Source organism: Butyrivibrio sp. AE3006 (assembly GCF_000424165.1).
Classification (GTDB): Bacteria; Bacillota; Clostridia; order Lachnospirales; family Lachnospiraceae; genus Butyrivibrio.
This window is the reverse complement of sequence record NZ_AUJJ01000011.1, coordinates 115,344-173,014: the sequence shown is the minus strand read 5'-3', so window position 1 is coordinate 173,014 and position 57,671 is coordinate 115,344. Positions and strand designations below refer to the sequence as shown.

Annotated in this window: 47 protein-coding genes and 1 tRNA gene (2 of these 48 cut by a window edge); 47 read left to right on the top strand and 1 reads right to left on the bottom strand. The window is 40.3% G+C overall.

What is annotated here, in order from left to right; all coding sequences use genetic code 11:
- The 16 genes from G603_RS0108020 to G603_RS21445 form a co-directional block, all read left to right on the top strand.
- A protein-coding gene (locus tag G603_RS0108020; RefSeq protein WP_026669891.1) for a membrane protein crosses the window boundary here: on the top strand, positions 1-306 show its 3' end. Its footprint begins 564 nt before the window's first position; only the last 306 of its 870 coding nucleotides appear in the window; its start codon lies off the left edge, out of view; it ends in the stop codon at positions 304-306.
- A gap of 77 nt (positions 307-383) precedes the next feature.
- Positions 384-1,148 (top strand): sigma-70 domain-containing protein, encoded by a 765-nt coding sequence (locus tag G603_RS0108015; protein WP_026669890.1) that lies wholly within the window; start codon positions 384-386, stop codon positions 1,146-1,148.
- Between the two features lie 13 nt (positions 1,149-1,161).
- A complete protein-coding gene (locus G603_RS0108010; RefSeq protein WP_026669889.1) occupies positions 1,162-1,572 on the top strand; it encodes a hypothetical protein in 411 nt (136 codons plus the stop codon).
- Positions 1,573-1,736: 164 nt separating this feature from the next.
- Positions 1,737-2,801, top strand: a complete 1,065-nt coding sequence (gene recA / locus G603_RS0108005) for a recombinase RecA (RefSeq protein WP_026669888.1) — start codon at positions 1,737-1,739, stop codon at positions 2,799-2,801.
- Positions 2,802-2,814: 13 nt separating this feature from the next.
- The gene (locus tag G603_RS0108000) at positions 2,815-3,435 is read left to right on the top strand and encodes a regulatory protein RecX (RefSeq protein ID WP_026669887.1); all 621 of its coding nucleotides are present in this window, start codon (positions 2,815-2,817) and stop codon (positions 3,433-3,435) included.
- A gap of 64 nt (positions 3,436-3,499) precedes the next feature.
- On the top strand, positions 3,500-5,059 hold the full coding sequence (locus tag G603_RS0107995; protein ID WP_026669886.1) for a glucosyltransferase domain-containing protein: 1,560 nt from the start codon (positions 3,500-3,502) through the stop codon (positions 5,057-5,059).
- 147 nt (positions 5,060-5,206) lie between these two features.
- On the top strand, positions 5,207-6,760 hold the full coding sequence (rny, locus tag G603_RS0107990; protein WP_026523681.1) for a ribonuclease Y: 1,554 nt from the start codon (positions 5,207-5,209) through the stop codon (positions 6,758-6,760).
- Between the two features lie 226 nt (positions 6,761-6,986).
- On the top strand, positions 6,987-9,017 hold the full coding sequence (locus tag G603_RS0107985; RefSeq protein WP_026669885.1) for a hypothetical protein: 2,031 nt from the start codon (positions 6,987-6,989) through the stop codon (positions 9,015-9,017).
- A gap of 86 nt (positions 9,018-9,103) precedes the next feature.
- Entirely contained in the window at positions 9,104-9,481 is a 378-nt protein-coding gene (locus G603_RS0107980) for a metal-dependent transcriptional regulator (protein WP_026523679.1), read from the top strand.
- A 235-nt stretch (positions 9,482-9,716) separates the two neighbouring features.
- Entirely contained in the window at positions 9,717-11,219 is a 1,503-nt protein-coding gene (locus G603_RS0107975) for a prolyl oligopeptidase family serine peptidase (protein WP_051207627.1), read from the top strand.
- A gap of 75 nt (positions 11,220-11,294) precedes the next feature.
- The gene (locus tag G603_RS22790) at positions 11,295-13,022 is read left to right on the top strand and encodes an RsmF rRNA methyltransferase first C-terminal domain-containing protein (RefSeq protein WP_026669883.1); all 1,728 of its coding nucleotides are present in this window, start codon (positions 11,295-11,297) and stop codon (positions 13,020-13,022) included.
- Entirely contained in the window at positions 13,019-14,743 is a 1,725-nt protein-coding gene (locus G603_RS0107965) for an ABC transporter ATP-binding protein (protein WP_026669882.1), read from the top strand. The genes G603_RS22790 and G603_RS0107965 overlap by 4 nt, the downstream gene beginning before the upstream one ends.
- 60 nt (positions 14,744-14,803) lie before the next feature.
- On the top strand, positions 14,804-16,531 hold the full coding sequence (locus G603_RS0107960) for an ABC transporter ATP-binding protein (protein ID WP_035792467.1): 1,728 nt from the start codon (positions 14,804-14,806) through the stop codon (positions 16,529-16,531).
- A gap of 112 nt (positions 16,532-16,643) precedes the next feature.
- Positions 16,644-17,453 carry a hypothetical protein gene (locus G603_RS0107955; protein ID WP_026669880.1) on the top strand — a complete coding sequence of 270 codons (810 nt, stop codon included), beginning with the start codon at positions 16,644-16,646 and terminating at the stop codon, positions 17,451-17,453.
- Positions 17,454-17,591: 138 nt separating this feature from the next.
- Positions 17,592-19,238 carry a putative manganese-dependent inorganic diphosphatase gene (locus G603_RS0107950; RefSeq protein ID WP_026669879.1) on the top strand — a complete coding sequence of 549 codons (1,647 nt, stop codon included), beginning with the start codon at positions 17,592-17,594 and terminating at the stop codon, positions 19,236-19,238.
- A 54-nt stretch (positions 19,239-19,292) separates the two neighbouring features.
- A complete protein-coding gene (locus G603_RS21445; RefSeq protein WP_026669878.1) occupies positions 19,293-20,846 on the top strand; it encodes an Ig-like domain-containing protein in 1,554 nt (517 codons plus the stop codon).
- 93 nt (positions 20,847-20,939) lie between these two features.
- On the opposite strand, the gene G603_RS0107940 is transcribed toward G603_RS21445, so the two are convergent.
- Positions 20,940-21,122 carry a hypothetical protein gene (locus G603_RS0107940; protein WP_026669877.1) on the bottom strand — a complete coding sequence of 61 codons (183 nt, stop codon included), beginning with the start codon at positions 21,120-21,122 and terminating at the stop codon, positions 20,940-20,942.
- 260 nt (positions 21,123-21,382) lie between these two features.
- Here G603_RS0107940 and G603_RS0107935 point away from each other — a divergent pair, with 260 nt between their 5' ends.
- From G603_RS0107935 to rimO, 31 genes are all read left to right on the top strand, one after another.
- Positions 21,383-22,129 carry an alpha/beta hydrolase family protein gene (locus G603_RS0107935; RefSeq protein WP_051207623.1) on the top strand — a complete coding sequence of 249 codons (747 nt, stop codon included), beginning with the start codon at positions 21,383-21,385 and terminating at the stop codon, positions 22,127-22,129.
- A gap of 37 nt (positions 22,130-22,166) precedes the next feature.
- Positions 22,167-22,436, top strand: a complete 270-nt coding sequence (locus G603_RS0107930; protein WP_026669875.1) for a hypothetical protein — start codon at positions 22,167-22,169, stop codon at positions 22,434-22,436.
- Between the two features lie 82 nt (positions 22,437-22,518).
- Positions 22,519-22,601, top strand: a tRNA-Leu gene (locus G603_RS0107925).
- A 220-nt stretch (positions 22,602-22,821) separates the two neighbouring features.
- Positions 22,822-25,305 carry a glycoside hydrolase family 2 protein gene (locus G603_RS0107920; protein ID WP_026669874.1) on the top strand — a complete coding sequence of 828 codons (2,484 nt, stop codon included), beginning with the start codon at positions 22,822-22,824 and terminating at the stop codon, positions 25,303-25,305.
- Positions 25,298-26,797 (top strand): DUF6937 domain-containing protein, encoded by a 1,500-nt coding sequence (locus tag G603_RS0107915; protein ID WP_026669873.1) that lies wholly within the window; start codon positions 25,298-25,300, stop codon positions 26,795-26,797. The genes G603_RS0107920 and G603_RS0107915 overlap by 8 nt, the downstream gene beginning before the upstream one ends.
- Complete coding sequence (locus G603_RS0107910) at positions 26,794-28,221, top strand: glycoside-pentoside-hexuronide (GPH):cation symporter (RefSeq protein ID WP_026523668.1); 1,428 nt, start codon at positions 26,794-26,796, stop codon at positions 28,219-28,221. Before G603_RS0107915 ends, G603_RS0107910 begins: the two co-directional genes overlap by 4 nt.
- 180 nt (positions 28,222-28,401) lie before the next feature.
- Positions 28,402-28,725 (top strand): zf-HC2 domain-containing protein, encoded by a 324-nt coding sequence (locus tag G603_RS0107905; RefSeq protein ID WP_026523667.1) that lies wholly within the window; start codon positions 28,402-28,404, stop codon positions 28,723-28,725.
- 23 nt (positions 28,726-28,748) lie between these two features.
- Positions 28,749-31,406: a DNA polymerase I gene (polA, locus tag G603_RS0107900; RefSeq protein ID WP_026669872.1), complete on the top strand. Its 2,658-nt coding sequence runs from the start codon at positions 28,749-28,751 to the stop codon at positions 31,404-31,406.
- A 2-nt stretch (positions 31,407-31,408) separates the two neighbouring features.
- Positions 31,409-32,002 carry a dephospho-CoA kinase gene (gene coaE, locus G603_RS0107895; RefSeq protein WP_026523665.1) on the top strand — a complete coding sequence of 198 codons (594 nt, stop codon included), beginning with the start codon at positions 31,409-31,411 and terminating at the stop codon, positions 32,000-32,002.
- Positions 32,002-34,170, top strand: a complete 2,169-nt coding sequence (locus G603_RS0107890; protein ID WP_051207621.1) for a cell division protein FtsA — start codon at positions 32,002-32,004, stop codon at positions 34,168-34,170. The genes coaE and G603_RS0107890 overlap by 1 nt, the downstream gene beginning before the upstream one ends.
- A 70-nt stretch (positions 34,171-34,240) precedes the next feature.
- The gene (locus tag G603_RS0107885; protein WP_026669870.1) at positions 34,241-35,038 is read left to right on the top strand and encodes an MBL fold metallo-hydrolase; all 798 of its coding nucleotides are present in this window, start codon (positions 34,241-34,243) and stop codon (positions 35,036-35,038) included.
- A 16-nt stretch (positions 35,039-35,054) separates the two neighbouring features.
- Complete coding sequence (locus G603_RS0107880) at positions 35,055-35,327, top strand: ACT domain-containing protein (RefSeq protein WP_026523662.1); 273 nt, start codon at positions 35,055-35,057, stop codon at positions 35,325-35,327.
- Between the two features lie 10 nt (positions 35,328-35,337).
- Positions 35,338-36,702 carry a PFL family protein gene (locus G603_RS0107875; protein ID WP_026523661.1) on the top strand — a complete coding sequence of 455 codons (1,365 nt, stop codon included), beginning with the start codon at positions 35,338-35,340 and terminating at the stop codon, positions 36,700-36,702.
- A 16-nt stretch (positions 36,703-36,718) separates the two neighbouring features.
- Entirely contained in the window at positions 36,719-37,729 is a 1,011-nt protein-coding gene (locus G603_RS0107870) for a carbohydrate ABC transporter permease (RefSeq protein WP_242829604.1), read from the top strand.
- Between the two features lie 3 nt (positions 37,730-37,732).
- A complete protein-coding gene (locus G603_RS0107865; protein ID WP_081667178.1) occupies positions 37,733-38,686 on the top strand; it encodes a carbohydrate ABC transporter permease in 954 nt (317 codons plus the stop codon).
- Positions 38,687-38,727: 41 nt separating this feature from the next.
- A complete protein-coding gene (locus G603_RS0107860; protein WP_026669869.1) occupies positions 38,728-40,383 on the top strand; it encodes a biotin/lipoyl-binding protein in 1,656 nt (551 codons plus the stop codon).
- Positions 40,376-41,593 (top strand): ABC transporter permease, encoded by a 1,218-nt coding sequence (locus tag G603_RS0107855; protein WP_026669868.1) that lies wholly within the window; start codon positions 40,376-40,378, stop codon positions 41,591-41,593. Before G603_RS0107860 ends, G603_RS0107855 begins: the two co-directional genes overlap by 8 nt.
- Positions 41,594-41,625: 32 nt before the next feature.
- A complete protein-coding gene (locus G603_RS0107850; RefSeq protein ID WP_026669867.1) occupies positions 41,626-44,187 on the top strand; it encodes an ABC transporter substrate-binding protein in 2,562 nt (853 codons plus the stop codon).
- 30 nt (positions 44,188-44,217) lie between these two features.
- The gene (locus G603_RS0107845) at positions 44,218-44,670 is read left to right on the top strand and encodes an NfeD family protein (RefSeq protein ID WP_051197558.1); all 453 of its coding nucleotides are present in this window, start codon (positions 44,218-44,220) and stop codon (positions 44,668-44,670) included.
- Between the two features lie 17 nt (positions 44,671-44,687).
- The gene (locus G603_RS0107840) at positions 44,688-45,599 is read left to right on the top strand and encodes an SPFH domain-containing protein (RefSeq protein WP_026523654.1); all 912 of its coding nucleotides are present in this window, start codon (positions 44,688-44,690) and stop codon (positions 45,597-45,599) included.
- 83 nt (positions 45,600-45,682) lie between these two features.
- Positions 45,683-45,982 carry a hypothetical protein gene (locus G603_RS0107835; protein WP_026494560.1) on the top strand — a complete coding sequence of 100 codons (300 nt, stop codon included), beginning with the start codon at positions 45,683-45,685 and terminating at the stop codon, positions 45,980-45,982.
- A gap of 165 nt (positions 45,983-46,147) precedes the next feature.
- Complete coding sequence (gene rho / locus G603_RS0107830) at positions 46,148-47,623, top strand: transcription termination factor Rho (RefSeq protein ID WP_026523653.1); 1,476 nt, start codon at positions 46,148-46,150, stop codon at positions 47,621-47,623.
- Between the two features lie 498 nt (positions 47,624-48,121).
- Positions 48,122-49,309 carry a cobalt-precorrin-5B (C(1))-methyltransferase gene (locus G603_RS0107815; protein ID WP_026669866.1) on the top strand — a complete coding sequence of 396 codons (1,188 nt, stop codon included), beginning with the start codon at positions 48,122-48,124 and terminating at the stop codon, positions 49,307-49,309.
- 50 nt (positions 49,310-49,359) lie between these two features.
- On the top strand, positions 49,360-50,454 hold the full coding sequence (gene trpS / locus G603_RS0107810) for a tryptophan--tRNA ligase (protein ID WP_026669865.1): 1,095 nt from the start codon (positions 49,360-49,362) through the stop codon (positions 50,452-50,454).
- A 15-nt stretch (positions 50,455-50,469) separates the two neighbouring features.
- Positions 50,470-51,915: a glycogen synthase GlgA gene (glgA, locus tag G603_RS0107805; protein WP_026523650.1), complete on the top strand. Its 1,446-nt coding sequence runs from the start codon at positions 50,470-50,472 to the stop codon at positions 51,913-51,915.
- A 5-nt stretch (positions 51,916-51,920) separates the two neighbouring features.
- Positions 51,921-53,567, top strand: coding sequence for a putative polysaccharide biosynthesis protein (locus tag G603_RS0107800; protein WP_026669864.1), 1,647 nt, complete (start codon positions 51,921-51,923; stop codon positions 53,565-53,567).
- Between the two features lie 61 nt (positions 53,568-53,628).
- Complete coding sequence (locus tag G603_RS0107795) at positions 53,629-55,422, top strand: Rqc2 family fibronectin-binding protein (RefSeq protein ID WP_026669863.1); 1,794 nt, start codon at positions 53,629-53,631, stop codon at positions 55,420-55,422.
- 179 nt (positions 55,423-55,601) lie between these two features.
- Positions 55,602-56,489, top strand: coding sequence for a YicC/YloC family endoribonuclease (locus G603_RS0107790; protein ID WP_026669862.1), 888 nt, complete (start codon positions 55,602-55,604; stop codon positions 56,487-56,489).
- Between the two features lie 84 nt (positions 56,490-56,573).
- Positions 56,574-57,197, top strand: coding sequence for a guanylate kinase (gene gmk / locus G603_RS0107785; protein ID WP_026669861.1), 624 nt, complete (start codon positions 56,574-56,576; stop codon positions 57,195-57,197).
- Between the two features lie 36 nt (positions 57,198-57,233).
- On the top strand, positions 57,234-57,515 hold the full coding sequence (gene rpoZ / locus G603_RS0107780; RefSeq protein ID WP_026523645.1) for a DNA-directed RNA polymerase subunit omega: 282 nt from the start codon (positions 57,234-57,236) through the stop codon (positions 57,513-57,515).
- Positions 57,516-57,528: 13 nt separating this feature from the next.
- On the top strand, positions 57,529-57,671 hold the beginning of the coding sequence (gene rimO / locus G603_RS0107775; protein WP_026669860.1) for a 30S ribosomal protein S12 methylthiotransferase RimO. It continues 1,255 nt past the right edge of the window; 143 of the gene's 1,398 nt are visible here — the first part of the coding sequence; its start codon is at positions 57,529-57,531; its stop codon lies beyond the right edge, outside the window.

Genomic DNA, 57,671 nt, shown 5'->3' with positions numbered 1-57,671 from the left:
GGTTCTTATATCTATCACGGTGTAGCTTTTGCCTGCTTCCCGATACTGGCTTCACTTTGCACCTTTGGAATATTCTGGCTTACATCCGGAAGATTTATGCATTTAAGGCCCAGAGAAGTTAAGAGACGCAATGAATTCAAGCGCTCCGTAAAAATGACACCTCCCGGAGTTACCAAGCATAAGTGTGCATTTTGCGGCAGAACAGAAGAGGATGATCCTAATCTTGAGTTCAGATTCTGCTCAAAATGTAACGGTAATTATGAGTATTGCCAGGATCATCTTTTTACCCATACCCATGTAAAATAAGGTGTACGAATTATTGTACACATTGTGAGTATAATAAAAATTAATCGAATTCGAATAAATGTCAGAAAGTAGGAAATATGAGTAATCTTGAGAACAAAGAACAGCTTTTTGCACAGCTTTTATCAGACATCACCAAAAGTGCAAGAAAAAATGGCGGTGTGACCACTGAGGAAGAGATCAGGGATGCATTTTCTGAGCTTGAACTCACTGATGAACAGTACGACCTTATTAAGGATTATCTGAAAAAACACAATATCGGAATTGATGAGGCTATCGACGCTTCTGAATATCTGACAGCAGAGGAGTCAGGCTATCTTGAGAATTATCTCGAAGAGCTTTCCTTTATTGAAATGGTCACTGATGGTGAGAAGGAAGCTCTTATTATATCAGCTATGGCTGGAGATGTTTCTTCACAGAAGAAGCTTATTGAGGTAAGTCTTCCCATGGTGGTTGATATTGCAAAGCTTTATGCAGAGCAGGGCGTTTTGTTAGAGGACCTTATTGGTGAAGGTAATATAGCGCTTACCAAGGCTGTAGGTGAATTATCCGGTATTGAAGACCATAAGGAATGTGACGGATTTCTTGCTCAGATGGTAATGGATGCCATGGAGAATGCCATTGAGGATGATGCTGCCGAAGCATCAAGAGGCATGAAAGCAGTTAAGCTTGTGGAAGAAGTAGCAGAGAAAGCAAAAGAGCTGGCTGAAGAACTCAGGAGAAGCTGTACTGTAGAGGAGCTTGCTGAGGAAACAGGCATGGAGATATCTAAGATCCTCGAAGCGATCAAGGCTTGTGGCAATCAGATAGAGGATATCGATTATAAGCCTGAGAAATCTGAATGAGAGGCTCTGAGACATGTACAACATTTCCAACGAAGATGACTTCAAATATGTAATGCAGGATGTTTCAAGATATTATTTCGGTGCCAGAATGAATTATGCAGAGATAATCGATAATGATATGGCACCCTTTAAACTCAAGACAATTCTTGAGAGATATATTTTGAGGGATATTGAGCGGGATACAACTCTTGAGAGCGGACTGTATTATATGAACGAGGAGAGCCCTGAATACAAGGTTTTTAAGCAGCTTAAGGCCAGAATCAGAGTATCTCAGCTAAAAAACGGCAAAAGCGACAGGTATCAGGAAAAATTATATTCTGTAAATGAACTTGTTGATATCGCACCTGAGGAGAAGGAAAAGAAGGGGATGATTATCAGAGAGCTGGTAATTTCTAAGCTTGCGCTGTTTGCATTCACGGTATAAGAAAAAGCTTTAAATTTGGGGATTGACACTTTATATATGATTGTGTAATATTCATAAGTCTTTATTTTTGGCGAATCGCTATTTTAATCCCTTTTTGTGTTGACAAAAACGAACACTTGTTTTATTATGATTGCAGAACGTTTGTTCTGAGAAGGAGAAATGGTATGGAAAGAGAAGATAAACAGAAAGCATTAGAAGCAGCACTTGGTCAGATTGAGAAGCAGTTCGGTAAGGGAGCAGTCATGAAGCTGGGCGATTCATCAGCTCAGATGAATGTTGAAACTACACCTACAGGCTCACTTAGTCTTGATATTGCACTTGGACTTGGTGGTATTCCCAAGGGACGTATTGTTGAGATTTATGGTCCTGAGTCCAGTGGTAAGACCACAGTTACTCTTCATATGATTGCAGAGGTTCAGAAGCGCGGTGGTATCGCCGGTTTCATCGATGCAGAGCACGCTCTTGATCCTGTATATGCCAAGAACATTGGCGTAGATATAGATAACTTATATATTTCACAGCCCGATTCCGGTGAGCAGGCCCTTGAGATCTGTGAGACCATGGTTAGATCAGGAGCTGTTGATATCGTTGTTGTTGACTCAGTAGCAGCACTTGTTCCCAAGGCTGAGATTGACGGTGACATGGGCGATTCTCATGTAGGTCTTCAGGCAAGACTTATGTCACAGGCTCTTCGTAAGCTTACTGCTGTGATCAGCAAGTCCAATTGTACGGTTATTTTCATCAACCAGCTTCGTGAGAAGGTTGGCGTTATGTTTGGTAATCCTGAGACTACAACCGGTGGCCGTGCACTTAAGTTCTATTCATCAGTTCGTATGGATGTAAGACGTATTGAGACACTTAAGCAGGGCGGAGAACCCATTGGTAACAGAACAAGAGTCAAGATCGTTAAGAATAAGATTGCGCCTCCTTTCAAGGAAGCTGAATTTGATATTATGTATGGTAAGGGAATTTCTTACACAGGTGATGTTCTTGACCTTGCTGCAAGCACAGATATCGTAAATAAGAGTGGTGCTTGGTATCAGTACAATACTGACAAGATCGGACAGGGACGTGAGAATGCTAAGCTTTACCTCGAAGAGCATCCCGATGTACTTGCTGAGATTTCCGCTCAGGTTAGAGAGAAGTTTGGACTCCAGGGTGATCCTGCTACAGCAGAAGAGCCTAAGGAAGCACCTGCTAAGAAATCATCCAAGGCATCTAAGGAATAATGAGGAATAATTCATGATCGTTTCCGGAATAGAACCTTTTGATAATAAGCGTTCGAAGATTTTTATCGATGGAGAATTTGCATTTGTTCTCTATAAGGGTGAAATAAGGGACTATCATATTAAGACAGGCGAAGAGATTTCTTCGCCTGTTTTAAATGAGATAACCGGTGAAGTTATACCCAAAAGAGCCAAAAAGAGAGCCATGAATCTTCTTCAAAAAAGAGACTACACAGAATATAAGCTCACAGAGAAATTAAGAGAAGGCTTATACAGTGACGAGATAATTGCAGATACCATAGAGTTCCTTAAATCTTATCATTATCTTGATGATGAGAGATATGCTGATGATTACATCAGATATCATCTTAATGATAAGAGTAGGAGCAGGATCAGACAGGATCTTATGCAGAAGGGCATTAGATCTGAGATTGTTGACAGAGTCTTAGATGAGGCGCTTTGTGATGAGCAGGAAGATCCCGAGATTAAGCTTGTTACCAATTTTTTGATCAAAAAGCATTTTACTTCAGATATGCCTTATGAGGAGAAGCAGAAAATAATGGCTTTTCTATATAGGAAAGGTTTTTCTTCCGATGCTATCCATCGGGCTATGTCCTCTGACAGATTTGAGGAATAAACATATTTTGGTATTATCTGCTATAATGATTTAGCAGATTTACAAAATGGAGGATTGTTATTAGATGGACGATAGCAGAGTAATCCCTGACTATTTTAAGAATATATTAGGTAAGCTTGAGCTTAAGTATAAGTACACATTTTTCACAGGGCTGGTTGTTGGAATTCTTGTTCATTTTCTTATGATATCCAATAAGATTACCAACCTTGACGATATCGTATGTGTGCCCGGCGTAGGCGGTGGTAAGGTTCTTGGCAGATGGTTCCAGGAGCCTGTTCATGACCTTTTTTCGCCCTGGTCTTCACCTGCTCTTAACGGAATAATGTCAATTATTATTCTGTCTATTGCTGCATGTGTTATAGTATCGGTTCTTGATATTAAGAGCATTACCGGAGCAGTTCTTGTACCTGTGATTATGATGACTCTTCCGAGTACTGCCAGTAATATGTATTATATGTACCTTGCGCCTACCTTTGCGCTTGCTATTCTTGCCAGTACTCTGAATGTGTATCTGATAATAAAGTATAAGTTTGGATGGATTTTGGGAGCTGTTTTACAGTTCTTTAGTATGGCTTGCTATCAGGCGTATTTTGGTCTTGCAACATCCCTTCTTGTTCTTGCATTTATTATCAAACTTATTGATGGAAATAAAGTGGACTCAGTAGTACGTTGTGGTATCAGAAGTCTGGTGGGACTTATCATTGCCATGGGCGGATATATTATCAGCCTTAAGTTTATTGATTTGAGCGATTATAAGGGACTTGATAATATCGGAGGATCCTCCATAACGGATATTATATATGCGGTTTTAAGGGCATATCACAGAGTTATTCAGTATTTTGTTACATCGCCTGAAAGCTTTATGGCCTATGCTCCCACATATATAAATATTATTCTTGTGGGTCTTTGCCTTATTGCACTGGTTATTTTGATGATTAAAAAGAAGGTGTTTACAGAGATTTCAAGAGGAATCATTTTAATTATCCTACTTGGAATTTTCCCTCTTGCTCTTGGACTTGTTTATGTAATGGCGCCTGAGCTTTCACATGCATCTACAGTAATGATCTATTCTTACTCTGCATTTTACTTTATGCTGATAGCTTTTGCAGAGAGACTTATGCAGATGCCTGACAGAAATAAGCTTTGCGGCATTATTTCTGCACTTATAGTTATTGCTCTTATTTCGGAATCCTATGCCTGCGGCAGAGTAGTGAACAACGCATATTACAGAAGCTATATTGCACAGAGAAGAACAGAGCAGTATTACAACAGAATTATTGTAAAGCTTGAGGAAACAGAAGGCTATCAATACGGTGATCCTTTCGTTATTTTAGGAGGTTTTTATCCTAATCCTGTTCCGATTGCAAGTCATAACATGAATGGTAAACAGCTGGCAGATTTTGAAGGTGCCACCTACGAAGATTTATTGTTCCTGCCAAACGAGAGAGAGCGTTTTATTCAGATCTACCTCGGCGTTGAGACAGGAGATATCATGTCTGTGGAAGATAAGGGTAAGCTGATGGAGACGGAAGAATTCAAAAATATGCCCAGTTTCCCTGCCGATGGATGCGTTCAAAAAATAGATGGAATCTGGGTTCTAAAGATCGCAGAAAATGATGGCTAAGCAGCATTAGATACCTTACATTCTCTTGACACAGAGCGCTTTCAAGCGTAAACTTAATTTGTTGTTATATTGTATGAACTACGGACTTTTTTAGTTGTTTTATACAAAATATCGTACAATGAAAATTGAATAAGGAGGTGCTCCTGTATGCCTACAGTTATATTTGTAGCATTAGCAGCTCTTGCCGGAGTACTTGTTACTTTTGTTTTCATGACGGTGCGTCAGAAGAACATCGATGCGCAGAATGAGAGCAAGATTGGCAGTGCGGAAGAACGGGCAAGAAAAATCATCGACGATGCTGTTCGAGCAGCTGATGAATCAAAGCGCGAAAAACTCCTGGAAGTAAAAGAAGAATCACTTAAGACAAGAAATGAACTTGAAAAAGAAGTGAGGGATAGGAGAGCAGAGGTTCAGCGTTCAGAACGCAGAGTTCAGCAGAAGGAAGAGAACGTCGAGAAGAGATCGGAAGCAATTGAGAAGAAAGAGGCCAGTTTAAATGCCAGAGAAGAGGCATTGAACAAGAAAACGCAAGAGGTTGCGAAGCTTGATGAACAGAGACGACAGGAACTTGAGAAAATCTCAGGCTTAACCTCCGAGCAGGCAAAAGAGTATCTTTTAAAGATTGTTGAAGATGACGTAAAGCATGAATCCGCTGTAATGATCAAGAACATGGAAGCGGAAGCAAAGGAAGAAGCTGATAAGCGCGCTAAGGAGATCGTGGTAAATGCGATCCAGAGATGCGCAGCTGATCATGTTTCAGAGACAACTATTTCAGTTGTACAGTTACCTAACGATGAAATGAAGGGCCGCATCATTGGTAGAGAGGGAAGAAATATCAGAACTCTTGAGACAATGACAGGTGTTGATCTTATAATAGATGATACACCGGAAGCAGTAGTTATTTCTGGATTTGATCCCATCAGAAGAGAGGTCGCTCGAATCGCTCTTGAGAAGCTGATTGTGGATGGACGTATCCATCCTGCCAGAATCGAAGAGATGGTTGAGAAGGCTCAGAAGGAAGTGGCTAACAAGATTAAGGAAGAGGGTGAGAATGCTGCACTTGAGGCAGGCGTTCATGGTCTTCATCCTGAAATCATTAAATTGCTTGGCCGTATGCGTTTCCGTACCAGTTATGGACAGAACGCCCTTAAGCATTCTGTTGAAGTATCACAGCTTTGTGGTCTTATGGCATCAGAGCTTGGACTCGATGTTCGTATCGCAAAGAGAGCAGGTCTTTTACATGACATAGGTAAATCTGTGGACCATGATATGGAAGGCTCACATATCTCACTTGGTGTAGATATCTGTAAGAAGTATAAAGAAACAGCAATCGTCATTAACGCAGTCGAGGCTCATCACGGAGATGTTGAACCTCAGTCTCTAATAGCTGTTATAGTACAGGCAGCTGATACAATTTCAGCAGCAAGACCTGGTGCAAGAAGAGAAACTCTTGAGACCTATACCAGCAGACTTAAAGAGCTTGAAGAGATCACTAACAGCTTTAAGGGAGTTGATCACTCATTTGCTATTCAGGCCGGAAGAGAAGTCAGAGTAATGGTAGTTCCTGAACAGGTAAGCGATTCCGATATGGTATTGATGGCAAGAGATATTGCCAAGAAGATCGAGAACGAGATGGAATATCCCGGACAGATCAAGGTTAATATCATCAGGGAGAGCAGAGCAACTGATTACGCAAAGTAATTTGATTCAGAACAAAAATGGAACCGATGTGTTAGAAATAGCACATCGGTTTTTTTATCTTATAAGTATTATTGGTCTCTTATTTTGAATAGACATTATTCAAGTCCTAATTAAATATAGTATGTCTGTATTCTTGTGCATGGAATTTTTAATTCTGATGCATATATTAATATGATTGAGCGATAAAACTCGTTATAATACATATTTTTTATATGGAGGTTATATCATGCCAAGAAAAGTGATGAATGACAAACAGCGCGCAGCAATTACAAATTTGAAAAGTACAGCTAAGGCCCAGAGCTCAGATGTATGGAGAGAAGAACTTTACACCTTAAATAACTATATTCAGGATGCACCTGAAAATGATGAAATTGCTGATGTAATGACTGAGTGCATCAAGGAAGAGATTTTTCCTACAGATAAGGATGGTAACCTCGATTACGATGGCATCGAGAATTTTTTCACTAACCTTGGTAGACATTCTGTAAAGCTTGAAAGTGAATATCTTAAAGGTCTTGCAGAGGATCCTCAGAGTTTAAAAGGCCCCGAACATGGAAAGTCACAGCGTCCCAAGGAGTTTATGGCAACTGCCAAGTCATTTCTTGAAGGCGATGAAGTCATTAGCAAATTCAATGAGGGTGTCGACGATTTTAATAGTAAATTAAAGCGCAATGAGAAATATAAGAGCAGAGTTAAGATTACGCCCAAGCAACTCCAGACGTGGTTTGATTCCGGAAGAAAGTATGCTTTGGACAGAAGCAGAACAACTAAAGAAATTATCGATAATTCTGAGAAAATCCAGAAAGTATGCCAGGATAAAATAGGCATCAGTACAGAAGATCTCGCCAATGAGCAGAAGTCTGCCTATGGCAAGTTTGTTCAGGATGAGAAAAAACTTGAAGCTGAAAAACTTGATGGGCTTCTTAAAGCTGATTTGAAGGTAGAAGCCGAGCCTGAAGATATAAAAGTTGAGAACAAGCCCGAACAGATAAAGGTTGAGAATGATCAGAATGAGATAAAGGTTGAGAATAATCAGAATGAAATAAACGTTGAGAATAAGCCTGAGGAAATAAAAATTGAAGCCGGGCCTGAAATAAAGAATGAAGAAATAATCGACGTAAACAAGGCCAATAACATCAATTTAATCAATGAAGATGATGAAGATAAAAAAGAAGATGAAAAGGAAGATGAAAAGGAAGATGTAAAAGAAGAAGTTTATGTTAATGCCGGTGAAGATGATCTGATATTTGACTTTAACGGCAATCAGATGAATTTAAATAGTGTTCTCAATAAAGGAAAGATTATTAAGGAGAGAACTAAGACTGAGTCTGCTCTAAAGAATATCACTGATCTTCAGGATGATTTTAATCAGAATAAGCTTCCTGAAGATATACATATCGAATTTGCAAAGGATTGTAATACCCGAATACAGGAACTTGAGCATGATCTTCGAATGTCAAAGAAGTTTGCCGGTATTAACAACCCTAAAACCCATGTGGATTCAACGGATTTCTTTGAGCCTATGATGTCAGCATCTGCAGACTTAAGAGGAGCCATTGTAAATAAAAAAATGACTGTTGAAGAGAAGGAACAATGTTTTGATAACCTTATCAATAAGTGCGACAGATATATAAATAAGCGCTCATGGGGAATTTTTAACATCTTTAAGTCTACTGAAGGGAACCAAAGAATTGCTTATGCCCGCGATCTTAAGGCATATGCAAAACAATTGAAAAAACAGTATTTTAATAAGATGAAAATATCCGAACTTAATCATGAACTCAATGAATTTGGCAAAAAAGACTTTAGTAAAATGACTCACAATGAAGTAAGTGATACCTTCAGAGAGTTTAATGCTCTGGAAGCAAGAGCGTTAAATGCTAACGGTGGTGTAATACCAAAAGAAACTTCTCAAAGAATGATTGATCTTAGAGGTGCGGAAGAAGAATTTGATGCTTATAAAGTAGACTATATGTTAAAAAGCAACAAAAATCTTACTGGCATTTACAAAGATGATGTTGCAAACAGGGCGCATGATTTGCATGCTGAACATAAAACTCTCGGGGAAATTATTAAGGAAGAGAAAGGCGTCAAAAAGACTGATGCTATGCATGTTCTTGATAATATCAATAAAAAGAACGGGGCTCACAAAAAGCATGAAAAGAAAAAGCATTCCGATGTTGTTAAAAATATGAATGGAAATCAGATTCAGCAGGAACCGCTTAAGAATAATAATCTGATAAATAATAATCATTAATCTTAAACAATATTGTGGAATTCGCCTGATGAATGAAGTACAATTTAATTTATGGATAGTAAAAGCAAATATCATTGGAGGGTATCATGCACGAATCAGGTGAAGACTATATCGAAACAATATATTTACTTAAAAAGAAGAATGGTTATGTAAGATCTATAGATGTAGCAAATGAGCTTAATTTTTCAAGGCCCAGTGTATCAAGGGCTGTTGGTATTCTTAAAGAGAACGGCTTCATAACAGTTAAGGAGGGCGGAGAGCTTGAACTCACTGATATTGGTCTTAAGAAGGCAAAGAGTGTATATGAAAGGCATACGAACCTCACCAAATTCCTTATGCTGACAGCGGGGGTTAATGAGGAAGTTGCTGAAAATGATGCCTGCAGAATTGAGCATATCATTAGTCCGGAGACCTTTAAGGGAATTAAGAAATACGTAAAAGAACATAAAGAGGAATTAGCTTAATTATGATGCGTGTTTTAGGAAACGCATTTGCAAGGTAAAAAATCAGATATTTTGCATGTCAAAAATCCTTCACGGAAAAGTCGAAAATTGACTATTGATTGTCAGAAATCGACTCTTTTTAGAAGGATTTTTTTACGTTAAGGTATATTCGTTCGAAAAAAGCAAGGGACTTTTTGCGAACTGAAGGTTTTGAAAATGAGGGGAATGAAGTATTGGGAGGTATTTTTAGGGAATTATGAAAAGAAGGGTACTTGCATCATCCCTGATTCTTATGGTGACGTTTGGAACTATTGGATGTGGGACGACAACGCAGAATGCTGAGTCTACAGAAGTAGCGTCAGAAGCTGTCAGTGAAGCTTTGGCAGAAGCTGAAGAAACAGTAGAAGAAACAGTAGAAAGCACAGAAACAGAAGCTGAAGAAACGGTAGAAAGTACTAAAAAGGAAGAGGAGAACGAAAACATGGGTAATGCATTAAAGGGAACACAGAAGGTAGTAGTTATTGGACAGGATTATGGCCCTGCTGTATCTAAGACAATAGTAAAGCTTGATGAGAAGATAAGCAGCGATTCAGTAAGTGCTGACAGCTTCAAGGTTGTGGAGACAAAGGAGAGCTTCAACTGGGCTGCGCTTACTCCCGGATCAAAAGAGGATTCTTCAAAGCATATAGAACTGGAAACAGAAAGAGTTGTAACTGATGCTTACACAAGTGATGAGAATGGTGAGAAAGCTGATTCTTCAGAGTATGTAACACTTGAACTTATGTATAATCCTGAGGTTGGATCACCTTTTTGCTATGATCTTTTCAAAGGTAATAACACAATCTGTAATCCCTATGACCTTGAAGTATCACTTAAAGATGGTCAGACCATAAAGACAGATGCAGGTGAAGCTGTAAGTGCAATCGATGTTGATAAGAAGGTTGATTTCGACAACGCAATTTACCCTGACCTTGCAAACACTGATATTACAGGTAAATTCACAGGTACAGATGGAAAGACTCTTTGCTATGCTTCTTATGAGCCTGAGGACGACGGAGTAAAGCATGCTCTTGTTATCTGGCTTCACGGCGCAGGAGAAGGCGGAGCAGATCCTAGACTTAATACTCTTGGTAATAAAGTAACGCCTCTTTTTGGAGAAGAATTCCAGAAGGTAATGGGCGGAGCTTATGTTCTTGCACCTCAGTGTCCTACATTCTGGATGCAGTATAAGGAAGAGGGCGATTGGATGGATAACCCGGGTACAGACTCAATTTTCCTTCCTACACTTAAAGAGCTTATAGATGATTATGTAGCAGCTCACGAGAACATTGATGCAGACAGAATCATCATCGGCGGATGCTCAAACGGCGGATACATGACCATGGATATGATTCTTAACTATCCTGACTTCTTCGCAGCTGCTTATCCTGTATGTGAAGCTTATAACGACAAGGGAATAACTGATGAGCAGCTTGCAGCTATTAAGGATCTTCCTGTTTGGTTCATTTATGCAGAGAATGACACAACAGTTAATCCTAAGCAGTTCGAGGAACCTACAATCAAGAGGCTTTCAGAGATAAGTGAGAATGTTCACACCAGCGTATTTAAGGATGTACACGACACATCTGATACCTTCAAGGGCCAGGATGGACAGCCTTATCAGTACATGGGGCACTGGTCATGGATATACTTCTTCAACAATGAGTGCGAAGAAAATGGTGTAAACATGTGGCAGTGGATGTCAGAGCAGCATAGATAATGAAAAGTTTGAGTGGCAGTCAATATCAATAGTTGGCTGCCGCTTTTTATTATGGTTTATGCTATAATAATCGCTATGAGTTTAGATAAATTATTTGAAAAAAGAATAAAGTCCATGCTCAGTAATGAGTATGAGGCGTTTGAGAAAGCCTTGGAAAAAGAGCCCGTTAAGGCAATCAGGATAAATGCGCTTAAGTGCACAAAATCCGAAAGTAAGGCCAGTGTTTATGCAGCAGAATCTTATAATGTGAGCTCAGCTAACGATTTGAAAAACTATGCGTCAGATATCCTTACTAAAAGCGGTGCAAAACTATCCGAAAATATAGCCTGGGAGCCAAATGGTTTTTCCTACGAAGGTGGGACGCCCGGAAAACATCCATATCATGAAGCAGGCGTCTACTATATTCAGGAGCCAAGCGCCATGTCTCCTGTAGCATATCTTGATCCTAAGCCCGGAGAAAAGATTCTGGATCTATGCGCAGCTCCCGGTGGTAAAAGCACCCAGATTGCATCAAGGATGATGGGTGAGGGAATACTTGTTACAAATGAGATAGATAAAAAGAGGGCTCAGATTCTGTCTCTTAATGTTGAGAGGTGCGGAATCAGAAATGCTCTTGTAACCAATATGAGACCTGAGCAGTTATCGGAAGTTTTTGAGGGATATTTTGATAAGATCCTTGTAGATGCGCCGTGTTCCGGTGAAGGGATGTTTCGTAAAAACGATGAAGCTGTTTCTAACTGGAGTGCCGAGAATGTTGAACTTTGCGCAAACAGACAGACGGATATCCTAAGGGAAGCTGTGAAGATGCTTGCTCCCGGTGGAAGGCTTGTGTACTCAACCTGTACATTTGCTCCGGAAGAGGATGAACTACAGACGGCAAGACTTCTAAAGATGGGTATGAAGCCTGTAAAAATCGACCTTTTCGAAGGTATGATTCCCGGAGATATTGAGAATATACATAAGGCATTTAATGCCACTACGGCTAGCTCGGATCATTCAAATGCAGAATCAAACGATAATGATTTATACGACCTTATAAATGAACCATTATCAGATGCAGATGAGAAGATATCATTAGAAGAAATCACCGAAAACATCAGTATCTGTACGTCTAGGCTCTGGCCCCATAAGATTAAGGGCGAGGGACATTTTCTTGCGGTATTTACAAAGGATGGCGATATTTCACTTAACGCAGGACTTTACGGAGTAAATGGTAAAGTTAAAGCTGTGAAGCAGGGTGATGTAGACCCGTTTGCTGATTTTGTAGAAGGCTTCCTTAAAAATGTTCAGATAGTAGATGAGTCAGAAATAGCCGCTGAAGCTTCTGGCACGTCTGAAACAGATGAAACTTCTGCCAAAAAACAAAAAGGCAAGGATAAGAATAAAGCAAACAAAAAGAATAAAAAGGGTTCAAAAGGAGCACTAAAGCTTACAGGTGCTTTAAAAGGCACGCTCTTTATGTTTGGCGAACAGCTTTATCTTGCACCTGATGGAATGCCCGGAATAAACGGACTTACGGTTATGAGACCCGGACTTCATCTTGGAACCATGAAAAAGGACAGATTTGAGCCATCACATTCACTAGGCCTTGCATTGTCTGCAGAAGATGTGACGTATAGCTATAATCTCGATTCGGATTCTCCAGAAGTGATGAAATTCATCGGCGGTGAATCCCTTAGAGTGCCTGGACTTGAAAATGGATGGTACCTCATTACCACAGATGGCTACAGCCTTGGATGGGCAAAATACGCCGGAGGAACCCTTAAGAATCATTATCCGAAAGGACTTAGGATTTATACATGAATAAATTACTTAAATACTTAAAAGACTACAAATTAGAAGCTATATTGGGACCGCTTTTTAAGCTCCTTGAAGCCACATTCGAACTCATTGTTCCGCTTGTTGTTGCTAAAATCATCGACGTTGGAATTGGTACAGGAAACAAGATTTATTCCCTTAGAATGTCCCTGGTTCTTATTCTTTTAGGAGCTGTAGGCTATATTTGTTCAGTGACTGCCCAGTATTTTGCCGCAAAAGCATCGGCTCTTTTTGCTGCAAAAGTTAAGAGCGACTTATTCAAAAATATTCAGAGTCTTTCCTACGACCAGATTGACAGACTTGGAACCACATCACTTATAACCAGAATGACCAGTGATATGAACCAGGTTCAGTCTGTTGTTAATCTGTCTCTTAGACTGCTTCTGAGATCACCCTTTGTAGTATTTGGTGCCATGGTAATGGCATTTACGATTGATTTTCATCAGGCACTTATTTTCCTTGTGACTATCGCAATTTTATCCGTGGTAGTCTTTGGAATCATGCTTTGGGGGATCCCCAGATATAAGATGGTGCAGGCTCGTCTTGATAAGGTTCTTGGTCTTACAAGAGAAAACTTATCCGGTGTGAGAGTGATAAGGGCATTTTCCAGAGAAAACGAGGAAGTGCAGAATTTTAAAGAAAAAAATGACGCTCTCACAAAGCTTCAGGAGCACGTTGGCAGAGTATCAGCTCTCATGAATCCTGCAACCTATGCAATCCTCAATTTCGCTATAATCATTTTGCTAAAATCAGGAGCTGATAAGGTTTATACAGGAGTTCTTACAACTGGTGCCGTAGTTGCTCTTTACAACTATATGTCACAGATACTTGTTGAGCTTATTAAAATGGCCAATCTGATAATTAACATAACAAGAGCCATAGCCTGCGGAAACAGAATTCAGGCAATGCTGGATGAAAAGAATTCCATGGCTGAGGGAACAGAAGATGCCCTTACTCAGGGAGAGGCAGATACCGTGATTTCCTTTGAGGATGTATCTCTAAGATATAACGGAGGTAAAGAGGATTCTCTAGAGCACGTAAGTTTTTCAGCAAAACAGGGTGAATCAATCGGCATTATCGGCGGAACCGGATCCGGAAAAACTACGCTCATTAACCTGATTCCCAGGTTTTATGATGCGACAGGCGGCGTAGTTAAATTCAAAGGAAAAGATGTACGTGAGTATACAACGTCTTCACTTCGAAATGTGGTAGGAATTGTTCCTCAGAAGGCCGTTCTTTTCAAAGGAACTGTCAGAGACAATCTTAAATGGGGAAATGAAAATGCCACAGACGAAGAGATGTGGGAGGCTATCAAAGCTGCACAGGCTGTAGACGTAGTAAAAGGCAAAAAGGGAGAGCTGGATGCGGAAATAACTCAGGGCGGAAAAAATCTCTCCGGAGGTCAGAAACAGAGACTTACCATAGCAAGAGCCCTTGTTAAAAAGCCTCAGATAATAATTCTTGATGACAGTTCATCGGCGCTGGATAACATGACTGACAAGAATTTGAGAAAAGCCATTAGCGAGCTTTCCTATAATCCTGTGACTTTCATAGTTTCCCAGAGGGCTTCATCAATTAGGTTCTGTGACAAGATCATCGTTCTTGATGATGGCCAGGTTTGCGGTATCGGAACACACGAAGAGCTTATTGAAAACTGCGAAGCTTACAGAGAGATTTATGAATCTCAGTATGGAAAGATAAGTTGATACAGGCAGAATCTTAAGAAGATTTTAAAAAATGATTAATTAGATTTACCGGAGATAATTATGCGTGAACTTAAAAGAGTTTTGCACTATGCTAGTGCATACAGAATTCTTATATTTGCTTCAATAGGACTTGCTGTTGTATCGGCACTTCTTACTTTATATGCACCGATTCTGGCAGGTAATATTGTTGATTGCATTGTTTCAAAAGGAAACGTTGATTTTGAGAGGATTAAGCTGCTCCTTATAAGGCTTGCTGTTGTAATTGTGATAACTGCTGCATGCCAGTGGTTTATGTATGGAGTAAATAACAGGATAACCTTCAGAGTAGTAAGAGATGTCAGAAATGACGCCTTTGAAAAGCTCCACGTTTTACCTTTTGAATATCTTGATTCACATCCTCAGGGCGAAATTGTAAGTAAGGTTATTGCTGATGTCGATCAGTTTGCCGATGGCCTTCTTATGGGATTTACACAGCTGTTTACAGGAATTGTAACCATACTTGGAACGCTGATATTCATGTTTTATTTAAGTGTCCCCATAGCTGCTGTTGTATTTTTGCTTACACCCTTATCGCTTTTGGTTGCAAGATTTATCGCAAGCAGATCCTATTCGCTTTTCAGAGAGCAGTCCATATCAAGAGCAGATCAGACTGCGCTTATCGATGAGATGATTGGGAATCTCAAGGTTGTTAAGGCCTTTGGACATGAGGATGAAAACCAGGAAAAATTCGATGAGATAAACGACAGACTTGCAAATACAAGCCTTCGTGCCACATTTTTCTCATCCCTCACAAATCCCAGCACCAGATTTATAAATAACATCGTATATGCCTGCGTTGCTCTTTCAGGTGCTTTTGCCTGTCTTTCAGGGATAATGAGCGTGGGACAGCTTACTATTTTCCTAAGCTATGCCACACAGTATACAAAGCCTTTTAATGAGATATCAGGTGTTGTAACTGAACTTCAGAACGCCCTTGCCTGCGCAAAGAGAGTGTTTGATCTTATAGACGAAGGGGCTCAGATTCCTGATGCAGACCCTTGTAAAGAACTTGGAAATGTCAAAGGAAATGTAGAACTTAAGGATGTGGCTTTCTCATACGATAAGGACAGAGAGCTTATTCAGGATCTTAATCTGTCAGTAACAGATGGCCAGAGAGTAGCTATTGTGGGTCCTACCGGAAGCGGTAAAACCACAATAATCAATCTTCTTATGAGATTCTATGATGTTGATAAGGGCTCGATCAGTGTTGATGGCAAAGATATCAGAGAGTTAAAGAGGCATGATCTTAGGTCGAACTACGGAATGGTGCTTCAGGAGACATGGTTACGAAGCGGTACTATAAAAGAAAACATCACAATGGGCAGAGAAGGCTTTACTGATGAGATGGTCATTGAAGCAGCTAAAAAGAGTCATGCCCACAGCTTTATAAAACGACTTCCCGATGGCTATGATACAGTGATTGGCGAAGATGGCGGAAGTCTTTCACAGGGACAAAAGCAGCTCCTTTGCATTACAAGAACCATGCTTGATGTTCCTCCGATGCTTATCCTTGATGAGGCTACAAGTTCTATCGATACTAGAACCGAGATGAGAATTCAGAGAGCATTCCAGAAGATGATGGCAGGAAGAACCAGCTTTATCGTAGCTCACAGACTGTCTACCATAAAAGAAGCAGACAGAATTCTTGTTATGAATGAAGGCAAAATTATCGAACAGGGTAATCATGAATCACTGCTTAATGCCGACGGCTTTTATGCGAAACTATATAAAAGTCAGTTCGAAATGTGATTTTGGGGATGATTATCGCAGGAAACTATGATATACTATTAAACGTTGTTTTGATTTTTTTAGAGGGGAAAATAAAAGACACTTTATATAGTCAGAAAAGGAGAGAGTTTTGATGAAGAAAAGTTTTTTAACAGGGGTTAAGGCTGCATTACTCAGCTGTGCTTTTGCTGCAGCAATTTTTGCAGGCGCTAAGACTGAGGCTAAGGCTGCTACACAGCTTAATGTCAACCAGGAGTACTTTTTAGATTTTGAGGGAAGAAATGAGAGCTATGATTATCAGTTCACTTCTCCTGCCAAGGGAACAACTCATATAGAGGTTACACTTACCAGTCTTACAAACAAGTCCGGAGAAGAGTGCTGGGGCGACATTTACACAAAAATGATCTATGACTATAGGACTATGTGGGATGAGTACACATATACCGAGAGAGGGATGGATTGTTCTGAAAAGTTTTCATTAAATCCCGGCAAGACTGTTCAGCTTTCAATTAAGTGTGGTTCTAAGGAGCATCATTACAAGGTAAGACTCAAAATCGTCAATGAGGTTCCTACAAGATTTGAGACAGAATACAACGGTTCCGCATCAAAGGCAGACAGCCTTAAAGTTAAAAAGGATGCCAGCGGAGTAGTTACCAGCGTTGATAAGGATGTAGACTGGTATGTATTCAAAGCACCCAAGACCGGTTATTACAAGTTCAGCGTTGTAAACACTGAGCCTGAAGGCTGGTGTGGTGTTCATGTAGAAGGATATAAGTCAAAGAATAAGGTTGATTCAAACAATTGCTGGTATTCTTATCAGGGCAAAGGCTGGGAGTCTTCCAAGAAGATAAAGCTCAAGAAGGGTAAGAAGTACTACATTAAGATCAGTGATTTCGGTTACAAATCAGTATCTTACAAAGTAAGAGTTAAGAAGTGTAAATAATAATTGAACCATGATAGGAACGGGGAATTTCGATATTCGAAATCCTCGTTTTTTTTTTATGAAATTTAGTCTTATATATATTAAAATTTTATTGTACAATGTATAAACACTATAGATTGTTTTTGGAGAATATAATAGATGAAAAACAGACCTGTATATGTTATAGGACACAAGAATCCCGATACTGATTCTATTTGCGCAGCTATTTGCTATGCAAATCTAAAAAGTAAAATAACCGGAGAAGAATACGAAGCAAGACGCTGCGGTCATCTTAATGAAGAGACACAGTTTGTGCTTAACAGATTCGGCGTTCAGTCACCTGTTTATACCAAGGATGTACGCACTCAGGTCTGCGATATGGAGATAAGAGATCTTCACGCGGAAAACGATGAGATTTCACTTAAGCGCGCATGGGAGAGAATGAAGCAGGAAAACGTAGTAACTCTCTGCATTACTAAAGATGGTCATTTAGAAGGTCTTGTAACCACCAATGACATCATGGAGACCTGTATGGATGTTCATGATGCAAGCCTTTTGTCCGAGGCAAATACCAGCTATGGCAATATCGTAGATACTCTCGATGGTGAAATGCTTGTAGGTGATAAGTCTGAAAAGTTTACCCAGGGAAAGGTTCTTATCGCCAATGCATCACCTGAGATCATGGAAGAAGTTATTGATTCCGGAGATATCGTTATTTGCGGTAACAGATACGAGACTCAGCTTGTTGCCATAGAGAATGAAGCTGCATGTATTGTTGTCTGCATAGAGAGCAAGGTTACAAATACCATTCAGAAGCTGGCGGAGGAGAGGAATTGCAGAATTATCACGACTCCTTATGATACCTTCACTGTTGCAAGGCTTATCAATGAAAGTGCACCTGTTGGCTCAGTTATGAAAAGAGATCAGCTTGTTACTTTCCACATGAATGACTTCATTGAGGACATTCAGCAAACCATGGCTCAGGTAAGGCACAGATATTTCCCTGTTCTCGATGAAAAAGAGAATTTTGTGGGAATGATCTCACGTCGTAACTTACTTGGTGCAAAGAAGAAGCAGATCATTCTTGTTGACCACAACGAGAGAAGCCAGACCGTAGATGGAATTGATAATGCTGAGATTCTTGAGATTATTGATCATCACAGACTTGGTTCATCAATAGAGACTGCAAATCCTGTATTTTTCAGAAATCAGCCTCTTGGTTCTTCATGCACAATTATTTATTCCATGTATAAAGAAGCAGGAGTTCCGGTAGATAAGATCACTGCTTCACTTATGCTGTCTGCTATTATTTCGGATACACTTATGTACAGATCACCTACCTGCACAGAGATTGACAAGCAGGCAGGCGAAGAACTTGCTAAAATCGCTGAGATCAATGTGGAAGAGTTTGCAAGAGAGATGTTCAGAGCGGGATCCAATCTTGGAAGCAAGACTCCCAAGCAGATCGTACATCAGGATTTCAAGAAATTTACTGTTGAAGATAAGAATATCGGTATAGGTCAGATCAATTCCATGAGCGCAGAAGAACTTGCTGAGATTAAGGAGAGAGTTCTTCCTGAACTTGAGGATATTATGAAGAGCGATGGCCTTGATATGATTTTCTTCATGATGACCAATATCATTGCTGAGTCTTCTATTATTGCTTTCGCCGGAAATAAGGCTGAAAATATTATAGATACCGGATTCCATGTAGAAGCCGGAAGCGAGCATACAGCGCTGTTAAAGGGCGTTGTTTCGAGAAAAAAACAATTATTGCCAACAATTGTAGAAGCACTGCAGCAATGATGCAATATGTGGTATAATATACATGTACTACATTTTTGTTTGAGGCAGTTTTATATGAGATATTTCTTTAAAAATAAGTTCCATCATAGCGGCAAACAGGCCATAGTGCCTGCTATTTTTGCTGCAATGATGGTTGTTTTTTCCTTTAGCTTTAATGTTAAAGCATCTTCAGGTAACGATGATCCCGTTAGTTTAAATATCGAGAATTCAAATGCTTATTATATGGTTAACCCTGTTTATGCTGGGCTTGTTAATGAAAGTGACCTGAAAAGACTGCCTTCTGAGACAGTTACTCCTCAGAACCTTCTTGCTGCTGAAAAGTGCAAGACTGCTGATGAGATGGCAGAGGCTCTTCGTGCTGATATGGCCACCAGAAAAGAGACCATTTATGTATATTTTGAGCTTTCCGGTACCGGATATACAGCCACACAGCTTGTAAATATGGAATCCGATGTCCTTAAGCAAGCTGTTAAGCATATAGGTAGCGGCGCCGGAAACATGGGTGATTACCTTAAGTGGGGCTACAGCGGTGTAGGTATGCAGGTTTCTTATGGTAAATCTTCTGGTAATACCATTGGAACCCTTACTTATAAATTCACTTACTATACCACAACTTCACAGGAAGCTCAGGTTACAAGTAAGGTTAATTCAATAGCAAGTAGTCTTAATCTGGCTTCAAAAGGTGAGTATGAGAAGATAGAAGCTGTATATGGTTATATCTGTGATAACGTAAAATATAACTATGGCAAGTCCAATCTTAAGTACAGCTGTTTTGCAGCAGCAATCAATAACAGCGCTGTATGTCAGGGTTATGCACTTTTGATGTACAGAATTCTTAACGATAACGGAGTTGATTGCAGACTTATTGCAGGTAATACCTCCAGCGGTAACCATGGCTGGAATATCGTAAGAGTAGGAAATCTTTATTACAACGTGGACAGTACCTGGGATGCAGGTAAGAAGCTCAGTACATATAAGTATTATATGAAGTGTGATAAGAACTTTACTGACCACAAGAGATGGGCAGATTATTCTTCTTCAGCATTTAATTCTGAGTATCCCATGAGTTCCAAGGATTACGACTATGGGACAGAGACTGAATCTCAAAAACTTAAGGGACTTAAGATTGTAAAAGCAAATCTTAAACTTGCCAAGGGCGAATCCGCAATGATTAAGGTTAACGCAAAGCCCAACGGAGCAAAGCTTAAAGGCCTTAAATATAAGTCTAACAATAAGAAAGTAGCTAAGGTTAATTCTTCCGGTAAGGTCACCGGTGTTAAACCTGGAACCTGCGTAATAACAGTATCTACCAGTGATGGTTCCATCTCTGATAAGTGCTACGTAACAGTAACAAAAGAGACTGCTGTAAAATCTATTAAGCTTAATAAGAAAAAGCTCTCTATAAAAAAGGGAAGCAAAGTGACACTTAAAGCAACTCTTAAGCCTACTTCCGCAAAAGTAAAGCTTAAATGGGTGAGCAGCGACAAGAGTGTAGCTAAGGTGAACAGTAAAGGCGTCGTTACCGCGAAGGGAACCGGTACCTGTACTATTACCGTAAAGACCAAGGACGGTAAAAAGGTTGCGAAATGTAAGGTAACAGTGAAATAAATATAGACACAAAAATGGGTAAGCATAGCGAGTGCTTACCCATTTCTGTCTTATGATTAAGGAAAGGAATGATCCTATAAGGATTCAAAATATTCAGCTTACAAAGAATTCTTCAGCAATAGTCTCCATATAGATCTCACGCTGATCTTCAGGAATATCATATTCATCCATTGCTTCTGCAACTGACCAATGCTGTCTTCCGATCGATCTGATCATATTTCTGATAATTGAATAATTAACAACACTATCGTTTCTCGTAGCGGTAATTGTTGACATATATAACTCCCCTTATAACACAAACGTTTTCCATACATGTAGTTGTTTGCACAACTCTTTTACTACAATATATTGTAGTACATAAATGAAAAAATTCAACAGAATATTTCTAAAAAATTAAATATTATTTTTATGTTTTTTTAATCGTTATAATATAGCCTTAAACTTGTTAATTGTGTGTAATTTTGATAAAATAATAGCGATAAACTGTGGCTCTTTCTTAGGTTTTAAGAAAGTATTCCTGTATAAGTGAGGCTGATATGGTTAAAACTTATATCGTGGAGAGAGAAGAGTTTCAGATTTCGGGGGAATTATATTTACCGGATGATTCCAGGGGAAGATATCCTATTGTGATCATGTCACATGGATTTGGCTCAGACCGTGAAGGTACAAGGCCATACGCGGAAATTCTGGTAAAAGAAGGAATAGGCTGCTATATATTTGATTTTTGCGGCGGAGGATTGTCTTCTAAAAGTGATGGAAAGATGACTGATATGTCTGTTCTTACAGAAAGTGCAGATATAGAGGCTGTTATCCGAAACATCAGGAAGGCTCCTTTTGCTGACAGAAAAAATATATTTTTAATGGGTGTAAGCCAGGGCGGTGTTGCATCTACAATTGCGGCAGTCGAGGCAGGCGATGATATAAAGGCAATGGTGCTTCTTTATCCTGCTTATGTACTTTTTGATGATGCTAAGGAAAAATATCCCTCAGAGGATATGATTGAAGAAACATCTACGGTTTTTGGGCTTCCTGTTGGCAGAAGATATTATGAAGACGCCCTTAAACTGAATATAGATGATTATATGGTGAAGTTTAGCGGGAATGTACTGATACTCCATGGAAATGTGGATCAGGTAGTTCCTATTTCCTACAGTATAAATGCCAGAAAGAAATTTCCTGCTGCAAAGATTATTCAAATAACTGATGCCGGACACGGTTTTTACGGGAAAGAGGTTGTTAAAGCAGGTAAAGAGATGGTATCATTTATAGAGGAGAACATGTAGATGCCTACATGAAGGTAGAAAATCGGGGGATATGAATATGAGTAGCTTTTTTGAGAATATCGATACAAAAGAGATCAGAGACAACGCTGAGAGAATAATAGAGATTACAGGTGACAATGCTAAAAAGGCTTATGCCAAGGCTAAGGATGGATATGACGGACTTAGTGATGATGCCAAAAAGGCAATAACACTTGGCGTTACAGTATTTGCAATTGTTGTAGCGGTTGCAGGCATTTTCTATTTGCTTGGAAAGCGCTCAGGCAGAAAAGAAAAGTATGATTTTGAATATGAGGAATGGGAAGGCTGATTTTCCGATTTCAAAATTTTTCATAATGCTTGAATATCGTTTACTGTTGTGATAACATAAACGGGTCGCGAATTTATGGCGCGCCGGTGTGTCGGAATGGCAGACGATGCAGACTCAAAATCTGTTGTCCTCACGGGCGTGTGGGTTCAAGTCCCACCACCGGCACTAAATTTTAAAATCAGGAACAGCACTTTATGGTGTTTGTTCCTTTTTTATTTCTCAAAACATTGAAATGTAATTCCTTCAATATAAATCCCTAGTATTTTTGCACAAATAAAGGAAACGAAAATTAGTAAATACGTTTCTTGATATAAAAAGTCCATAATGATACTATAAAATCAAGGAAACCCGATAAGCATTTTGACGTTTCCAAGCGAGGGAGAATATGAGAAAAACACTTTACCTGAATAATGACTGGAAATTTTCTGATGTATTTGAAGATAAGATGATAGCTCCTGACTATGATGACAATCATTTAGAAAGCGTCAGGATACCTCATTCTGTAGTAACGACACCTTTTAATTATTTTGATGATGCTATTTATCAGAAGGTAAGCTGCTACAGAAGAGTTTTTACGGCTGACAACAGATGGAAGGACAAGAGAGTAGCTGTTACCTTTATGGGAGCTGCTCATGAAGCTACGGTTTATATAAACGGCGAACTTCTTGGAACACATTTATGCGGATATACTGCTTTTTCCTTTGATATCAGTGAGAAGCTTAGATATGATCAGCCAAACTGCATTGTAGTAAAGCTTGATTCCAGAGAGAGCCTTAATGTGCCGCCCTTTGGATTTGTTATAGATTACATGACCTATGGCGGTCTTTACAGAGATGTTCTTATTGAAGTAACAGAGAAGACTTATATAGAAGATCTGTTCATTACTACAGACACCTCCGATGTATTTGCGGGCAATGCCACAAATATTGAGCCTGCAGCTGTGGGTGCTTTTCTTCATGCGAAGACCACAATAGCCGGTGATACAGCAGGCTGCGTTATAAAGCATGCCATAAGACGCATCAGCGGTGAGAAGCCGGAAAATTACAAAGAAGAATATAGGGATTTTAAAGAGCTTATAGAAATTCCTGCAGGAAAGCAGGTGCCATTCGATTTTCATACACTTCCCATAGTTGTATGGGATGTGACCAATCCTGCTTTATACGAGCTTAGAACTCAGATACACAGGAATGAAGAGCTTGTAGATGAAGTAGTTACGACCTTTGGTTTTAGAAGCATGAAGTTTCATGCAGACGGCTTTTACTTAAATGGAAGGAAGCTGAAGATAAGAGGTCTTAACAGGCATCAGTCCTATCCTTATGTTGGCTATGCAATGCCTGCAGCACAGCAGGAACTTGATGCGAAGATATTAAAAGAAGAGCTGTGCGTAAATGCTGTAAGAACTTCGCATTATCCCCAGTCACAGGACTTCATCGATGCCTGCGACAGACTTGGAATTCTGGTATTCATGGAATTCCCGGGATGGCAGCATATAGGTGATGAAGCCTGGAAGGAACAGGCTCTTGTTAATGAAAAAGAGATGATAATCCAGTATAGGAATCATCCTTCCATATTCATTTGGGGCGTAAGAATAAACGAATCCGCCGATGATGATGAGTTTTATAAAAAGACCAATGCTCTGTCACATGAGCTTGACCCTTCAAGAGCTACAGGCGGCGTAAGAGCAGCTACCAAGATGAATCTTCTTGAGGATGTATATACCTACAATGATTTTTCATTTGACGGTAAAAAGCCCGGTTGTCAGAAGAAAAAAGCCGTTACTCCTGATATGAACAAGGCTTATCTTGTTACAGAGTATAACGGACACATGTATCCCACAAAGAGCTTCGATGATGAGATTCACAGAAGTGAGCATGCCATGAGACATATAAGGGTTATGGATGCTATTGCCGGTGAGAGCGATGTTGCCGGCGGTTTTGGCTGGTGCATGTTTGACTACAACACTCATAAGGACTTTGGTTCCGGCGACAGAATCTGCTATCACGGCGTTATGGATATGTTCAGAAATCCCAAGATGGCAGCACTTGCCTATGGAATGCAGGGAGATGATACACCGGTTCTTGAGCTTACATCATCAATGGATATCGGAGAGCATCCCGAGTGCATAAGAGGAGATATATGGCTTCTTACAAATGCAGATTCCGTGAAGATGTACAAGAATGATGTTTTCATAAAAGAGTACAAAAAAGAGGATTCGCCTTTTAAGAATCTGGCTCACGGACCGATTCTTGTTGATGATTTTATCGGTGATCAGCTAGCTCAGAACGAGAAATTCTCTAAAGGAATGGCTGAGAAAGTAAAACAGGCTCTCAACAATGCTGCAAGATACGGCATGGGCGGCCTTGGACTTTCAGATATGATAACCGGCGGCAGAATGCTGGCTTTCCATGGTATGAGCGTCAAGGATGTAGTTGATATGTATCAGAAATACATTGGCGACTGGGGCGGCAAAGCCACAAGCTTTAAGTTTGAAGCTATTAAAAACGGCAAAGTTGTTAAGACTCTGGTTAAGGAGACTGTTTCATCAATTGATATTTTGTGCGACGTGAGTTCATCAGAATTAAGTGATGACAGATCCTATGATGTGGCTCAGGTAAGAATTAAAGCCGTTGACCAGAACGGAAATGTAATTCCTTATTTTGGTGAATCATTGAGAGTTAAGACAGAAGGAGCTATTGAGCTTATAGGTCCTAAGCATGTACCACTACGAGGTGGCATGGCAGGTGTCTATGTAAAGACAAGAAGACGTCAGGGGTCAAGCGGTAAGCTGATAATCAAGCTTGATGCCTGCGAAAAAATAAAAAAAGAAATAGTTTTTCATGTAAAGGAAGGTGTAGAGACGAATGTCTGAAAAGTCAAAAGTAATTTTCGGAAATGTGATGAGCGATAAGATCTACAAAAAGGCTTTAAACTCAAAAAAGAAATTCGCCAAAAAGTTCGGTGATGATTCAAATTGCAATTATCCTGTTATGGTTACAGAGAATCAGTATATAGGCAATCTTCTTGGTGTTAAGAATATTGAAGTACTTAAGGAAGGCGAAGATACAGGAGCTTCAATTCCTTTTGATACAGACAAGGGTCTTATCGTTGGAAATATCAGAATGGGCTTTGGCCACTACAGAATCAGCATGGCCATGGCTTCATGCGCAAGACACCTTGGCTATACACCTTACTGGATGGATCTTAATTCATACAAGCATACAACCTGTACAAAGGTTATCAGTGCACAGAACGATCTTTATTCACTGGGTTCAAGACTTTCAAAGAATCCTATTTTCAATAAGCTTGTTTGGGAGCCCACTAACTACGAGGGCTTCAGAGCACTTTCATACAATGCTGCAGATCAGAAAAATGCAGAGCTTATGGCTCCTGTTTATAAGAATGTTCCCAAGGATATTCCTGTAATCGCAACTCACGTGTGGCCCGCTCAGGCAGCTATTCACGCAGGCATGAAGCATGTTGTAAATGCGATTCCGGATAACTGGCCCATGGCCCTTCACTTATCTGAAGGTTCTGTTCACACAATCCAGTGCAGAAATGCATACATGGGTTACAGAATTCTTAACGGAATGAATAAGAAGACTGTATGTCAGCCCATGCCTCAGGAAGATCTTGTTTACACAGGTCATTACATCGATCATGAGCTTGTAGCCAATATCGAAGCTGATTGCAAGGCCAGAATGGACAGAAGAAAAGATGGAAAGCCCATGAGATTCCTTCTTACAATCGGCGGTGCAGGAGCACAGAAAGAGATTTTTGCTGCAATAATAAAATTCCTGCTTCCTTATATCGAGAAAAAGCAGGCTGCTCTTTATGTAAATGTTGGCGATTATAAGCAGGTTTGGGAAGATCTTAAGAATGAGATTCCCGAGATGAAAAACCACATTCATGAACACCTTGGTGATTTTGCTGATACAGAAAAGTTCGCGGAAGCAGCTCTTAACCCTGATACAGAGGTTACAGGAATTCATGGCTTCTGGCATGGAAACATATTTGAAGCCGTTTACTGTACAAACCTTCTTATGAGAAGCTGCGATGTTCTTGTAACAAAGCCCAGTGAACTTGCGTTTTATCCTGTTCCCAAGCTTTTCATAAAGAGAGTCGGAAAACACGAGATGTGGGGAGCTATCCACTCGGCAGAAGTGGGCGATGGAACACTTGAGTGCAGAGATATACCTCACACAGTGCAGATGCTTACACAGTTCCTTGAGACACCGCTTCTCGATGAGATGTGTGAGAACATTATGGAGAATAAAAAGACCGGTCTTTATGACGGTGCATATAAAGTAGTAGAGCTGGCGATGAAAATGAAGGACGCTGCTAAGGGAGGTAAAAACTTATGAATGAAAAATCTAAATTAACCGGTGCTGCCAAGGTATCTTACGGACTTGGTGCAGTAGGAAAGGATATGGTATACATGCTTTCAGCATCCTGGGTACTTTATTATTTCCAGGATATTCTGGGAGTAAGCGCTGCTGCCATGGGCGTAATCCTTATGGTTGCCAGAGTATTTGATGCATTTAACGATCCCATCATGGGAGCTATTGTTGGTAAGACCAAGACAAAATGGGGTAAATTCAGACCATGGCTCCTGATTGGAACAATTACCAATGCTATCGTGCTTTATCTTATGTTTTCAGCTCCGCCAACAATGTCAGGAAGCGGACTTGTAACATATGCTGCAGTTACATACATCCTCTGGGGCGTAACCTATACAATGATGGATATCCCTTACTGGTCAATGATCCCTGCTTTCACAGAGGGTGGTAAGGAGAGAGAAGGACTTACAACTCTTGCACGTTCATGCGCAGGTGTTGGTTCTGCCATCATCACAATCATAACTGTTAAGTCTGTAGCCGCTCTTGGACACATGTTTGGAGGACAGGGTATTGCTGACAGAGAAGTTGAGAGAATCGGATTTTCTTACTTCACAATCATAATCGCAGTGCTTTTTGTAGTATTTACAGTTATCTGCTGTATCAATGTAAAAGAAAAGTCTACAGTAGATATGAAGAGTGCTTCAATAGGCGAGATGTTCAGAGCACTTATTCAGAACGACCAGGCTATGGCAGTAGTTGTAGCTATCGTCATTGTAAACTGTTCGATCTACATCACATCTAACCTTGTAATCTACTTCTTTAAGTACGATTTTGGCGGAACTACCTGGAGAGACGGATATACACTTTTCTCAACCTTTGGCGGTGGAATGCAGATCCTTGCTATGATGATCCTGTATCCTTTCCTTAGAAAGTTTTTCACTTCCATAAAGATTTACTTCATCAGCATGGGAATGGCTATTGCAGGATATATTTCACTTCTTATACTTGCATCAACATCCATGACTAACGTATTTTTACTGTTTATTCCGGGATTTTTCATTTTCTCAGCAAACGGAATGCTTTCAGTTATTACAACTGTATTCCTTGCAAACACGGTTGATTACGGCGAACTTAAGAACAACAGAAGAGATGAGTCAGTTATTTTCTCAATGCAGACTTTCGTAGTTAAGCTTGCATCTGGTGTATCTGCATTTATCGCAGCTATTGCACTTCAGATTCTGAATCTTAGTAATGACACGGCAGAAACTGCAACTGAGATTGACTATTCTCAGGGTGTTGAAGCAGTTCAGAAGATGGGACTTAGAATGACCATGACAATTATTCCTATCATCGGTCTTGTATTTGCAATTTTCTGGTTCAAGAAAAAGTACATCCTTACAGATGAAAAAATAGAAGAAATCTCAAAAGAGATTGCAGCAAGAAACTAATTAGTTAACATAGCCCCTGTCGTTTATGAAAACGGCAGGGGTTTTTCATAATAATAAGTATGACAGGTTGTAGCTTTGGACAATTTAGTGTATTCTATATATTGGTTATAAGTATGCTCACTAGTATTATGTTCATACAAGATATTGGGTTTTAGCCATTAGGCAATCGCAGAGGATACTATGGATTGTAAGGAATTTCAGAGAATGATACCGGGATTTCTGGATGATGAACTTGATGTTCGGGCACTGGAGATCTTTTTGGGACATATTGAGAGCTGCAAGAGCTGTAAGGAAGAACTTACAATACAGTTTCTTGTTGAAACAGGTACGCAGAGTCTTGAGGATGGTACGAACTTTAACTTAAGCCATGAGCTCGAACTTATGATGAACAGAGCCTATCAGAGGCTCGGCGCCAGAAAAAGACTGTTAAAAACAGCGTTCTTTTTACAGGTACTTGTTGTTATTGAGGTTGTAGTAGCGGTAGCGCTTGCGTTTATACTTTGATTCTATAAAAGTTGGTTGGGAAAATGGGGAAAAAATTACTTTTAATTGACGGACACAGCATATTGAACAGAGCATTTTACGGACTTCCGGATCTGACAAACGCAGAGGGAGTTCATACAGGTGCTGTTTATGGCTTCCTTAACATGATGTTTAAGCTGATTGATGAGGAAAAGCCGGACTATCTGACCGTTGCTTTCGATGTTCACGCTCCCACATTCAGACATGAGATTTATAAAGAATATAAGGGTACCAGAAAGCCTATGCCCGAAGAACTCAGATCTCAGGTGCCTCTTATGAAAGAGGTTCTTGATACCATGGGTATTTGTCGCATGGAGAAGGCAGGCCTTGAGGCTGATGATATTCTTGGAACTCTTGCTAAAAAGGGTGAAGCTCAGGGAATGGAGGTTCGTCTTGTTTCAGGAGACAGGGATCTTCTTCAGATCGCATCAGAACATATCTGTATCAGAATTCCCAAGACTAAGGCAGGCGGCACCGAGATAGAGAATTATTTCGCAGAAGATGTAAAAAATCTCTACGGTGTTACTCCATTACAGTTTATTGAGCTAAAAGCGCTTATGGGTGATTCATCTGATAATATTCCGGGAGTTCCCAAGGTTGGTGAGAAGACTGCCATGGGACTTATGGCTGAGTATGGATCAATTGAGAATATATATAATAATCTTGAAAATATAACTAAAAAGGCTATAAAGGAATCCCTTGCAAACAACAGAGATCTCTGTGATCTTAGCAAGGTTCTTGCCACCATAAATGTAAATGCCAAGTTTGATTACAACTTTGAGAATGCTGAGCTTCATGACATTTTCACAAGGGATGCTTATGAGATGTTCAAGAGGCTGAACTTCAGGAATCTCCTTGGCAGATTTGAGAATGATGTAACACAGACAAAGTCTGATATTGAATTTGAGCTTGTAAGTGATTTTGCCAAAGCAAAAGAGATATTTGCAAAGGCTAAAGACTATGCAAAGGATAAACAGGATAAATTCGTCGGAATCGGAATTCTCGCAGAGGAAGAATTCATCGGCATTGCAGTTTGCTTTGATGATAAAAAAGCTTTTTATCTTGAAGGTGGTGGAATTGATGCAGAGCTTGTGGGTAATGAGCTTTCATCCATGTCAGAGAATGTAAGGCTTTCATTCTTTGATATTAAGCATGCATATCCATTCTTTAAGCCTTATGAAGTGGAGAATTACAAGAGAGATACATTGGGATGCTTTGATGTGCTTATAGGCGCATATCTCCTTAATCCTCTTAAGAACGACTACAGTCCTGAGGATGTTGCAGGAGAACAGCTACAGCTATCTATCAGATCCAAGGCCCAGATTTTTGGTAAAAAGAGCATGAAGGAAGCGGGCATTGATGAGAGAAAAGAGTATGCCGGATATATTTCCTATGTGGCTTATATGAGTGCTCCAATTTTGGAGAAAAAGCTTGCTGATACAGAGATGAAGTCTCTTTTCTATGATATTGAAATGCCTCTTACATACATTCTCTATGACATGGAGAGTGAAGGCATTCTTGTTAAGAGAGAGGAGCTTGCTGCCTACGGCGAGAGACTTACAGGAAGAATAGCAGAGCTTGAGAAGAATATTCATACTGCAGCCGGAGAAGAGTTTAACATCAATTCTCCCAAGCAGCTTGGAGAGATTCTTTTTGAAAAGATGGGACTTAAGGGCGGTAAGAAGACTAAGACCGGTTATTCAACAGCAGCTGACGTTCTTGAAAAGCTTGCTCCGGAGAATCCCATAATTGCAGATATTCTTGAGTATAGAGGTCTTACCAAGCTTAAGAGTACATACGCAGACGGTCTTGCTGCTTTTATTGAGGATGATGAGAGAATTCATACGAACTTCAATCAGACCATAACAGCCACAGGAAGAATAAGCTCAACAGAGCCTAACCTTCAGAATATTCCTATGAGAACAGAGCTTGGCAGAGCAATCCGCAAGGTTTTTGTTCCAAAGGAAGGCTATGTTTTTGCTGATGCGGACTACTCACAGATTGAGCTTAGAATTCTGGCTCACATGTCTGAGGATAAGGGACTTATTGATGCTTATCATGAAGGCAGAGATATTCACAGAATTACAGCTTCAAAGGTATTCCATACACCCTTTGATGAAGTTACAGACATCCAGAGAAGAAATGCTAAGGCTGTTAACTTTGGTATTGTTTACGGAATAAGTGCTTTTGGCTTAAGTGAGGATCTAAATATTTCAAGATCGGATGCCAAGAAATACATGGAAGATTATCTTGCTACATATCCCGGAGTAAAGGGATATCAGGATAAAGCTATTTCAGATGCCAAAGAAAAGGGCTATGCCACAACACTTTACGGCAGAAGAAGACCAATGCCTGAGCTTAAATCCGGTAACTTCATGCAGAGACAGTTTGGCGAAAGAGTTGCCATGAATGCACCTATTCAGGGAACAGCTGCTGACATTATGAAAATTGCAATGATCCGTGTTTACAGAAGATTTATGGATGAACAGCTTAAGTCCAGAATGATACTTCAGATTCATGATGAACTTTTGATAGAGACACTTAAATCAGAAGAGGATAAGGTTAAGGCTATTCTTGAAGAAGAGATGGCAAATGCAGCAGAACTTGCCGTACCTCTTGATGTAGACTGCCACGTTGGCACTGACTGGTTCGAGGCAAAGTGAGTATGAAGGTAATTGGAGTTACCGGCGGCGTCGGTGCCGGTAAAAGTACGGTTCTAAGCTACATAGAGAAGCATTGCAAATGCAGGATTATTTTATCCGATCAGGTGGCCAATGACATTAAGCTAAAGGGGCAGCCCTGCTACGAGCCGATAGTTGAGCTTTTATCTGAGGCTGTGCTTGATGAAAAGGGCGAAATAGACAAGGCCAAAATGGCCGGGATGATCTTTTCGGATAAAGCACTTTTATCTAAGGTGAATGATATTCTTCATCCTGCAGTGAACAGATTTATATTTGATCAGATAGAGGAAGAAAAGAAAAAGAACACTTTGGACTATCTTTTCATTGAGGCAGCACTTCTGATTGAGAACGGGTACGATAAGATAGTTGATGAAATGTGGTATGTTTACGCTGATGAAGAAGTTCGAAGGCAGAGACTTAAAACCACAAGAGGTTATAGCGATTCTAAGATTGATGATATTTTAAAGGGACAGCTGTCAGATGAAGAATTCAGGCAGCATGCGGATTTTGTAATAGATAACAGCGGCGATGTAGAAGGGATGCAGCGCTGTATAGATTTGAAGCTGGGGGAAAACTAATGGCTACGATGAGTGAACAATCTGAACAGAAGGTGGTATTCGGACTGGATATCGGAACAAGGAGTGTTGTAGGTACTGTTGGCTACATGCAGGATAATACCTTCAATGTAATGGCCCAGACTGTCAGGAAGCATGAGACCAGAGCCATGCTTGACGGACAGATCCATGATATCGGCAAAGTCGGATCTACCATAAAAGAAGTTAAGGAAGCGCTTGAGGAAAAGACTCAGATACATCTTACTGATGTATGTATAGCTGCCGCTGGTCGTGTACTTCGTACGGTTAAGACCAATTTCGAAGAGGAGTATACCGACAATCGCGAGATGACTCAGGAAGAGATTTATAACCTTGAGTCTAAGGCAGTTGAGAAGGCATATCAGGAATTCCTTCAGCAGAATCAGTCCGACATGAAGTTTTATCTTGTTGGATATTCTGTAATGCACTATTACCTTGATGATTATCAGATTGCTAATCTTGAAGGACATAATGCAGGAAGAGTTGCTCTTGATCTTATAGCAACATTTCTTCCGGATGACTGTGTTGACGGCCTTTATAAAGCCTGTGAGAGAGCTGATCTTAAGGTTGCAAACATGACTCTGGAGCCTATAGCCGCTATGATGGTTGCTATTCCTCCGCAGTTTAGAATGCTTAATCTTGCACTTGTTGATGTAGGCGCAGGTACATCCGATATTTGTATCACCGACGATGGAACAATTACATCCTACGGAATGCTTCCTATCGCAGGTGATTCAATTACTGAGATTATTGCTCAGCACTGCCTTGTTGATTTCAACACCGCAGATCAGATTAAAATTGATGCAAGTCACATGGAGCAGGTAAAATACATCGACATCATGGGACTTGAGAAGACTATTTCTTCCAAGGAAATAGCCAAGATGATTAAGCCTCTTGTTGAGAAAATGAGCAAGATGGTCACCCAGCAGATCAAACAGCTTAACGGCAATAAGCCTGTTAGTGCTGTGTTCGTAGTAGGTGGTGGCGGATGCGTGCCGGGATATACCAAGGCTCTTGCAAAAGAGATGAAGATTCCGGAAGAGCGTGTTGCGCTTCGTGGCGAAGAAGTTATGAAAAATATCAAGTTCCTGGAGGAAAACTCCGAGGTTGAGCGCGATTCACTTATGGTTACGCCTCTTGGTATCTGCGTAAGCTTCTATGAGCAGTCCAACAACTTTGTATTTGTATCCTTCAATGGTCAGCAGACCAAGATCTATGACAATGGTAAGCTGGCAATTGTTGATGCTGCTATGCAGGCAGATTTCCCTAACGAGGATCTTTTCCCTAAGCGCGGTGAGGAGCTTAGATTCTCAGTTAACGGACAGGAGAGAATGGTAAGAGGTGAACCCGGTGAGTCAGCTGTTATCACACTTAACGGATCACCTGCAGATATTCATACCAAGATTCATGCTAACGACATTATTGAGGTACAGAGCTCCACAACCGGTAAGCCCGGAAGAAGCGAGCTTGCTGACATCACCGAGTTCAAGGGCACCTTTAATATCACAGTAGACGGAAAGAGCATTGATGTTCCGAGAACTGCAGAAGTTAACGGTGAGCCTCAGACCGGTTACTACAACATCAAAACCGGTGATGAGATCAAGATTCTCGACTATGAGACAGCAGAGCAGATCGCAAGACTTCTTGATATCGAGCTTACAGAGGATACTGTTATTACAGTTAACAACGAAGTGGCAGGCATGGATACACCTGTCTATGAGAACTTCAAGGTGGAATTCAAGAGCGGTAAGGATGCTGTGCTTGAGTACTATCAGAACTTTCCCGATGCAGATATGGTTGCCATCGAGCAGGAGAATGAAGAGTCCTCTTATGATGCAGATGCTGAGCTTAATGTTGAAGAAAATGAAGATGGAAGCTATAGTATTTCAGGTAATGAAGACAGAGTTAAGCCTGAGCCTGCGCCTGCACCTTCAAGAAGAGTCATCACAAGGGATTTACACGTCCTTGTGAATAATGAACCTATCACACTTCATGGAAAATCAGATTATATCTTTGTAGATATATTTGATGAAATAGATTTTGACCTCAGTAAGCCTAATGGAAGGTCCATCGTTACTACACTTAACGGCGGTACACCTGACTATATGCAGGCTATTCATGAGGGTGACAAAATTGAAGTTTATTGGAAATAATTCTTTATTCATACAATAAACACAGTTTTTTCACAGTTTATCGATAATATTTAAAACGGAGATTTAACAAATGAGACTGGCGAGTCTGTCCAGTGGAAGTAGCGGAAACAGCATTTATGTTGGTTCTGATACCACACATATCCTGGTTGATACAGGATGCAGTAAGAAAAGAATTGAAGAGGGCCTTAACAAATTAGATTTGTCTTTGGCCGATATTGATGCTATATTTGTGACGCATGAGCATTCAGATCATATAAATGGTCTGCATACTATTTTAAAGAAGTATGAGATTCCTGTTTATGCCACAAAGGGAACAATAGAAGGCATCAGAATCAGCGATAAAAAAAGGGAAATGGATAACGCCGAGTTTCATGAGATCAAGGCAGATAAGAAATTATCCGTTAAGGATCTTACAATCAATCCCATGACCATAATGCATGACGCATTAGAGCCTGTCGGCTACAGAATAAGCTGTGGCAAGAGCAAAATGGCTATAGCAACTGACCTTGGATGCTATAACGAATATACCGTTGATTGTCTTCAGGGACTTGATGCAGTTCTTATAGAAGCCAATCATGACGTAAGGATGCTTCAGACAGGACCTTATCCATACTATTTGAAAAAAAGAATTCTCGGGGAAAGAGGACATTTGTCCAATGAGAAAAGTGGGGAGCTTCTTTGCAGAATCCTGCATGATAATCTAAAAGGAATAATTCTCGGGCACCTGAGTAAAGAAAATAATCTTCCTGAACTGGCTTATGAGACGGTAAGGGTTGAAATAGAAATGGGTAATAACCCATATCATGGCAGTGATTTCCCTATCATGGTTGCTGCCAGAAATGAATTGTCACAGGTTTTGGAGTTTTAGAGGAGAGAAGTGTCTTATGAACAAAATTATCATTACTGTAGTAGGAAAAGATACCGTCGGAATCATTGCAAAAGTATGTACATACCTTGCTGATAATGATGTAAACATTCTTGATATTTCACAGACAATCGTGTCCGGTTATTTTAACATGATGATGATTGTTGATGTTTCAGGAAGCAAAGTGGCATTCAACGATCTTTCTGATTCCCTTGAAAATATTGGAAATGATATCGGTGTTGTAGTTAAATGTCAGAGAGAAGAGATCTTTGACTCAATGCACAGAATCTAAAGGAGATATCATGATAAATATCAGCGAAGTATCAGAAACTAATGAAATGATAGAAAAAGAGAACCTGGATGTCCGTACAATTACAATGGGCATCAGCCTCTTTGATTGCATAGATACAGATTTAAAAGCACTTAATGAAAAAATCTATAACAAGATCCACGAAAGTGCAAAGGATCTGGTTAAAACCGGTGAGGAGATTTCAAAAGAGTTCGGTATACCGATTGTAAATAAGCGAATTTCGGTTACGCCAATTGCCCTCATCGGTGCTTCTGCGTGTAAGACGCCTTCAGACTTTGTCACAATAGCTAAGACTTTGGACAGAGCAGCTAAGGATGTAGGAATCAATTTTCTTGGTGGTTACAGCGCACTTGTAAGTAAGGGAATGACAACAGCAGATAAGCTCCTTATTGAGTCTATTCCCGAAGCACTTTCATCTACTGACGTTGTCTGCTCATCAGTAAATGTTGGTTCTACCAAGACAGGTATCAATATGGATGCTGTAAGGCTCCTTGGAGATATCATTCTTGAAACAGCTAATAAGACAAAGGATACTGACAGCTCAGGCTGTACCAAGCTAGTAATTTTCTGCAATGCTCCCGATGATAATCCTTTCATGGCAGGTGCATTCCACGGTGTTACTGAGGCTGACAGAATTATAAATGTCGGTGTCAGCGGCCCCGGAGTTGTTAAGACGGCTCTTGAGAAGGTCAGAGGAGAGAACTTCGAGGTTCTTTGCGAGACCATCAAGAAGACTGCATTTAAGGTAACAAGAGTTGGTCAGCTTGTTGCAAAGGAAGCTTCTGAGAGACTTGGCGTTCCTTTTGGAATCGTGGATCTTTCACTGGCACCCACCCCTGCAATTGGCGACAGTGTTGCTGATATTCTTCATGAGATCGGTGTTGAGCATGCAGGTGCTCCCGGAACTACAGCAGCTCTTGCACTTTTGAATGATCAGGTTAAGAAGGGCGGAGCTATGGCATCTTCTTATGTGGGAGGTCTTTCAGGTGCGTTTATTCCTGTAAGTGAAGATCAGGGCATGATAAATGCCGTTAATGCAGGTGCACTTACTCTTGAGAAGCTTGAAGCCATGACCTGCGTATGCTCTGTTGGACTTGATATGATAGCAATCCCCGGAGATACCAAGGCTACAACCCTTGCGGGTATCATCGCCGATGAGATGGCTATCGGAATGATCAATCAGAAGACAACAGCCGTAAGACTTATTCCTGTAATAGGCAAAACTGTAGGTGACACAGTTGATTTTGGCGGACTCCTTGGCTTTGGTCCCATTATGCCTGTTAATAAGTTTGACTGTGCTGCATTTGTAGACAGAGGCGGAAGAATTCCCGCTCCTATACATAGCTTTAAAAATTAAAATCTAGTGAGTAAATATGGAAAATAAGCTAAAAGTTCTTGATAAGGTCAAGGACAAAGGCGAAAAACTAAATAGAATGCTTAGGCGTAATGCTGCCGGTCAGACAGCTATGCCTAAAAAGCGCACGAATTTAAAAGAGCATCTACAAAAGAAATCCACAAGGAAGAAGATCAGAGAGACAGTTGTTTCATGGCTTTTCCTTAGTCCTTCGCTAGCAGGAGTTCTTACATTTTTTGTTCTTCCTTTCCTGGTGGTAGTTTTTTATGCAGTTGTAAATAACCCCATTCAGAAGGAGTTTGTAGGCTTTGATAATTTCGTAAGAGTATTTAATAACAATGCATTTAAACAGGCGGCCAGTAATACACTTATGTTTTCAGCTGTAGCAGTGCCGCTGGCTGTGGCACTGTCGCTGTTTCTTGCAGTTGTTATGGAATCGGGTATTCCGTTTAAGAGTCAGTTCAGAAGCTTTTTCCTTAGCCCTATGATGGTGCCTATAGCTTCAATTGTGCTTATCTGGCAGGTTTTGTTTGACTACAACGGACTTATCAATCAGGTTTATCTTGCCTTTGGTGGTCCGTCCAAAATTGACTGGCTAAAATCAGATAAAGCCCAGATCGTGGTAGTAATTCTGTTTTTGTGGAAGAACCTTGGATATAACATGATTCTGTTTATGGCTGCACTGTCCAGTGTGCCTAAAGATCTGATTGAGGTTGCAAGACTGGAAAGTGCCACAGAGAGACAGATTTTCTGGTCCATTAAGATGAGATATCTCTCATCAACAATTTTGTTTGTAACCATAATGTCGCTGATAAATTCATTTAAGGTGTTCAGAGAGGTTTACCTTCTTACCGGAGATTATCCCTACCAGACCCTGTACATGATGCAGCACTTTATGAATAATACCTTTGCTTCTGTGGATTATCAGAAGCTGTCGGCATCAGCCATTATGATGGCAATAGTGGTAGTAATACTTATGTTTATTATGTTTATCACAGAAGACCGATATGGAAGGGATATAGAAGGCTAATAAATGGCTGAGATTAGAAAGCCGCGTTCCGAAACGGTCTTTTATGAAAGAGCGATAAGGAAGGCGCATAGAAACAAGAGAATATATAAATACGGCATTATTATCGGCACGATAATAGCTGCGTTTTTTGCGGTGCTTTTTCTTACACCCATAATACTTACCATTACGAATTCGTTTATGAGTTCATCTGAGATAAGCGCCAATTACGGAGCTGTATTCAAGACTACGGAAAACGGCGGAAAGGTATTCATATCCAAGACCGTTAACCTAAAGTTTATACCGGATATAGTTTCCTTTAGTCAGTATTATGCGGTGCTGTTTAAATCACCTGAGTACCTGGTTAAGTTTTGGAACAGTGTACTTTATGTAGTGCCAATCGTGGGAGTACAGCTGATGATCGCAATGCTTGCATCCTACGGTTTTGCAAGATATCAGGGACGAGTTAGAGAAGTCATATTCTTTATATATATTATTTTGATGCTGATGCCTTATCAGGTTACGTTGGTTCCCAATTACCTGGTTTCCCAGTGGCTGGGAATACTTGATACCAGATGGGCGATATTGCTTCCGGGTTTTTTCTCACCATTTGCAGTTTTCCTTCTGACGAAATTCATCAGAAGAATACCTACTGAGGTTATGGAAGCCGCATCAATTGACGGCGCAGGAGAGTGGCAGATTTTCTCCAAGATATGTATGCCGCTTTGTAAAAGCGGACTTATTTCAATAGCAATTCTTGTGTTTATTGATTATTGGAATATGGTTGAGCAGCCGCTTATTCTTTTATCAAATGATGAGCTGCATCCGCTGTCGGTATTTTTGTCGAAGATAAATGCTGGTGAGATAAGTCTTGCCTTTGCAGTTGCTGTTATATATCTGGTTCCGCCACTTTTGATATTCCTGTATGGAGAGGAATACCTGGTTGAGGGTATTTCATATCAGGGCGGCTTAAAGGGATAATATTGTAATTTAGAATAGATTTTTAAGGAAGAGGAAGAGGTATGTCAGAAGTAAGTACAACCGTGAACAAAAAGAGCAGAAAGGATATTATCAAGGATATTACAATTGCATTTCTTGTAATACTTCTTTTGCTCACATTCTTTTCAAATACCATCATGAATTATTCTTTGCCTGAAGTTGCTATTCAGCAGGTTCAGGAAGGTAATATTTCTCCGATGATAAGAGGAACAGGTACGGTTGAAGCGTCGGATCCTTACAATGTTAAGGTTTCTCAGGAAAGAGTTATTAAAAGTGTTGCAGTACAGGAAGGTGCTCATGTAGATAAAGGAGATATTCTGTACTATCTTGAAGACAAAGAATCTACAGAGCTTACAGAAGCTGAGACAAAGCTTGAAGAAATGACACAGACCTATGAATCTGCGCTTTTCTCAGGTGATATTGATGATGCATCAATTACCAGAATCAGAAGCGGTGTAACTCTTACTTTTGATGATTATCAGACAAAGCTTAAGGCTGCCAGTGACAGATATGATGCTGCAAAGGCTGCCGATGAAGCTGCTCAGGCAGTAATTGATGAGCAGTCCCAGGCTCAGTCCTATACATCAGCACAGTATAACTATGATGAGGCTACACCTCAGTATCAGGATGCAGAGATTACCTACAGGCTGGCTCAGATCGAAGAGCAGATTACAGATGCTCAGGAGACAAAAGATCACGCTAAGGAAAAACGTGATGCATTAAAGAAAACAGATAAAGATTATTCAAAGAAATATGCTAAATATGATGCGGAATACTGGCTTGCTGATCAGACTCTTGATGCCCTCAATGAGGAAAAGAGTGATCTTACAATTCAGCAGGCAAATAATGCTAAGGATGTATCTCAGATGACTACACAGGCCGGACAGGTTGACAGTGATTATCAGAGAAAGGCCGCAAGCCTTCAGGATGCTAAAAACAAGACAGCACTTGAGCTTGAAAGGGCTACAACTGAGAGAACAGAGCTTCTTACTGAAATTGGTAAGGAAATCGAGCTTTGCAATCAGAGAGATGATATTGAAGAACAGAAGGAAACCGTAGAGAAGCTTAAAGCTGAGTCTACAGGCGGTAAGATCGAAGCTCCTGTTGCAGGTACAGTTACATCACTTACACTTAAGGCAGGTGAGTCAACAAGTGCCGATAATGAAGTTGCAGTTATTCAGGTTGACGGTAAGGATATGGTTACGAGCTTCAGCGTTACAGTTGATCAGGCAAAGGGACTTAAGGTCGGTGATATAGCTGAGCCTCAGAATGCTTGGTATTACACTGATTTCAAGGCAACTCTTAAATCAATCACTGCTGATAAACAGAATCCTAATACAAAGAAGGTTCTTACATTTACTATTGAGAGTCCTGAGGTTCAGAATGGTCAGTCAGTAAGTCTTCAGATTGGTGAGAAGTCAAATGTTTATGACCTTACTATTCCTGCAGGTGCTGTACGTGAGGACCAGAACGGTAAGTTTATACTTGTTGTTAAGTCCAAATCTTCACCTCTTGGAAACAGATATATTGCTTCCAGAGTAGATGTTGAAGTACTTGCATCAGATGATACTACAGCAGCTATTAGCGGAAGTCTTGAGGGAGATGAGTACGTAATAACCACCACAACAGCCCTTGTAAATTCAGGAGATCAGGTGAGACTGGCTAATAACAATGAATAAATTTTTTGCAGGTATAAAAGAGAAAATAAAACATCTGCGTGTTTCGCAGATCATATATTTGATAGCTTTGATCTTGATGATCGCAACCATCTTTATACTGAATGCAGTTAAGGATCACATATCTGATGGAATCTATGATCAGAACGAGGGCTCAAGATGGTCAAATGATGTCAGATGCGGTCAGGTTACAATGATATTTTCCGAGAGCGCAGGTATAAGCTCTGACTCTATACAGGAATACGAATACAACATAAATAAAGGGCTTATAGCTGATGGTTATCAGGAAGCAACAGCCAGTAAACAGGGCGGCGATGCTGTATGGAACGACTGCTACAGTGCAATGGGAAGCATTACCGTTACAAGAGACAAGCGAAGCGTTGATGCTTTTGCTGTTGGTATCGGCGGTGATTTCTTTCAGTTCCATCCTATGAAGATTTTATCCGGTAACTACATAAATTCCGACTCACTGATGACGGACCTTGTAATGCTTGATGAAGACCTTGCATGGCAGCTGTTTGGTTCTGTTGATATTGTGGGAATGCAGGTTTTGATAAAGGGTGTTCCTCATTATATTTCCGGAGTTGTAAAAAGAGATTCCGGTAAATATGTAAAGGAAGCAGGACTAAATTTCCCTACGATCTATCTTTCATATCAGTCTCTTGCAACCTACGGAACAATTGATTCTTCCGTACTTGCTACTGATACCAGCATAGGAAGTGTTAATGTCAAAAAGAAGGATGATGACGAGGATGAAAACGGCGAGTCAGACCTGAACACTGAAAGTAAAGGTATTATCTGCATGGAGGTTGTAATGCCTAATCCTGTAGATAATTACGCCAAGAGTTTTCTTATTAAGAATCTTAATCTTAATACCAATATTGTTGAAGTAGTAGATAATTCTGCAAGATATCATAACAAGAATCTTTTGGATGTTATTGGCAGCTTTAGTAAGAGATCTATGCAGATTAAGCCTATTATATATCCGTACTGGGAGAACAATGCGAGAGCCTATGAGAATATCCTCGCATACATGCTTCTCGTCCAGATTATCTTTGCAATAGTGTCATTTATAATGATTGCTATTATAGTAGTTCACAGCTACAGACACCGGAAGTGGAGAGCCGGTGAGATATGGGCCGGATTCCTTGACTGGAAGTATGACATGGAATCAAGAGTCAAATATCATAACGATAAATGGAAACATTTTTAACATTTTATCGATTCTCATTATGGAGGTAATTTATGAAGAAAATCTATCTTAAGCGTGCGCTTAGCTTATCGCTTGCTGCAGTTATGGTTATATCTGCTGCGGGATGCGGTAAGAAAAAAGAGGCAGCATCAAGTGATGAGTCAGATGCTACGCACAATGTTAAGGACTATGTTTACAAGGAAAATGACATCGATCTTGGAAGTGATGTAGATACTAATTCTATAAGCTACCTTGGAACCTTCGGCGATAAGCTTTATGCTGCAGGTAACTTCTATGGTAGTGATGATGTTCAGACTGTTGTTTTCACCATGAACAGTGATGGAACAAACGTCGAGAAGGTGCCGATTGGTGGCGGTGATTATGCAACTGTGTCACAGGTAGCTGTTGCTGAGGATGGTTCAATTTATACAATTGAATCCGGTTATAGCAACATTCTCCCCGGTGGCTCTACTGATGGCCCTGTTTCACTTTTTGAGGCTACAGATGGTTCAACAGATGATTCTGATGCAAAGGCTGCTCAGGATGCTGAAGCTGCAGGCGAAGGTCCCGCTGACATATCTGATGAAGATGAGAGTGGTGATGATGAGAGTGGTGATGATGCAGATACACCTGATACTCCCGATGCTCCAGGAGAAGAAGATGGCGAAGTTATCGAGCTTGAAGAAGGCGATTTTGAGTCAAGTGATGAAGGCGCCTTTTTCACAGAAGATGGCGGCATGGTTGGCGGCTCTATGTCTATGGGTTCAGAGGAATACTATATTGTAAAGTATTCAGCTGATGGAACTGAGCAGTTTAGACAGAAGATGCAATATGAAGAGAGCGAAGATACTTATTTCTATATAACATCCTTCGTGCCCACAGATAAAGGTATTGCAGTTTCTGATTCCAACGGTATTCAGTTATACAATAAAGACGACGGTTCTTTTATAAAGGACGTTGACTGCGGCGAAGATTTTGATTCTTCTTATGGTAACTACTTTGCTTTATATGGCAAAAACGATGGCGGAGTAATAGCAGCGATCAATGGTGAAGAATACATGGATTTCTATAACCTTGATTTTGATGCTGCTAAGCTTAACAAGATTGAGGGCTCTACAGTTGCTGCATACGAGTACAATATTGCATCAGGTATTGGCTCTGACCTTCTTCTTTCAAATGGTGAAGGTGTTTATTCATACAACATCGGTGATGCTGAACCCAAGATGATCATGAACTACGTAGATTCAGACATCAGTGTTTATGGTATTTACTCATTTGCAGCTATTAACGAGACAGATATTTTCTGTCTGCTTCCTACTGATGAAGCATATATCCTTGCTATTCTTACCAAAATCAATCCTAAGGATGTAAAGGATAAGAAGACCATTATTCTTGGCTGTAACTACATTGACTATGATGTAAGAAAGCAGGTTGTACAGTTCAATAAAGAGAACGAAGAGTACAGAATTGTAATCTCTGATTACTCAAAATACGACACCGATGATAACTATTCAGGCGGTGCTAACAGACTTAACACTGACATTGTTTCAGGTAATATACCGGATATCCTTGTTCTTGATACAGATATGCCTGTTGATAGTTATATTTCAAAGGGACTTTTCCTTGATATGTCTGACTATTTCAAGAACGACGAGGAACTCTCCAAGAATGAGTACCTTGATAGTGTAATGGAAGTATTCAAGACAGATGGCAAGATGTATAAGCTTATTCCAAGCTTCTACGTTGAGACTGTTATGACAGCTAAAGAGAATGTTGGTGATAACAAGACCTGGACTATAGCTGATCTTGAGAAGCTTATCAAGGATAAAAACGTAGAATATAAGAATGTATTTGGTGCTTTGGGAAGAGATGACCTCTTTGAAATGGCTCTCAGTCTTACAGGCTCACAGTTCATTGACTGGTCAACACTTACCTGCAGCTACAACTCAGATGCATTTATTCATCTTCTGGAATTTGCCAACGAATTCCCGGAGGAACTTGATGATGATGAGTATTTTGCAGATAACTCTGCATTTTGGAGAGAGGGTAAGGCTCTTGCTTCCAGAATCAGTATTAGTGGTTTCTCTGATGTAAGCTACGAAGAGAAGGGTATTTACGGTAAGGATATTGTCGCTGTTGGCTTCCCTTCAGAAAATGGCACAGGTGCTGCTATTTTCCCGAACCTGCAGCTTACAATAAGCGACAGCTCAAAGGTTAAGGACGGATGCTGGCAGTTTGTAAGATATTTCCTTACAGATGAATACCAGAATACTATCGATACTGCATGGCCTGTAAGCATGAAGAAAATAAACGAGCTTGCAGCTGCTGCAAAGAAGAGACCTACTTACATAGATGAAAATGGTAAAGAGGTTGAATATGATGATGTATTCTACATCGGAGATACAGAGATCATCATTGATCCTATGACTGATGAAGAGGTTCAGGAAGTAATTGATTACCTCGGATCAGTTAGCCAGGTAGGTAACTATAACGAAGAAGTTAATAAGATCATAAAAGAAGAGGCTGCAGCTTACTTCAGTGGTCAGAAAACCGCCGCAGAGGTTGCTGATATCATTCAGAGCCGTGTACAGATTTACGTAAACGAGATTTCATAATCAATCTGAATTCAGGGGAGGGCGAACTGTATGTATAATAGCTTATTTAACTTAAATCCACAGACATTTTGGCTTTTAGCTACAATAGTTCTTGCAGTTATTGAGATAATTACTCTTGGACTATCTACAATCTGGTTTGCCTTTGGTGCATTCGCAGCCTTTTTACTGGCGATTTGCGGTGCATCAGTACCTCTTCAGATAGTTGTGTTTATTCTTGTGTCAATTGTGTCACTTTTGCTTGTAAGACCGCTTTCAATGAAGTATCTTAATAGTAAGATATCTAAAACCAATATAGATGCGATTGTTGGCAGAAAAGTTAAGGTGACTACCGCAATAGACAACACTTCTGAAGCAGGAACCGTAATGATGGACGGAACCACATGGAATGCCAGAAGTGTGAATGATGATGAGAATATAGAAGTTGGGGAAACGGTTGTCATTCAAAGAGTTGAGGGAAATAAATTATTTGTAAATAAAGAATAATTTAAGGAGGAAAAGGTATGCCATATTTTATAGCTATTATTCTTATTCTTGTTCTTATTGCAATGAACATCAAGATTGTTCCTCAGGCTCATTCTTTTATCGTTGAGCGTCTTGGTGCCTACAAGGAGACCTGGGATGTCGGTCTTCACTTCATGATTCCTTTTATCGATAAGGTTGCGAGAAAAGTGGATCTGAAGGAGCAGTATTGTGACTTCCCGCCTCAGCCTGTTATCACACAGGACAACGTAACAATGCAGATTGACTCAATCGTGTTCTTCCGTATTTCTGATCCCAAAGCTTATGCTTACGGTGTTCGCAATCCTATCGGAGCTATTGAGAACCTTACAGCTACAACACTTCGTAACGTAATCGGATCTCTTACTCTTGATGAGACTCTTACAAGCCGTGATCAGATCAATGCTCAGATGCAGGATGCACTTGATATCGCAACAGATCCCTGGGGTATCAAGATCACACGTGTAGAGCTTAAGAACATCAATCCTCCGGAGCAGATTCGTGATGCCATGGAGAAGCAGATGAAGGCTGAGCGTGAGAAGAGAGAGAAAATCCTCTTTGCAGAAGGTGAGAAGCAGTCAGCTATCACAGTTGCAGAAGGTGAAAAGCAGAGTAAGATTCTTCAGGCAGAAGCTGATAAGCAGGCTACAATCCTTAAGGCTGAAGCTATGAAGGAGAAGCAGATCAGAGAAGCAGAAGGTCAGGCTGAAGCTATCAGAAATGTACAGAAGGCTAATGCTGATGGTATAATGATGCTTAAGGAAGCAGGCGCAGATGAGTCTGTTCTTACAATCAAGAGCCTTGAGGCATTTGAGAAGGCTGCAAACGGTCAGGCTACTAAGATCATCGTTCCCAGTAGTATTGCAGGTGTTGCAGGTCTTGCCGAGTCCATTAAGGAAGTAGTTAAGAGCTGATATTATTTAGGCTTTATGCCGGAAAGTCATCGATTGATGACTTCCGGCTTAATACAAATATAATCTAACGAGGGGAAAAGATTATGTCGGATAATAAAGGTAGAGAAGCTCTTATTCATTCACTGGCGCAGTCCATGGGAATGGGTGATGCTCAAAAGAAAAGCGCTACAGGTAAGTACAATTCCGAGACCGGTACTATCATGAGTAACGGCAGAGTGATTAGTAACGCTACCGTAGTACAGGCCAAAAACTATTTTACCGCTCAGTACAATAAGCTTGCTGAGATGGACGATGAGGGAGCCAAGCAGATGGCTACTTTATACGAGGTTGCCATGGAAGCAATCGGTATCATGATTGACGGCGGTAAATCCAATTCTGAATAATTTCTTATTTTTTAAAATTTTTGTTGCATTTATTCTTTTTATGATGTATTGTGTCTTTAGTCAGTAGACTATATTCTATTGTTCCGTTTTAAATTCCACATTGATATGGTTAGAAAACTTAGTGATTGTTTATAATTTTTTTGTTTAAAAGAAAGGGTAATTACGTTGAGAGAAAAATTAGAGACACTAACACTTGCGTCCTTAAGGGATCTTGCAAAGCAGAATGGTGTTAAAAGCGTTACTACTATGAAAAAATCAGAGCTTATTGATGCTCTGCTTGAAATTGCTGAGAAAAAGGCCAGCGAAGCAGCTGAAGAAAAGGCTAAAAAGCCTGCTGCAAAGCCTGCAAGAAAGAAGGTTGTAATCACAACTGATGCTTCAGCAAAGTCTGAGAATAAGACAGTTAGTCGTGAAGAGAGTGCTCCTTCTGAAGGAAAGAGACCTGCAGAAGCAAAGGGCGAAGAAAAAGAAAATGCAAAGAAGGAAGACGGAGTTTCTGAGGAAGAGCTTGCAAACGGTATTCCTGCACACGGAATCCTTGAAGTAATGCAGGATGGATTTGGATTTATCCGCTGCGAGAATTTCCTTCCCGGAGAAAATGATGTTTATGTAGCTCCTGCAATGATCAGAAAGTATAATCTTAAGACTGGTGATATACTTGCAGGCATCAGCCGTCAGAAGAAAGAAAGCGATAAGTTCGGAGCTCTTCTCCAGCTTAATACTATAAATGGTTATAAGCCCGAGGTTGCAATGGGACGTTGGAACTTCGAGAATATGACACCTATTTTCCCTAACAGACAGATAGTACTTGAGTATCCCGGATCATCAATTGCCATGAGAATCATGGATCTCATTTCTCCTATCGGTAAGGGCCAGCGTGGAATGATCGTTTCACCTCCGAAAGCAGGTAAGACAACACTCCTTAAGGATGTAGCAATGTCAGTTAAGAGAAATAATCCTGACATTCACCTCATTATTCTTCTTATTGATGAGCGTCCTGAGGAAGTTACAGATATCAAGGAATGCATTGAAGGACCTAACGTTGAGGTTATTTATTCAACATTCGATGAGCTTCCTGAACACCACAAGAGAGTATCAGAGATGGTTATTGAAAGAGCGAAGCGCCTTGTTGAGCACAATAAAGACGTTATGATTCTTCTTGATTCAATAACAAGACTTACAAGAGCTTACAATATCGTTGTTCCACCGTCAGGAAGAACACTTTCAGGTGGTCTTGATCCCGCAGCTCTTCACATGCCTAAGAGATTCTTTGGTGCAGCAAGAAACATGAAGGAAGGCGGAAGTCTTACAATCCTTGCAACAGCTCTTATTGAGACCGGCTCCAAGATGGACGATGTTATTTACGAGGAGTTCAAGGGTACAGGTAACATGGAAATGGTTCTTGACAGAAAGATGCAGGAAAAGAGAATATTCCCTGCAATCAATATTGCCAAATCCAGTACCAGAAGAGAGGATCTACTTCTTAAGCCCGATGAGCTTGCTGCTGTTAATACCCTCAGAAAGGGCTTCAATGGTATGAAGGCTGATGAAGCTGTTGATCAGTGCATCAATATGTTTGCTAAGACCAGAAATAATAACGAGTTTATCAGAATGGTTGAAAAGCAGATGAGATATAACTAAATAGAATTTTGAAGGGACATGCCGTAAGGCGTGTCCTTTTTAATTTCATAGGAAATTCCTATGAAATTAAAAAGTGCTCCGCAGGATGCGCAGCTCGCGGAGATGAAGGATATTGCTTCGCAATACCGCTCGCGCGCGAGGATTTCGCAAGCGAAATCCTATTTAATCATATAGGAAATTCTCCGGATTTCCCATAAAAAAAGAACACTTGCGTGTTCGGAATTTTGGGAGGAGGGGTTGTCCGGTGGGGAACCAGACAACCCGGTATGAAAAAAGTTTTGTTGGGGGAGTCAGAAGTTCTAACTCCTGTTACATTTATAATACGGGCCAAATTTGTACAGAATATGGACAAAACATAAACTAAGTATAAAATAACTCGAAATTAAAAATAACAAATAACGAGATTTTGTAAACTTTATTAAAGTGTAATTTAAAGAAAACACGAGATATCGTGAATGTGGTATACTTTATGTATTATAAAAGTAAGGAGGAACGCTTTTGGGAAACGCAGATTTTGCACAAAAAAACGATAACGGTTTTTCAAATATTCCCGGTTTGACCGGTGGTGCACTTGCTGCAGTTGCTGCGAAAGCTGCGGCTGCTGCTTTACTGCTTAGAATCAACTATGAAAGCATAGAATTTCAGCGTGATGATGGCAGAATAATTGATATTCCCATTAGATTCGTGCCTCACCCTGAAAATACAGCTCTTCGTGAATATGCTGTTGTATTAAATGGTATGCGTATTCCTGGGCTTATAAATACTGCGGAGATTCATGTAAGCGTTGAGAGAGTAAGAAAACTTGCTGATATTCCCGAAAGAGTTTATATAAAGCCGCAATATATAAATCTATACCTTGATGGTATGGAGGGCATAACAAGGCTTACAGAGACTAATGAGATAGGCCTTGCAAATTATGCGGCTATTGATAAGGAAGCGCGGAACGTTATTTTTCAGGCTGTTGCAGATGTGGTCAGATTTGCAGATGTTATGCCGCTTCTCATGATAAAGGTTTCTACTGTATCTTTTAATAACAATCTTGCAACCAACACTATTCTTGGAAGCGGAGGCAATATAGTTCCCACGTCTCAGAACGAGATTTTAATGGAAATTGCCAACTCATTGGAAGAACAGTACGACAGAGGAATCAGGAACATAATTGCAGTACCCGGAAATTCCGGACATAAGTATGTACAGGATGCTGTTCATATTTCCATGACTCATTGCATCAGATGCCGCAATTATATCGGAAGTGCTATAGACATGGCTGCTGCCATAGGAATGGAGAATTTCCTTCTTGTTGGTAACTGTTCTAAGCTGATCAGACTTGCTGCAGGTATTATGGATACCCATACATGGACCGCAGATGGAAGAAGAGAAGTTTTATCTTTACATACAGTCCTTGCAGGTGGCACCATATCACAGGCCAGAATAATACAGGAGCTTGCCACAACCGATCAAATGCTGTCAAAGCTTACGGAATGGGGAATCCGTGATGCGGTTATGAACAGCGTTTGCGTAAAAATCGGTGATTATATGCAAAACAGAATAGGCGGAAAGCCCATGGGCTTTGGTGTAGTCCCGATTCATCAGGGATATGGCCCTTTGGGACAAACTCCCAACATGGCAAATGTTCTTGCTGCAGTTAGTAGGGAACAGTTTGCACTTTCTATTAAAAAACCATGAGGTTTCGTGGTATAATACTGTAGTAAATCATTAAGGAGATGGAAAAAGTTATGTCTAAAGTAATATTGACCGGCGACCGCCCGACAGGTAAGCTTCATATCGGTCATTATGTCGGATCACTTAGAAGAAGGGTTGAGTTGCAGAACTCAGGCGAATTCGATGATATTTTCATCATGATAGCCGATGCTCAGGCACTTACAGATAACGCTGAGAATCCTGAAAAGGTAAGACAGAACATTATCGAAGTTGCTCTTGATTATCTTGCAGTTGGACTTGATCCTGCTAAGAGTACTTTGTTTGTACAGTCACAGATACCGGAGCTCACCGAGCTTACATTCTATTACATGAATCTTGTTACTGTTGCAAGACTTCAGAGAAATCCCACAGTTAAATCTGAGATTCAGATGCGTGATTTTAAAGCAAGCATTCCTGTAGGATTCTTCACATATCCCATCAGCCAGGCTGCTGATATCACTGCATTTAAGGCTACAACTGTTCCTGTAGGTGAGGATCAGGAGCCTATGATCGAGCAGTGCAGAGAGATTGTTCATAAGTTCAATTCCATTTATGGAGAGGCACTTGTTGAACCCAAGATTCTTCTGCCTGACAACAAAGCATGCCTTAGACTTCCCGGCACAGACGGACAGGCTAAGATGAGTAAGTCTATCGGTAACTGCATATACCTTTCAGAATCTCCGGAATCTATCAAGAAAAAGGTAATGAGCATGTTCACAGATCCCAATCACTTAAGAGTTGAGGATCCCGGTGAAGTTGAGAATAATCCTGTATTTATATACCTTACTGCATTTGCAAAGGATGAGCATTTCGCAGAGTTCGCTCCTGATTATGCTAATCTCGATGAGATGAAGGCACATTATCAGAGAGGCGGTCTTGGAGATGTTAAGGTTAAGAAGTTCCTTAATAACGTTCTCCAGGCTGAGCTTGAGCCCATCAGAAAGCGCAGAGAAGAGTTCCAGAAGGACATCCCTTATGTATATGATGTTCTTAAAAAGGGATCTGAGGTTGCCGAAGCAAGAGCCGCACAGACTCTCAGCGATGTAAAGAAGGCAATGAGGATTGACTACTTCAGCGATGAAGAATTGATTGCTATGCAGTCAGCAAAATATCAGGAAAATAACGACTAAAAATGGAGGCTTCGCATGAAGAACATTTTATTTGTAGCATCTGAAGGTGTACCTTTTATCAAAACAGGAGGACTCGCTGATGTTGTAGGTTCACTTCCCAAAGAGCTTGATCCCAGATATTTTGATGTGCGTGTTGTACTTCCCAAGTATTCATGTATGTCACAGGAGATGAAGGATAAGCTTGAATATGTCTCCAACTTTTACATGGATTTCCACTGGAAAAGTGAGTATGTTGGAATCTTTTATGCCGAAGTAGATGGCATTAAGTATTATTTTATCGATAATGAGTACTTCTTTAGCGGAATGGCTCCTTACGGTTCAGATGTACTTTGGGAAATTGAGAAATTTGCGTTCTTTAGCAAAGCTTCACTTTCAATTCTTCCTGTAATTGGCTTTAGACCGGATATCATTCACTGTCATGACTGGCAGACAGGACTTATTCCTGTTTATCTCAAGGAGAGATTCCAGGGTAATGAATTTTTCCGTGGTATTAAGTCCATAATGACTATCCACAACCTTAAGTTCCAGGGAAAATGGGACGCTAAGGATGTACAGGATATTACAGGACTTCCTGATTATTATTTCACTCCCGACAAGCTTGGCTATTACAAGGATGCCAATTTGTTAAAGGGTGGTATTGTATATGCTGACGCTATTACAACTGTCAGCAGCACCTATGCGGAAGAAATTAAGACTGAGTTCTACGGAGAGGGTCTTGATGGCCTTTTAAGAGCTCGTACTAATGATCTCAGAGGTATTGTAAACGGTATCGATTATGGCGAATTCAATCCTGAGACGGATAAATTCTTAGATCACCCTTATAATGCCATCAATTTCCGTAAAGAAAAGTCTAAGAATAAGAGAGCACTTCAGAGAGAGCTTGGACTTCCCGAGGATGATAAGATCATGATGATCGGTATCATTTCCCGTCTTACAGATCAGAAGGGCTTTGACCTTATTGCTTATGTTCTTGATGAGCTTTGCCAGGATGCAATTCAGGTAGTAGTTCTTGGAACAGGTGAAGAGCAGTACGAGAACATGTTCAGGCATTTTGCATGGAAGTACAGTGACAAGATTTCTGCTAATATTTATTATTCCAATCCTTTGTCACATAAGATTTATGCCGCTTCCGATGCGTTCCTTATGCCTTCACTGTTTGAGCCCTGCGGTCTTTCACAGCTGATGGCCTTGAGATACGGTACTATTCCGATTGTCAGACAGACAGGCGGTCTTACAGATACAGTTGAGCCTTACAATCAGTTTGAGAGTAAGGGTACAGGATTTGGTTTCCTTAATTACAATGCTCATGAGATGATGCATACTGTACGTGAAGCAGAGCGTGTATTCTATGATAACAAGCGTGAGTGGAATAAGATGATTGACAGAGCAATGGCAGCCAATTTCTCTTGGAAGGTGTCTGCTTCCAAATATCAGGAGATGTACGATTGGCTTAGACCCTGATTATTATGAGTAAAAAGAAAAGTATGCTGATGCAGGGAGGAATCCTTGCATCAGCCGGTTTAATTTGTAGCGTTATCGGACTGTTATACCGTGGACCTTTAACCGGGATAATCGGTGATGAAGGTAACGGTTATTACAGTAGTGCCTACAACATCTATAATATTGTATTGCTTATTTCGTCCTATAGCATTCCTTCTGCAATGAGTAAGATCATTTCCCAGAAGCTTGCTGTTCACGAGTATCGCAACGCACAGCGAATTTTTCACTGTGCGCTTATTTATGTGTGCATAATGGGAGGTTTAGGTAGTCTCTTTGTTTTCTTCGGGGCACCGCTTTTCCTTGATGGACACTCTATTCCTGTTGTCAGGGTTTTCGCACCTATTATATTTATATTTGGACCGTTGGGTGTTCTAAGAGGCTTTTTCCAGGCCCATAGGACCATGATTCCCACCAGTGTTTCACAGCTTGTTGAGCAGATTTTGAATGCGGTTGTTTCTGTAGGCGGAGCATATTTTCTGGTTAGGTTTGCCATATCCAAGGGCAGTGATGATTCCACAAGAGCTATGTACGGTGCTGTAGGAAGTGCATTGGGTACAGGCTCAGGAGTTTTAATTGCACTTATTTTCATGTTCCTGGTATACAGACTAAACAGGGATTTTATACAGCGAAAAGTTATACATGACCATCATGAGGATATGACTTATAAAGAGATATTTATCATGATAATCATGTTTGTTACACCTTTTATTTTCAGCACCTTTATTTATCAGTTATCAACATCCCTTAATCAGACACTGTTTTCAAAGATTATGACAGGTGTTAAGGGACTGCCTCACAATGAGGTTATTACCAGATTTGGTGTGTATTCAAGTAAAGCAGTTGTTATAACGAACTTCCCTATAAGAATTGCATCTGCTGCGGCTGCTACAATTATGCCCAGCATTTCCACATACTATGCTCAGAAGAATTATGAGAGTACAGCTACGCTTGTTGCGAAGGTAAATAGGATTGTAATGATGATAGCAATTCCTTCAGCAGCAGGACTCTTTGCACTTTCAGAGCCTATTTTGATGCTTCTGTTCCCTCAAAAATCAACGCTTCATGAAGCCGGAGTTTTGATGCAGCTTCTTGCAATTACAGTTATTTTCTATTCACTTTCAACTGTAAGTAATGCGATTTTACAGGGTATCGGTAAAGTAAATATTCCTGTTATAAACGCTGCCATTGCACTGGCGGTGCAGACTGTTGTTCTTGTTGTTTTGCTTAACAATACAGACCTTGGCAACAAGTCCCTTGCTATAGTCACAATAGTCTATTCGCTGATGATGTGCGTATTAAATGAGGTTGCGATCGGAAGATACCTGGATGTATTTCAGGATTATAAAAAGCTTTATCTTTTACCGGGATTATCAGCAGCTTTTATGGGAATCTTCGCATTCCTTGTATACAGACTTTTTGATTATTTGCTTGGGCTTTTCCTTGGAAGTGACTATTTTGTTAATTTCATTTCTGTTGCAGCGGCTATGTTTGTGGCAGTTATTGTATATGCCCTTATGATGGTGAAAACCAAGGCTGTTACAGAGGATGAGCTTTTATCATTCCCTAAGGGAGGAAGTATGGTGAGACTTCTTAAGAAGGTTCACATTATGTAATTGTAAAGAGGCCAAAGCCTTGTTTTAACTTATTGGTGTTTTACATTTAGAAAGGTTTACTATGGCATTTGATGGATTAACTGTTGCCAATATTGTCAGAGATTTAAAGAAAGAGCTTATTGGTGGCAGACTTTATAAAATTGCACAGACAGAGAAGGATGAGCTTTTGATCACCGTCAGGAAGGCTGTTGAAAATGGCGGCGGTCAGAGAAGACTTTTTATGTCCTCGGATGCATCACTTCCTCTTGTATATATGACGGATGAGAATAAGCAGAGTCCCATGACTGCGCCTAATTTTTGCATGCTTCTCAGAAAGCATATTCAAAACGGCAAGATAATTTCTATCGATCAGCCTTCTCTTGAGAGAATTATCAGAATGGAGATTGAGCATCTCGATGAAATGGGAGATTTAAGGCATAAGACTCTTCTTATTGAACTCATGGGAAAATACAGTAACATTATTTTCATTGATGAAGACAATAAGATAATTGATGCTATAAAACATATCCCATCAAGCGTAAGCTCGGTAAGAGAGGTTCTTCCCGGAAGAGAGTATTTTGTCCCTGATACCCAGAGTAAATTAAATCCTCTTGAATGTACTAAGGATGAATTCATGAGCCTTATTTCTTCTAAAGGGCAGCCTGTTTTCAAGGCGCTTTATGGAAGCTTTACCGGCCTTTCCCCTGTGATTTCTCAGGAGATTTGCTATAGAGCTGACGTTGACAGTGATAAGTCAGCCATTGCTCTTGAAAATGTTGAATGCGAGAAGCTTTGGTCGGCCTTTGACGAAGTTATGAGTCTTGTAAGAGAAGGTAAGTTTACTCCCGAGCTTGTTTATATAAACGATAAGCCCAAGGAATATGCTGCGATTTCTCTTACCATGTATCACAGCGGAGATGACTCTGACTATAGAGAATTTGATGATATATCTGAGCTTCTTACACATTTTTATTCAGAGAAAAATGCAGTTACCAGGATCAGACAAAAATCTGCTGATCTTAGAAAGGTTGTAAGTACTGTTCTTGAGAGAAATATAAGGACTTTGGATCTTCAGACCAATCAGCTTAAGGATACAGAGAAAAAGGATAAGTACAGAATCTATGGCGAGCTTTTAACTGTTTACGGATATAATGCTGAGCCTGAAGCCACATCAATTACTGTAAACGACTACAATACAGGAAAAGATGTAAAGATCACCTTAGATCCCACGCTTACAATCGCACAGAATGCGAAAAAGTATTTTGACAAATACACAAAGATGAAGCGTACTGCAGAAGCTTTGGAGGTTCAGATGAAGGAGGTCGCTGAGACCGTATCTCACCTTGAGTCAATAGCAGCATCTCTTGACATAGCAAGGCAGGAAGAGGATCTCACTGACATCAGAAGAGAGCTTATTGAAGGCGGTTACATAAAGGGAAGTGCTGCTGACAGAATAAGCGGCAAGGGTAAAAACGGAAAGCAGAACCGCTCCCAGAAATCAAAGAGTAAGCCCTTCCACTATATAAGCAGTGACGGCTTCCATATTTATGTTGGAAAGAATAATTATCAGAATGATGAGCTTACCTTCAAGGTGGCAAACGGCGGTGACTGGTGGTTCCATGCCAAGAAGATTCCAGGCTCCCACGTTGTTCTTATTACTGAGGGTAAAGAAGTTCCGGACAGAGCTTTTGAAGAGGCGGCAGCTCTTGCAGCCTATTATTCCAAGGGCAGAGAGCAGGACAAGGTTGAGATCGATTATTTAAAGCGCAAGGATGTGAAAAAACCGGGTGGTGCAAAGCCTGGATTTGTGGTTTATTACACCAATTATTCCATGGTTATAGGAACTGATATATCAGCACTTAAGGAAGTGGAATAATATTCATTAAATGGTGCATTAAAACTCCTAAAACATTGACGAATACTGCCATTTCATCATATTATTAATGAGGTATTTCTATCAGGATTGTATGTAAAAATAGAATTACCAAATAGAAAATATTGGATAGAACGAAGAGTGATATTTCGTTCTTAATCTTCAATAATCCAGGAGGGTTTATGGTTTGCAGTATGACAGGCTACGGACGCTGTGAAGTAGCAGACGAGAAGCACAAATTTACCGTTGAGATGAAGTCGGTTAACAACCGTTATCTTGACATCAACATCAAAATGCCAAAGAAGTTCAATGCTTTGGAATCCAAGATCAGAAACGAGCTTAAGAAATTCATTAAGCGCGGCAAGGTAGACGTTTTCATTTCTTATGAAGATTTTTCAGAGACAGATTCAAAGGTTAAGTACAATAAAGCAATCGCTGAAGAGTATCTGACTTACTTAAAGCAGATGTCAGAGGACTTTGGAATTGATAACGATATCAGAGTATCTTCTTTATCCAAATATCCCGATGTTTTCAGCATGGAAGATGTTGAGCCCAATGAAGATGAAATGTGGGAGCAGCTTAAAAAAACTGTGGATGGCGCCGGTGAGGAGTTTGCTGCATCCAGATCAAGAGAGGGTGAATTCCTCAGACAGGACCTTGAAGAGAAGCTTTCCAATATGATGGATAGCGTTGAATTTATCACAGAGCGATCACCTATCATTATTGAGGAATACAGAAACAGACTTCGCGATAAGGTAAAAGAGCTTCTTGAAGATAAGGCTGTTGATGAGAACAGACTTATTATGGAAGTTACACTTTATGCTGATAAGGTTTCTGTTGATGAAGAACTTGTAAGACTTCGCAGTCATATTAAGGCTATGAAGGATGAACTTAATAAGGGCGATGACAAGGACGGAATCGGACGTAAGCTTGATTTCCTTGCTCAGGAGATGAACAGAGAATCCAACACTATTTTGTCTAAGTCAACAGATCTTGAGATTTCAGACAGAGGAATTTCTCTTAAGACAGACGTTGAGAAAGTCCGCGAACAGATTCAGAATATTGAATAAATGCTTGTCAGTACCTGTAGTTTTGTGTTATTATCAGCTCTATTGCGGGTTAAAACAAAGCCGCAAAGGAAGTGTGGTATTTAGATGAATAATAAAGGTATTATTGTCGTTGTTTCCGGATTTTCAGGTGCCGGAAAGGGCACACTGATGAAGGCTCTTTTAAGCAAGTATGATAACTATGCTTTATCAATATCAGCTACCACCAGGAATCCCAGACCAGGTGAGACCCATGGAAAAGAATACTTTTTTGTAACAAAAGAAGAATTCGAGAAGCTTATAGCTGAGGACGGACTTGTTGAATATGCAAATTATGTAGGTAACTACTATGGTACGCCCAAGGCCTTCGTTGAAGAGAAGCTGGATCAGGGAAAAGATGTAATCCTTGAGATCGAGATTCAGGGAGCACTTCAGATTAAGAAGAAATTTCCACAAGCACTTCTTCTTTTTGTAACTCCGCCATCAGTTGATGAGCTTAAGAAGAGACTTATCGGCAGAGGAACAGAAACAGAGGATGTCATACACGGCCGACTTCTTCGCGCAAAAGAAGAGGGACAGGGTATTGACGAATATGATAATATTATAATCAATGATGATCTTGATACATGCGTTACCACAATGCATGAAATCATACAGGCAGCTCACTATACACCTGATCGTAATGAGGAATTTATTAACAGCATCAGAGAGCAGCTTTCAGAACTTAAATAAGCTATAATAAACTTATGTTTTTAATGGAGGAAAAAGATGATACATCCGTCATACGTAGATTTAATGAAGGTAGTTAATAAGGACGTTGAGGAAGGTAATGAGCCTATCATCAGCTCAAGATATTCAATCGTTATGGCTACAGCTAAGAGAGCAAGACAGCTTATCGCAGGTGATGAGCCTATGGTAAAGGTTAAGGATAAGGAGAAATTCCTTTCAATCGCTGTTGACGAGCTCAATGAAGATAAGCTTCGCATTCTTTCTGACGAAGAGAAGGCTGCTCTTACTGCAGAGAACGAAGAGATCACTACAGAGGAGTAATAGATAATAATCTATGAAAATCTTATTTGTATCACTTGGATGTGATAAAAACCGTGTAGATTCCGAGGTTATGCTCGGAATGCTATCCAGCAGAGGTCATGAATTCACAGATGATGAAGAGATCGCTGAAGCAGCTGTAGTAAACACATGCTGCTT

Bases quoted from the DNA above. Each gene is read 5' to 3' on its own strand.
- G603_RS0107800 (WP_026669864.1), top strand. From the start codon at position 51,921: ATGAGTAAAAAGAAAAGTATGCTGATGCAGGGAGGAATCCTTGCATCA.
- rpoZ (WP_026523645.1), top strand. From the start codon at position 57,234: ATGATACATCCGTCATACGTAGATTTAATGAAGGTAGTTAATAAGGAC.
- G603_RS0107935 (WP_051207623.1), top strand. From the start codon at position 21,383: ATGGTTAAAACTTATATCGTGGAGAGAGAAGAGTTTCAGATTTCGGGG.
- G603_RS0107865 (WP_081667178.1), top strand. From the start codon at position 37,733: ATGGCTGAGATTAGAAAGCCGCGTTCCGAAACGGTCTTTTATGAAAGA.
- G603_RS0107930 (WP_026669875.1), top strand. From the start codon at position 22,167: ATGAGTAGCTTTTTTGAGAATATCGATACAAAAGAGATCAGAGACAAC.
- G603_RS0107915 (WP_026669873.1), top strand. From the start codon at position 25,298: ATGTCTGAAAAGTCAAAAGTAATTTTCGGAAATGTGATGAGCGATAAG.
- G603_RS0107905 (WP_026523667.1), top strand. From the start codon at position 28,402: ATGGATTGTAAGGAATTTCAGAGAATGATACCGGGATTTCTGGATGAT.
- G603_RS0107940 (WP_026669877.1), bottom strand. From the start codon at position 21,122: ATGTCAACAATTACCGCTACGAGAAACGATAGTGTTGTTAATTATTCA.
- G603_RS0107985 (WP_026669885.1), top strand. From the start codon at position 6,987: ATGCCAAGAAAAGTGATGAATGACAAACAGCGCGCAGCAATTACAAAT.
- recA (WP_026669888.1), top strand. From the start codon at position 1,737: ATGGAAAGAGAAGATAAACAGAAAGCATTAGAAGCAGCACTTGGTCAG.
- glgA (WP_026523650.1), top strand. From the start codon at position 50,470: ATGAAGAACATTTTATTTGTAGCATCTGAAGGTGTACCTTTTATCAAA.
- G603_RS0107960 (WP_035792467.1), top strand. From the start codon at position 14,804: ATGCGTGAACTTAAAAGAGTTTTGCACTATGCTAGTGCATACAGAATT.
- G603_RS0107965 (WP_026669882.1), top strand. From the start codon at position 13,019: ATGAATAAATTACTTAAATACTTAAAAGACTACAAATTAGAAGCTATA.
- G603_RS0107790 (WP_026669862.1), top strand. From the start codon at position 55,602: ATGGTTTGCAGTATGACAGGCTACGGACGCTGTGAAGTAGCAGACGAG.
- G603_RS21445 (WP_026669878.1), top strand. From the start codon at position 19,293: ATGAGATATTTCTTTAAAAATAAGTTCCATCATAGCGGCAAACAGGCC.
- G603_RS0107855 (WP_026669868.1), top strand. From the start codon at position 40,376: ATGAATAAATTTTTTGCAGGTATAAAAGAGAAAATAAAACATCTGCGT.
- trpS (WP_026669865.1), top strand. From the start codon at position 49,360: ATGTCTAAAGTAATATTGACCGGCGACCGCCCGACAGGTAAGCTTCAT.
- gmk (WP_026669861.1), top strand. From the start codon at position 56,574: ATGAATAATAAAGGTATTATTGTCGTTGTTTCCGGATTTTCAGGTGCC.
- polA (WP_026669872.1), top strand. From the start codon at position 28,749: ATGGGGAAAAAATTACTTTTAATTGACGGACACAGCATATTGAACAGA.
- G603_RS0107840 (WP_026523654.1), top strand. From the start codon at position 44,688: ATGCCATATTTTATAGCTATTATTCTTATTCTTGTTCTTATTGCAATG.
- G603_RS0107835 (WP_026494560.1), top strand. From the start codon at position 45,683: ATGTCGGATAATAAAGGTAGAGAAGCTCTTATTCATTCACTGGCGCAG.
- G603_RS0107850 (WP_026669867.1), top strand. From the start codon at position 41,626: ATGAAGAAAATCTATCTTAAGCGTGCGCTTAGCTTATCGCTTGCTGCA.
- G603_RS0108010 (WP_026669889.1), top strand. From the start codon at position 1,162: ATGTACAACATTTCCAACGAAGATGACTTCAAATATGTAATGCAGGAT.
- G603_RS0107920 (WP_026669874.1), top strand. From the start codon at position 22,822: ATGAGAAAAACACTTTACCTGAATAATGACTGGAAATTTTCTGATGTA.
- G603_RS0107975 (WP_051207627.1), top strand. From the start codon at position 9,717: ATGAAAAGAAGGGTACTTGCATCATCCCTGATTCTTATGGTGACGTTT.
- G603_RS0107995 (WP_026669886.1), top strand. From the start codon at position 3,500: ATGGACGATAGCAGAGTAATCCCTGACTATTTTAAGAATATATTAGGT.
- G603_RS0107910 (WP_026523668.1), top strand. From the start codon at position 26,794: ATGAATGAAAAATCTAAATTAACCGGTGCTGCCAAGGTATCTTACGGA.
- G603_RS0107870 (WP_242829604.1), top strand. From the start codon at position 36,719: ATGGAAAATAAGCTAAAAGTTCTTGATAAGGTCAAGGACAAAGGCGAA.
- G603_RS0107795 (WP_026669863.1), top strand. From the start codon at position 53,629: ATGGCATTTGATGGATTAACTGTTGCCAATATTGTCAGAGATTTAAAG.
- G603_RS0107875 (WP_026523661.1), top strand. From the start codon at position 35,338: ATGATAAATATCAGCGAAGTATCAGAAACTAATGAAATGATAGAAAAA.
- G603_RS0108015 (WP_026669890.1), top strand. From the start codon at position 384: ATGAGTAATCTTGAGAACAAAGAACAGCTTTTTGCACAGCTTTTATCA.
- G603_RS0107890 (WP_051207621.1), top strand. From the start codon at position 32,002: ATGGCTACGATGAGTGAACAATCTGAACAGAAGGTGGTATTCGGACTG.
- G603_RS22790 (WP_026669883.1), top strand. From the start codon at position 11,295: ATGAGTTTAGATAAATTATTTGAAAAAAGAATAAAGTCCATGCTCAGT.
- G603_RS0107845 (WP_051197558.1), top strand. From the start codon at position 44,218: ATGTATAATAGCTTATTTAACTTAAATCCACAGACATTTTGGCTTTTA.
- coaE (WP_026523665.1), top strand. From the start codon at position 31,409: ATGAAGGTAATTGGAGTTACCGGCGGCGTCGGTGCCGGTAAAAGTACG.
- G603_RS0107860 (WP_026669869.1), top strand. From the start codon at position 38,728: ATGTCAGAAGTAAGTACAACCGTGAACAAAAAGAGCAGAAAGGATATT.
- G603_RS0107980 (WP_026523679.1), top strand. From the start codon at position 9,104: ATGCACGAATCAGGTGAAGACTATATCGAAACAATATATTTACTTAAA.
- rny (WP_026523681.1), top strand. From the start codon at position 5,207: ATGCCTACAGTTATATTTGTAGCATTAGCAGCTCTTGCCGGAGTACTT.
- G603_RS0107880 (WP_026523662.1), top strand. From the start codon at position 35,055: ATGAACAAAATTATCATTACTGTAGTAGGAAAAGATACCGTCGGAATC.
- G603_RS0107955 (WP_026669880.1), top strand. From the start codon at position 16,644: ATGAAGAAAAGTTTTTTAACAGGGGTTAAGGCTGCATTACTCAGCTGT.
- G603_RS0108000 (WP_026669887.1), top strand. From the start codon at position 2,815: ATGATCGTTTCCGGAATAGAACCTTTTGATAATAAGCGTTCGAAGATT.
- G603_RS0107950 (WP_026669879.1), top strand. From the start codon at position 17,592: ATGAAAAACAGACCTGTATATGTTATAGGACACAAGAATCCCGATACT.
- G603_RS0107885 (WP_026669870.1), top strand. From the start codon at position 34,241: ATGAGACTGGCGAGTCTGTCCAGTGGAAGTAGCGGAAACAGCATTTAT.